Raw genomic sequence first — 57671 nt, 5'->3', positions numbered from 1 at the left:
ATTTTATAAAGGGTTTCTATTTCTTTGCGAAATTGTTTTAATTTTTCTAAATCAGAGCTAACATCCAATTGATAATAGGAAATTAACAGATTGCTCAAGTAATACAAATAAAGTACGGTAAAATTCTTTTCGTTCCAATGGGATTTATTCGAAGCAAGCACCTGATATAATGATGAAAATTCATAATTTAATCGATCTAAACTAAAATCATCTTCTCTAAAAGAAAAATCAGTTTTTTTATATGAATTATTAAAAAAAGTATGTTTTATGAGACTTATTTTTGTTTTTCCCATAAAAAACTCATTCAGATGTATTGAGAGAATTGCTCAATTGTACTATGAGTTACCAAAATCAGATTAAAACAATAGTGTTAAGTTTCTGCAAAAAAATAGTTAAAAATGAAGAAAATGATCCGAATCCAACATCAGAAGAATAGTTTAACCCTTTTTTTTCTAAAAACTAATTGATAAACTCATTGCTCAAATATCCATAAGTCCGAGATATAAAGTTGATTCTTGATGCAAATAATTCCTCTGATTCCAATGAAAAAAATTCATCCCCAAAAGAGAAAGTAGTTATTATCATTCCTACATACAATGAAGCGTCAGTTATTCAAACGACGATAGAACAAGTTTTTGCATCAGTAGAAACAACAGATCAGTATGAGGTGCATATTTTAATTTTTGATAGTGCCTCTACAGATAACACACAACAAATCGTTGTTTCATTACAAAATAACTATCCGAATTTACATTTACGTAACGAACCCGCAAAATCTGGCCTTGGCTCTGCTTATTTGCAAGCCATGAATTATGCGTTAACGTCTCTGAATGCAGATATTATTTTTGAATTTGATGCCGATCTTTCCCATCAACCCAAGTATATTCGTCCTATCTTGGACATGTTGCAAACCTGCGATTGCGTGGTGGGGAGCCGTTATGTAAATGGCGGTAGTATTCCTAGGGATTGGGAATTACATCGTAAGTTATTCTCTATCTTAGGCAATTATATTGCTAGAGCAGTACTGACCCCTAAATATAAGGATTTTACCAGCGGTTTTCGCGCTACTCGCCGACAACAACTTTTAAAAATTCTACCCCATCAATTTCTCACGAATCATTATGCCTATAAAATGCAATTGTTGTGGCTTTTGCATAAAAACAAAGCAAAGATTCGTGAGTATCCTATTGATTTTATTGATAGAAATGAAGGATACAGCAAGTTACCTAAAAACAGTATTGTCGATTCATTACGCGTTGTTTTTACTTTGCGCTATCATGAAATCAAACGCTATTTAAAAATGTGCCTCGTTGGCTCTTTGGGTATTGCTGTACAACTTATTACCTATAATATTCTGCGTGAATATTTTCAATTTTCTCCATTTGATGCCTCACAAATTGCAGTATGTACGGCAATCATTAATAATTTCATTCTGAATAATAAAATTACGTTTGGCGACAAAAATCAAACTTCCTGGCCATTAAAAATAAAACGTCTGAGCATTTTCACTCTTTATTCAATATTTATTATTAACGTGCAAAGTTATTGGTTGCGATTTGGTGTTCTTTGCTTTGGTGGAGGGCCATTGCGAGAAAATATAATTATGACTACTGGTATCGGTTTGATATCTCTTTTAAATTACTATACTTATTCTCGTCATATATGGACAGAAAAACTTGCTCCCAGTAATTAAAGGTACACTGCTCATGATAAGGAATCGGTTGAAAATTAGCTCACCCAATATTCAAAGTGAAAGCAAGGTAATTTCATGGGACTTCTTTAATTTACGAAGCATTTATCCGTATCTCATCCTATATTTTGTCATTTTATTGTTGTTAGCACCTATAAACATATTATCACTTGATACTTATTATTATTGGGATTGGAGTCGCCACCTGGCCTTATCCTATTATGACGGCTCTCCTATGATTGCTTATTTTATTAGGCTTTCCACTTCATTATTTGGTAATAACCTCTTCGCATTGGGTTTTGTAGGCATTGTTGTTGCTGTATTCACCAGCGGAATTATTTATCAATGCGCCCGATTTTTTTTATCCCGCGAAGCAAGCTGTATCGCGATGCTGTCGTGGTTATTTTCACCGCTTGTCACCCTAGATATACTGAAACAAACGACCTACGACACTCCGCTCACCTTATTTTGGGCATTAACCCTTTATTACACCATAAAATATATCCAGACGAATAAAACAAGAGATCTCTATTTTATAGGGATCAGTGCTGGACTTATGATGCTATCCAAATACACGGGCATCGTTTTGATTCTTTCACTACTTATTTTTTTAATTTCCAGTACTTACCGCTCAATCTTTAAAACCAAGCATTTTTATTTTGCTATTTTTTTGGCCGTTATCATCTTTAGCCCGGTAATTCTCTGGAACTATCAAAATCATTGGCAATCATTTATTTACCAGCTCACCACACACCAACTTAATCTCGCAGTCTCCCCCATTTCCCATGCATTGAAAACCTTTTTTAACTCATTTGTTCCATCCTTGAATATCATGCTGCTTCCTCCTTTTGTTGTACGAAACAGAGAATTGGATGAGAAAAAAGCATTGATGGTGAAGTTATGTCGTATTGTTTGTTTTACTTTCCTTGGCTTTTACTTATATACAGCAGGCAAGGCGGAGATTAGGGAACTTTGGCTTACCCCTTATTTAATTAGCAGCGCGCTTTTATTGGGATATTGGATCACAACATTTCATTATCGAAAATTTGCAATGAGCTTGATTGCTTTCTATGCTGTGGTGAGTCTCTTAGTTTTAATTGATAACACGTCTAAGTTTAATTTTATCAAATCAAAAAAACTTGTTTTCTATCATTTAATCCAGAAATTTAATTCTGCATACCCTCAATTGCCTGATACGATTCTTACTTCAGGCTGGTTTGAAGCACGTACACTTTTTTTCCTTCACAATAAACCCACCATTTATACTTTAGGTTGTGGCACTGCACAGAACCAATATGCTTTATGGGGCGTTGATATCAATAAAAGAATTACCAATAAGACATTAAAAGAAGCGTTATACATTGATCGATATGACCGATCGAGTTGTTTGGAACAATATTTTGATCAATGTCAAAGGATACCTACCCCCACTTATCCTTTTAGGCATAAGGAATACGCGCTTCATGTGTATCAATGTAAAAATGTCTAGGAAATATTATCATGTCCGCAAATCAATTGTTGCTCATAAGCGTAGATACTGTCTTTAAATGCAATCTTTTAACAAAAATTTAGGTTGCTTGTGATCGTTGTAGCCTGGGTGCAGCGCAGCGAAACCCGGGATATAGGCGCGTGATTTTTTATCCGAAACCCGGGTTACGGCTTTGCCTTCACCCAGGCTACCTCTCTGCAAATGTTTTCGGGCACGTATACGTTTATGTAAAGAGAACGCTAGACAATCTTCTTTGTATTCATCAAATTATGTTACCATCCATGTTATTAGAACTTGATAAGGAATATCGATGCTTAAATTAGTTTTTCTGTTTATTGCCTTGTTTTCTTCAGTATGTTTTGCTGATGAAAAAGAAATCGCAATTACCATGGATGATTTACCTCTTGTTGCTTCAAGAATGAATACCCCAGGAAATCGTCAGCGAACCACAGAGCGCTTTACTCAAATTGTGCAAACATTTCAAAAATATAAAGTTCCAGTCATAGGTTTTGTTATTGCGGGAGCTATAGAAAAAGGTCAGTGGGCATTTCTTGAGCAATTCCGAAAAGCAGGCTTTATGTTGGGTAATCACACTTATTCGCATTATGACCTAGATCAAATCAGTGCTGAAAAATACATTGCTGATATTGATCGTGCCGATAAAATTCTTACCCCGATAATGACCAACCCTAAATATTTTCGTTATCCCTACCTGGCAGAAGGCAATAAAGGCAAAAAACAAAAAGTATATGATTATCTTAAAGAGCATAATTACACGATTGCTCCAGTAACTATTGATAGTAAAGATTTTGACTTTAATGAAATGCTTTATAAAGTCCCATATCGTTCGCGTGTGAATTATATTCAAAAAATAAAACCTCGATATTTAGCCTATATCTGGAAACAGACATTAAGAGCTGAAAAAGAGAGTAAAGGCAAAAAACAAATATTATTAATTCATGCAAACCTTCTAAATAGTTATGTATTAGGTGATATTTTGGAAATGTATCAAAAAAATGGATATAAATTTATCAGTTTAACAGAAGCACTGAAAAATCCTGGCCCTACCATCAATTTTTCTCCTACACAGAAAAAGGATACTTTGGGAGCTGAGTTAGAAAATGAACTCTTAGATATTCCTAAATCAAAACAAAATTATGTAACACCAGAATAAGTTTTTTTGTAGCCTGGGTGCAGCGAAGCGAAACCCGGGAGAAGTAATTCAGAAACCCCGGGGTTTCGCTTCGCTGCACCCAGGCTACAATATGATTATAAGCATGATGATTTTTTTAAACAGGAGGTTGTATGTTAATACTTGCTATTGTTTTATTTCTTGCTGCAGTACTCTGTGGCCTCTTTCTTTTAACAGCAATACTGCAAAACAGACCTGTTAATCAAGTTGTGAAGGCACTCCATGGAATTTTTGCAGCATTAGGACTCATCATAATAATCGTTTACATGCTTGCTTTTATGACAGGACAAGCTGCCATTCTTAGGGCAAGCTTAATCATCTTAATCGTTGCTGCATTAGGTGGGTTAACCTTGGTTTCACTTGCTAAGAAAGGGAAACAGGTTCCCAAAGTGGCAGTCCTTATTCATCCAATCATTGCCATTGCCGGATTAATTGCTTTGATAATCTATGTATTACCCTAATTACTCCGGTACAAATCTGGTTTTCTGCCCAATGATCCTGAATCAACAGTGGTTCAGGATTTAATCCTGATCCTGAACTCTTGAAAATCGAAAAGGACACTAATTTTTTTCAAGTGCAAGAGGAACATAATTATAGCCAGTTGCTAAATCTTGATACAGATTAACAATGGTAATTAATTGCTCTAATTTATGCTGATTTACTTCAATAGCCAGTTTATCTAATCTGATTTTATCTTCAATCAAACTAAGATGACTGACAATTCCTCTTTGATATAAAGTCTGATTTAATCGATAAGCATTCCCTAGTTCTCGCTCTGCTCTCATTACATCATCAAGTCTCTTTGTGTACAATTCATGCGCGGATAAATCATTCGTTACATCCCTAAGTACTCTGCGTAACGTATCACTATAACGATAATAGGATGCTTTATTTAATCCTTTAGCTTTTTTCAATCGGCCAAATGCAGATGCCCTTAAAAAAGGAACTTCGAGAATAGCCTGGTTGAAATGAATTGCTTGGCCTAATTGCCATCCATTTGGAACTTTAGCAATTTCACCGCGGGCCATAGCTAAATTGATTGTAGGTAGGAAATGAGAAAAAGCAATACCAATTCCCGCATTGGCCGCATAAAACTCTTGTTTTGCTTGTATCATATCTGGCCGATTTTCAATAACAGTTAGAGGAAGAGCGCCAATAATCATTTGTTGACTACTTAAGTCCCTAAAGCGGCGTTTTACTGAAAATCCTCCTGGATTTTCATCCAGTAAGTAATGCAAAACATTTTCACTCACCACAATATTTTGTTGTACTATTCTTTCTTTAGCCTGAATTAATGAAAGCTCTGTTTTGGCAAGTTCTAATTCCGTTCGTGCAGATAAGCCTCCTTGGTACATACTCTGGGTAATATTAATTAACTTAGAAAGGTCCTTCTCCAAAGAATGTAACAAATTTAATTGCTCGATTTGGCTTAAATAATTAAAGTAATTACTGGCAATCTGATTTATCACAGTAAGTCGAATACCATAATACATTGCCTGTGTCGCTTTTAATTCATATTTGGCTTTCTGTTGTTCTTTAATCTGTTTAAAGATATTGATGGTATAAGTTGGAACAACTGTGAGTAGAACACCCGGAAAACCTAAATATGGAAACGAAGAATAACCTGCATTTCCAGTGACTTCGGGAATCCAATTCAGTTGCACGCGCTTTAATTCACCTTGTGCTGCTTCAATATTAGCTACTGCAACTTTAACATCGTTGTTATTAATTAACCCTTTGTCAATCAGAGAATTTAAATTAGGATCTTTGAATTGTTTCCACCATGGAAAACAAGGCAAGTTTTTATCAGAGTTTATAAATTGAGTATCTTTAACAGACCATTGATTAGGAATAAGCAGAGGCTTAAGAGAATGCTGAGTACACGAGCTCATCATGAAAGCCAAAATCAGTAAACGAATCATCCTAATCAATTTATTCCCCAATATATTTAATTCTTTGGCTTTGGTTTATCCGAGTAAGTTTTTCCAGTATGCTCTGGGTTTCTATTTTAAGTACTTCATTGCTGTAGGGTGATAAAACAAATAGTCTTCGGATGTTATGATACGCTTGTTGTACTACAGAGCCAAAAGAATCCAATTCATTTGCAAAATTCACATCTAAATTACTTTCATGTTTCTCTGCAGCAACAAATGCATATAAATCCAACATGCTGGTATTTAGTACGGTGCTTTCTCGTAAGTAAATGCTATCGAGCAACGGTTTTTGAGTTACTATATCAAAAAGTTTATTCAACCGAGTAATAATTCTTGTTTGTAAATCGATATAGAATTTTCTCGATAACTGGCTATTGCGAAATACTAAAGTTTCAAACATAAGACAAAGTAAAAATGCAACGACAGTCGATAATAAATAATCAAAAAAGAAGTTAGGAACAGCATAATTATTTCTTCCATAATAATCTGTTCCTAAAGCAGTCAAAGTCACTGTAAAAATAGTAGGAAATGCGTAGAGTTTCCCCAAAGAAAAGTATGCCATAAATACAATAAAAGGAATTATTACCAGGATAAAGCGAAAATCAATTTGGCCTATAAACCATAATATGTAGGATAGAAGTAATCCAAAAATCGCCCCCCAAAAACGATGTATAGTGCGTTGTAAGCTTGCACCTTTATCAAATCCTGCATAAATCATCATCACTGCAAAACCTATCCATCCGGCATGAGAATACCCTAATAGCATTTGAACTGCCAAAGCAGTGGAAAAAACGAGACAAATTTGCAACGCTCGTGTTTTACGATAATCTACAATTTTGAACATAAGTAATTCCACGAATAGACGAGTTTATTAAAAATGACCCACGGTGTTGCCGTTAATTCACAAGGTTGCTCCTGTTCAACTGCGCGTTTAAAAACATGAAGTTTTTTAATAAATAAATTGATTTTCTCACTTTCCAGTATGATTGTTTCTGTTTCAGCAACACAAACCACTAAATGCAATTGATTCATGAGCAAATTAATTCTCCAGATGGAGCGAACCGGAAACGTTTTGGGTAGCATCGCAGCAAAACGTACTAAGTGGGTTGTGTGACCTCGGACTGGATTAAACATGATATTTTGCCGTGCAGCCATTAAGGATAAATGCTCGATAATCTGGGTAATCAGTAACAGTAAGGCCCTTAACCACAAACGATAATAATAACTCCTAGGAAAAAAAGCTAAGGCGGCAAAAACAACTGCCATCGCTATAAACGTAGTAAAACAATTATTTAAAATTGCATAAAAACTGGTATTTACATCTTTATATAGCAAAGAATAGGCTCCCAAACTTAAAGCAACAGGAGCGATTACAACAGTATGCATTCTGCTTTTAATGGCAATCAAATACAAAAGAAAAGAATATATAAAGGCAAAAATAGGAAAAAAGGGTGTTATGGAAAAAATATCAAAAAGAAAAGCACTTATAACTGACCACAAAATGCAATAAAAAAGCAGTATATTTTTTTTCTTCATTGTTTCGCCAATTACTTCAGCAGCCATTGCTGTAATTGGAACGTAAAAATAATAAAAATAAGGATTTGGAATCGAAAAAACAAAATTCACTGCAAAAAGAATCAATAGAACATAAGTGACCTTCACTCCATTAACGCGATGATTCCCATAGGGGTCATAGGTTTCAATGATGTGAATTAATTTTGATATAAACATAAGCACTAGCACCAGGATTGAATGGATATTTAGGATCTGGGTCAAGAATTTCTATTTGAATAGGAAAGCGTTGCGGCTCCAATAACCATTGATTGTTGCTGTTAACTTCTTGTTGTTGCGTGCGTGTATCAGTTGTTTGTCGACCAGCTGCCCACATTGTATTCACGATTTTTCCATGAAAGATTCTGTTGAAATAATACATACGAAGCATAATGAGAACTTTATCGCCCGGCCTAACATATCGTAGATCAGTCTCATATAAATTAGCTTGCACCCACCATTTTGAGGTATCGATGAATGAAAATAAAGGCTTATGAATTTTTACGGGCGTTCCCAGACCAATATAAAGATTATCAACTACTCCATCAGCTGGAGCTCTAACGGTAGTTAAATTGAGATTTACACGTGCATTATGTTTTTCTGCTTTAAGAGCTTTAATTAATTTTCTTTGCTGAATTATTTGCTGATCTTCAACAGCAATTTGCTTTTTAAGCGAATTCATTTTGTTTTCAATCGAGTGCAAATCATAATTGAGCGTTTGTATTTCGAGTTTTGATAAAGCCTCGCGTACACTAGGCGCTTTTTTTAATTGATATTCAAACTGAGCTTTTTTGTAGGCATACTTAGCAGCATCCAATAAGGATTTCGTTTTTTGCGTTTGACGATCAATCACTTTAAGACGTTCTATTGCCTCCTCATATCTAGCTTTTGCAGAATTATAAGCTAAACGATAAGGTTTCTGATACACCTCAAATAAGGGCTGATCCTTTTTAACAGGGCTTCCATTATGAACATATATTTTTGTAATAAAACCAGAAACATCTGCTGCGACAGGTGTAACATTCGTGACTAAAAATGCATGGCTTGTAAAAGGAATTAAGTAGGAAAAAACATGATAAATACCAATTAAAATACTCAAGACAATTACAATAATAGGTAAATTAATCTCTTTTTTTGAGACTTTAAATATCCTTTTCATGAGTACCTTTATTAATCAGCAAATGTTCTAGTGAATAATTTTATAAATTAGCCCTACTTAAATTGAAATTTTCTAAAATCATAGAATAAATCAGTAGCTACAGTGTATCGGATTCTTTCTTCCTCTTTCAACAGATTTAGGCGTTCTGATTTTAAAAGTGATAATTTAATGGTATTAAGGTGAAATAAATTTGGGATATTAATATTTTCTATGATCTCATATGATAATAAAATTCGATTTGAAAAGTAAACGGAGTATCAAGGATGAATGAAACAATTGAGATGGCTACGGTCGAAGTTACAGTAGTACGAATTTATACTTTGGAAAGAGCCGATAATGTTCCTATGATCTTAAATTATTTACAAAACGAGGCTAAAATTCGTGGAATTAGTATTTTTCGTGCGGTAAGTGGTTTTAGCGGTGAAACGGGTATACATAAAGACTCTTTTTTGGATATATCTTTTTCCCTTCCTTTAATTATTGAGTTTTTTGATCATCCTGAAAAAGTTGCCATAGCTTTAGAGCATTTAGTAACGATAATAAAAAAAGAGCATTTAATTTTTTATTCTGCCCGTGCAAATGCTTAAAATTATTCATAAGATCCATCCCTATTCACTGAACGGCCGCATTTGGCACATCTTGCGCTCAAATCCAACCGTTCTCCAAGATTCAAGTATATCCCTTGAACTATCAATGGCGTCAACAGACTACGTCTACTGGCACACGTGCAATGAGGTGTTGTGGAAGCATATTCTTTAATTTAAGTATCAGAACTTCAATAACCTCAACATCATCAATAAATTGCACTATAAGTGGTAATTTTTTGATATGAAAAAGAGACGTTTTAGTAATGGTATCAAGCGGAAATCCGGCCACTCCTCGTAATACCGTGGCTCCCGCTACTTTTTGCTCTCTAAGCATTTCAAGAAGCTCCAGATACAAAGGTTTATCCTGCCATTGTTCCGCTTCATTGATATAGACCGAAACTTTTTCGTAACTCATATTAGATTACCGAACTAATAAGGATGTATTAAGATTATTGCAAACAAAATTTGATTACAATATGCAATCTATGTCCTTAGGGTCAGTATACAATTCGCTAGCTTGAGTCAAAATACTGCGATTTTAGAGCACCGAAATGCAGCATACACAAAGTATGTGAGTATCGGAGCACATAAAATCGCAGTATTTTGACCAAGATAGTAGAATTGTAAGACCCTAATACTCCGGTTCAAATTTTGTTTTCAAACGTTCACGCAGTGATTGAACCAGTACCTCCGGTGCTTTGTCAGGTGATCCTGAATCAAAGGGCGGTTCAGGATCATACTCCAGACCAAGTTGTAAACTTTGTGCTATGTCTTCATTGGTAAGTTTCGCAGCAAGATAGAAAGCCATATCAATGCCTGCCGATACTCCAGCGGAAGTAATGATTTTTCCATCCTCTACAAATCGTTTTGGGGTAGGTATGGCTCCCCAATGTTGCAGCCGATTCATCACTGCCCAATGCGTTGTTGCCTTAACTCCTGATAAAACCCCTGCTGCGCCGAGAATCAGACTTCCAGTACAAACTGAGGTCGTCCATAAAGTATGCTCATGAATTTTTTTAATCCAGGTGAGAATTTCAGGGCATTCGCGCAATGCAGTTGCATTACCTGCGCCCGGAATCAATAAAACATCAGTATGCGAAATATCGGTTAATGCATGCTCAGCAATCAGCGTAAGCCCAGAACAAGTACGTACAGGTCCCTGATTTAAGCCCACTCTCTGCACTACAACTTCTGGCAAGCGACTGAGTACCTCATAAGGACCAATTGCATCCAGAGCAGTCATTCCTTCATAAAATAAAAAAGTAATGTGGAGTGGTTTATGCATCACATCTATCCTTTCTTAACGAATTGAGATTTTAATTTCATAGCACCAATACCTTCAATTTTACAATCTATATCATGGTCGCCTTCGACCAAACGAATGTTCTTTACTTTGGTGCCGACTTTTACGACTTGTGATGATCCTTTTATTTTTAAATCTTTAATTACAGTTACCGTATCTCCATCTTGGAGAATTTGTCCATGGGCATCTTTGATAATGCGTTGATCATTCTGTAGCGGTTCTCCCGCTTCATCTTTTGCCCATTCATAGGAACATTCTGGGCAAATCAATTGATTCCCATCTTCATAAGTATACTCTGAATTACATTTAGGACATTGGGGTAGTGAGTTCATATTTTTTTCCCATTGAAAAAAGACCTGTAGTATACCTAAAACTGTATTAGTCTCCTACACCAGTAATAACCAGATGACGTTCTTGTGGTTTGTATCGATGCTCGTAAAGATAAATCCCTTGCCAGGTACCTAAAGCCAATTCCCCATTTTGTATGGGAATAGTCAAGCTGCTTTGTGTTAATACTGTACGAATATGCGCGGGCATATCATCCTTACCCTCAACTACATGTTTGAAAAGCGGATCGCCATCAGGAATTAATCGAACCAAGAAACTTTCAAGATCCCTATGTACTTGAGGATCATAATTTTCACAAAGAATCAAAGATGCACTGGTATGTTTGAGAAATAAATGGCATAAACCCTGTTTTATTGTTGCTTTTGCGAGAAATGACTTTACTTCAGCAGTAATATCCTGGGTTCCTCGACCTTGAGTATGAAACGTGATGGGAAATTGCTCGATTTTCATAAGAGTAACGATTTAATTAGTGCGTCATTTACTATCGCAAAATTTTCGCCATGATTCAAAGCAAATCATTAGGATCTACCACGGTACCAATAACCGTAAGGGTTTTGTGTCTGGATTTTTCTCCACGTTTTAATAGTACGTGTCGTGCTGGTACCTTAAAAATCTGCGCAACAAATTGCAACAATGCTTTATTAGCACGTCCTTCAATTGGCGGCGTATTTAAGCGGATTTTAAGCTCCCCCTCATGAACGCCTACAACTTCTGTTTTCCTAGCACCTGGCTGAACATATAAATGAAGGATTAAACCTTCAGCATCACATTGATACCACACGGTACAATTATCCCTTAACTTTTGATTTATTGATTGAATACTCATACCACAAGCCTGGTTGCTTGCAACTGAATCTTCTACACATCTCTGAAAACCCAGTCCAGATCTGCTCTCTGACGTCCCGCGGGTCCACGAGATCCAGGAAAACTGCGCTAAAAACTAGACCCCGCGGACAAGCCGCGGTACGTCGAGGGTCTATGGGGTCGAAGCCCATACAGCTTGTGTAGAAGATGCCATTGCAAACCACCAACTTACACCTGTAATGAGGACAAACCCAAGCAACCAATTAATTAACTGGTAAGACTAAGGGTACTCACAACCTGTTTCATGGTATTAAGGGTGCTATCATAAACTTTGCCAAATAAAGTCATGTCCTTTTGCAACTTACGTTGATCAAGCGCATCCATTTTCTCTTGTGTTTGTTCCATATCCTGGACATGAGAAAAAAACGATTCAGCATGAGTTCCAACCTTCGTCGCATTTTTCCCAAGTTGAGATTGAAACCATGATTTTACTTTAGGAGCAGGACTCTCTTTAGTGATAAGTCGCACAGGTAGTTTTCCATCACTTAACTCTTGCGATAGATCATCTCCTGCTTTTTCTAAGCGCTCCAATAAATTGGGGTCATCAGTCGAAACTGCATGACGTATTGTAGCCTCACGAATGAGCGTCAGCATTTTTTTGTAATTTTCAACCTTGCTTTGTGATGCACTTTCCAAATTTTTCTTGGCAGTAACGTACGCTAATTGATCACCATCAAAAATAATGCGTGGATCTTTTGCAAAAATTTCCAAAATATCGGGGCGCCCTGTAGATAAAACTGCACCCATAGTTGTTTGAGATGCCTCAGCACTTTGATTTTCAAAACTAAGATTGGGTTGTTTTGCAATAAACCGAATCAAATCCAATGGAGGTACAAGAGCAAGGACAACGCGCATAAGAAGTGTCTTCCCGTTGGCATTGACTGCATTTACCAATTCAGGATAATCCGTGATCAGTTTTTCTACTTTGTCATATTCTTTTTTAGTCACAGCTTGCCATAATGCTTCTTCTTGAGGTGACATATCTTTCTCCCTATTCTAAAAAAATAGGGCATATTATACCAAAAAAGAGGCATCCTGAGAAATAGCGACTCAATTATTGTACGAAACGTATTATGTTCCAACACGTCTTTGGGGATTATTTTTGAGTTGAACCATTGAAGAAAGGCTGTTTTTTGCATGATTCAGGGGCTCATAATCAATCCCCAAATCACAAGCGTCACATATCCTTTGAATTTGATCTGGAGTCGCTTTATCAAAACTTATCGATTTCGCATCTTTGATTAGACATTCAATTTCTTTTATTTTTATTGAAACTTCGGGTTCAACCTCTTCCTTCAAGTCTTTTAAAATACTGGATAATTCTTTTAGAGCGGATTCATACTTACGCTGTTTTTCAGGATCAAACTCAAACTCAGTCCCATCTCTTATAGAGTTCACAAAAAAACGATATCGATGTTCATTTTGTGGATTTTCTTCAACAGTAATTGGCTCAATTTTTTTCTCTTCAGATAAAGAGATGGTCTGCGGTTTTTCATCATTAGGCGTTGTGGATCGAACTATCTCCGAACGTGCATGCTCAATACCAGGTGCGCGTGGCTTCACTTCCATTTTTCCATTCTTAGGCAAAGGAGCAACGTGAGGCTCGTCACCATGAGTAACTATAGGTTGAGACATCTCCACACTTTTATGCTCAGCAACCGGTGTATGCAACTCCAACTCCTCCCCCTCCTCCGGCAAAAGAGTAAGGTGCGGTTCTTCACTATTAGCAATTATAGATTGAGACGTCCCCATGCTTTCAAGCTCAACGTCCTGCGTACGAGGCTCCAATTCCTTTTCTTCAGTGATAGGATGAGTATTATGAATTGAAGTTACAGAACCCTCGTCAAGATGTTCTTGCCTTAAAGAGGTACGGTCTAAAGTTGGCATCGCAAAATCTACACCGTCTTTTGGTGCAGCAATCATTTGTTTCATTAGATTCACATAAAGTTCAAAACGTTTTTTTACATCGTCTGGTAATACAGGTTGAACAATACCCGCTATTGTTTCTAATTCTTTATTGCACTTACTTAATAAAAGTTGCATGGCTTCATAACTTTCTGCTTTTTTAAGTTCATCTTGGTATAACTTTAATTGGATTATGCCACCATCTAAAGCATCAATTTGTTCTGTATCTAATTCGTCTACCGGGCATTTTTTCAACTCATCTGTGATTAAATGCAGACTACTCTCTATATCCTCTAAAGCATGTATACGTGCATTTTCATAATGAACAGATAGAGTCCGCATTTCCTGTTCCCACTCGAGCTGAATTGCTTGACTTTCTTCTTTAAAATTTCTGATATTCTCTTGATGTTCTTCGTAAATTGCTTGCAATTGAGGCGACTCATCACGCATTCCAGCAAAAAAGCCCTCAAGAATTTCTTGAGCTTCTTTAAGATGTTCCTCTTTAATTCGACGTTGCTGTTCAATGATCTCTATATTGAGTGCCCCTATGTCAGATTGCTCTTCCACTAAAGGTTGAAGCCCAATTAATTTAGCCTGCATTTCTTCTTTTTTTGCAATTAAGCTTTGATAAATTGCAATTGCCTTTTGTTTTTTTTCTTCATTAATATGTTCATCTTGAACAATTAAGACCAATGCCTTTCGCATCATCGTAATATGTTCTTCATAAGAGGCATCCACTAATTTAATTTGCTTCATATGATGTACATAGGTGATGCGTTTCATCTCGTCTTCATAATATTGATACAAATCCATATGAGTTAAACCATAAAGCGATTTTTCCCATTCCGATATAGGAAGACGGTGAGGTTTTGGCTCTTCAAGTTGTTGCAGGATTGATGATTCTTTTCTCGGTACAAACACAAAATCTTGCCGCTTTGCTGCTGCAGCCTTAGCTTGCTCTTTTTCTATTTCATTTAGCAATGCAATTTCTTTCGTCAATAAATCCCTATCAGCAAAAAGTTTGCGAATTACATCAAAACGACCTGTAACAGTAAGAAAAAAAAGTAGATTATGTTCGCACAAATAAATAAACTCACTAAAAATTTGTTCATTTTGACGAATCACATCGTTTTTATTTTGGACCCCATTAAGTCTTCTGAGCCATCCTAGATAAGATATCAACAGAGGATAAGTTTCTTCAGATAACTCAAGCTGTTTTAAAACTGCATCACTTGGATTGTCCATTATTCGTTTTAAATGTTCATCCAGTGGTATATGAATGCTTCCCATTACTCACCACACTGTTCATATTTTATCTAAGTATAGTATTTTTTATACTTATTGAATCAATTAAGCATTGAGTGATTTTTTTAGAAAATAATTCAGAAGATGTGAGTTATAAGAAAACTGAGTGGATCAGTGTCGAACATTTTTAGGAAGATAATTGATAACGCAGTAGCTCAAACATTTTGCATTGGTAACCTCAAGATCACGGAAATAGGTGATTTCTTTTAAATAAAAATCAAAAGTTTCCTGTATTGCTTCAAAATATCCTTTAATAACAACAGAGTAACGCATTTTTTCAGAATGATGTATTTCGAGTAGCTTGGAATATAAAAAAGTAATCTCATGAGTACATTGGGTGTGTGCAATTAGAGCCGTATCAAAACAATTAGCTTCAAGCAATTTGATTTTCAATTTATTTATAAAGACAAGCATATTGGAAATGCAGAAGTTAATTTTTTCTATCTTTTCTTTATAAACCTCGCCTAATACTTCGGGTATTGTATGAATCATTTCTCGTAAAAAATTTAAATCAGCAATGTAATTCCCCAACACACTATTTTTCTTCATTTCAATAAATCGTGCTTGCCACTCAACTAAGTGCATTACGATACGTTTATATGCGATCAGCTCTTTTTCTTTAGAGTCATCTGCGGTAGGAAATTTGTCGCTGGCTTTCAAATGCTCTATTTGGCCCATTACCATAAAACATGCATTTTTAATATCTTCGAAAGTTAATGTTTCAAAATTATTTGTTTCAATTTTTTCACTGATATTATCAATGAGTGTGACTACATCTATGGATAACATTGCGGTTCCAAATTCAACATCACCTAGATCTGATTATAGTTCAATATTTGAACATTAAGTGAGTTGATGTTGGAGAATTTGTGATAATAACCACATACTTGACTCTTTTTGGGAAACACAAGTAGTATTTGTAGCCTGGGTGAAGGCGAAGCCGTAACCCGGGAAATCATAAGAAAAAAACCCGGGTTACGGCTTCGCCTTCACCCAGGCTACATAGAGCACTACTATTTCTTTAAATAACCAATCCCACAACTTCTTGAGTTACTGGAGATCTCATTTCATGAGGTACAACATGTCCCAGGTTCTCTTGAGGAAGCAAATCCACTTCTGGTTGGTTTGCTTTAAACGTCATGAGTTGCTGTTCAAACTCAAAAAGTTCCTCAACATGTGTCATTCGCTTCACATAAACACCACTTTTTCTCTCTTCCTCAGCAACTTTCTCATTGAGGAATATAATTTGCTGTTTTAAGGACTCGATTTGATCAGCAGTTTTTTGATGTAATTGATTCAGTTGGCTAGCCAATTCACTCTGAGCTTTTTCAATATCAGGACGAAATGCTTTCTCTAAATTTGCTGTAGGTCTATTTACTAATTCATCAAAGTCCAAACGCCAATCATCCATATTTTCCGGAGTAAATACATAGCTTGATACATACGAATAAACAGTACCAAAGGCTGATTTTTTCTTCATTCCCTCAACGATTCGCTCATGCAAATCCTTAAATCCGATTCTTAACATAACGTCATGAATTTGTTCAATTTCTTCTGCTTTTAATTCAGGAAATTTAAACGTTTTAACTAGTTCTCTATCGAGAAAACTATCACGAACCTTTTCTGGAAAAGAACTTAAATCATCAGGTCTTTGATCTGCCACCCATTCTTTTAAAACAAGAATGTCATTGACCTGCTTCTGAAATTGTGCGGGAAATTGCGCTACTACTGCTTTAGTTTTTCCATTAAATTTAAGTAGCGGTAACTGATCTTTTATCAATAGATTTAAAGATATAAGCTGCAACTTGGTTTGGCTTAGTCTTAACTCTAAAGCCTCTCGTTCTTCAGTTAACTCGAGTGCACGTGAATTATATTGGCTAAAATCATGAAATAAAGGATGAGATCCAGAACCTTCAATCACTAAATCAAAGTAATCACTAAAACCATTATGCCCCTCTTTGAGCTTCACATGTTTGACATTAAATCCGTTTAATCCATTCAGTTCGTTCTGAAGATTTTCAGCCTTACGTGTCAGATACTTATTTGAGTTCAGTAATTCTCGATGATCCTGGCTAAATGTTTCAAACAGCATACGAACTTTTCCACGCAAATGAGCTACATGCTCTTGTAATGGAGAATGCTTGCGGGCGAATTCTTCCACTTTATTCGAAAGGAAATAATACATTTCATGAAAAGCATAGATCGTATTGTTTTCAGTTTGCATTGCAATCAATGTTTTTCTAATTTCCTTCCATTCATTATTTTTCTCTAAGCTTGGATCTTCATCTTCCAAGATTTCAACCGAAGAATTCAATCGTTCTTTCATTACTTCATAAAGAGACTCTTCTTTGCAATCGTGTATAAAATCAGCATCTAATTCATTTACGCCTGAGCCAATAGCCGTTAACCCATTAAGAGTAGCTAAAGTATTTTTAATTAAGGTACTTGTATTCTTATGCCCCCAAAAAGGAAATATCCATACTCCTTCAAGTTGCAATTCATGTTCCGCTAATACTTTATACAAATTCCTAATCGCAATTTTTTTCTCTTTAAAATCTTTTGCATTTTTTAATTGCTGGACTGCAACTAATATGGCTTCCGCTGCGGCGTTAACAGCAGAGCGCTCAAGCCAATACCCCAAGCCACGATTTTTTTCCATCGCCCAAGATAAAGAGCTTTCCAATTCATCGACAAGTTCTACTACAACTCGATCAAAATAAATTGTTTGCAAATTCTTCAGCTCTTTTGTTTCTTTAAGTCCAGCTTGTTGATATACCCGCAACAACTCGTGAATTACGGGTTGCATGGCATATTTTTCAGCAAATGAATCTTCAGGCAAATGTTTAACGGCATAATCCCGCAAAAACGTAACAAGATTACCTAAATTTTCTGCATGGGCAACTTGATCGAGCAATGTGGATCGCACCGATTTATTTAAATAAGGATTATTTCCTATAATACGGCGAATATCCTCGGCAAATAATTTCACCTGATTTTTAGCAAACTCTACTTTATAGGCTGCAACATCGCCGTCAGCAAATCGCAACATCGCTCCGTTAACATCCAATGCAGATAGAATATAACGATGCGCTTTTTTCTTCTCCACACGCATTTCTTTTTTGTTTTCGCGTTCTGCTAATCGACTTAATTTCAATTGCTCACTTAATGACACTCCGTCCAAATATTCACAACGCAAATCATTAATTGAGCCTTCACTAAGGACTTGCTTTGCTTTTTCTTTAAGAAATGCCCGTTTCTGATCCCAGATAGGATTTACAGCATCTTCATAAGCCTGCACCATTTCATCCAATTCCTCCGTCTGCACTTGTTGCTTTGCATCCCAACGTACATAAGGATTAGGGTATTTATTTTGCGGATCGGAGTATCTTAGACATTCAGCCCATTTTTCATCCAAATCAAGAATTAAATCTTCTCTCTGTTTTAATAACTCAGCATCCAGTGTTCTCCATTCAGATTTAGGATAAACAAGATGTAGAAACTCCTTCCATTCTTGGAACTGTTGTAAAACAACGTGTTGTACTTCAGAAACCTTCCGAGTGTAATGACGTTCAACAGCTGCGGCTTTATTCTGTTTTCTTTGCAGTTGTGTCAACTCATCGAGTAGTGCCTGGCAATCGTGTAAGGACTGATAATACCAAGATTGTAAAAAGAATTTCCCACACTCTTCATAAAGCGCAATGTGTTTACCCAGGTCATTGTTTCTAGCAACACTATGAATCATCAGCCGTGTATTACTTGGAGTATCCAGGCTGGTTTGAATACTCAAAAATCCTTTAGGATGATTTGTATCAAAAATGTCATCCTGGCTAGGTAATGTAATAATAGTAATCGTATTCTTTTGACCCGACTTATTTTTTATCCAGTGCTCTCTCTCTTTTAATGGTTCTGCACCCGTCAATGCAGTAATAATATTTTTACTAAAATGTGCTTTTAATTCTCGCTCAAGAAGTTTTACTTCACTCGCGTCTTTAGCAATTAGCACAATAGGTTGCCCATCTTCTGCTTGCTGGATAGCCTCTTTAATAGCACCTACATGAGATTGCTTCTCTGCACTAGATTTTATCGCGAATTCATTACGTTTACTGTCTTGATGTGACGGTATTTTAAACTTATCATTCATGCCGAACTTACTGCATTGCTCAGCTAACCCATCCTTTTTACTTAAGGTTTTAGAAATACCAATAATGCGTCCCTGTTGTTTATAATCATCAATCAAATCCTTAGTTGAACTGGAATCAATAAAACGTTTCTCAGGCTCAATAACAAACTCCCACTCAGGATTTTCCCTTTGCAGGCGAGCATGTAGAAATTGATGTACTAAAAAGGTAAAACCTTGAGATGCTTTTTGCTTCGAGGGAATGGCAACATGAAGCGCAGTTTCAGAAGGTAAGATATCAAAATCCTCTCCTTCAACAAGCCGTTGAGCTTCTATAGCTGCGTTGATCCATAAACTAAATTTCTCTGTTAAGGAATTTAACTGCGCCTTCTGACGACCTGTAGGGGCATGCCGGTCCAAGAATTCTTTTAATCGATCTACATCCTGACTCTCACTCCAAACCTTACCCGGATGCAGCGTTTTAAATTTTCGCTGAGCTACAAATTCATTGATGAGAGGGTAAACCCATGCATAGGAATGATTTTCATCATCTTGCACAAGATGATATAAAGTTCTTTGGTCTAATTTTGAAAAATCAGACCCACAAAGAATTAAATTACTTGATAAAGGATGACCATCCTTATAAGCGACCAAGTTTTCATTCTCAACCTTAGCCCGAGAGCGATATAAAGCCAAATCGCCTACAGTAGAATAGTTTATCCCACCAATTTGATAAGTTCCTTTAGGGGAATCTGCTCTAATACTACTTGAATCAATACCAAGAGAGGTCAAGAAGTCTTTAGTACCTTTGTTTTTATCAGCTTGAATCACTGCCTCGCGGTTATCGATACACACGTCAACTGTTCCACCCGCAGCCTCAACCCACTGCATTACAGCAAGTAATGATGCGGTAACATCAGCTTCCTCTGTATCTACTTCCATCAGCATATTGTTGTGCTGGCTTTTGAGTGATGTTAAAACAGAAATAAGTTGTGTCGTATCAGCAAATGTCCCCGTAGTTCGGAAATACTGTTCGCGTAATACTGCTAATAATCTTAACTGATCTTTTAGTTTTTCATGGGCATCAAGACCTGGTTTTCTTATTGCCTTAACCAGTATATCGAATAACTCATACAACTCAGCACGACTGATTTGAGTTAAATCTGCGTATTTTATAATTCGTTTTGTTTCTGGATTATTACCTACAACGAGAGTAAATGGTTTACTTCTTCCTATTGCATTGATGAACGTAATTTGTTGTGCTAAATCATATTGCTCTTGGCTGCTTAAAGGCGTTCCTTCAACACTATCTTGAATAGTGCCAATAACTCGCGCAATTTGTGACATGTCAAATTGCTCATCAAGAACTTGGTCAGTATCCTTTACGATAATACCAAATTCATTTTTTTGTGGTGCACGCCCTGATTTCGGATCCTTATCAAATGCATCAATATAAGCCATTAGATCATTCTCATAGCCATTTAACACATGGATAAACGTTTCCATCTCTGGATAGGGTGGTGAATTAAATAATTTTTCCAGTTTCTTTAGATTATGTTGATTTAACTCAAGTCCTGCATGCACATCAAATAAACGGTGAAGGCTTTCATCTGGAGTATGCTCACCCGATATAAGCAATATTTTTGACCAGATATTTAAATCAAAATCGTTTATACCCTCGAACCTGTCGATTAGATTAAGAAGCATCGCTTCTTTACCATTGCTGCAGGCCTTCATTAATAAAATGAGTAGAGGTATCAGCGATTGTACTTCTGCTTTAACCTGAATAATTGAAGTAATTTTATTAACAATTGTTTTTAGCAATTGTTCATCAACTCCAGGACCGACATTTTTTATTACATGCATAAAGGCATGAAACAAAGCTTCAGACTGCTTTTCATCCACCCCAGCTAAAGATTTAAGTCCAATGATTTCCTTCAAAGGAAATAAAGAGTTTTGAGTTAAATTATAAGTGCATGACCAACGTAGCAGAGTTTCATATTCTTCTTGCTCAAGAGTTGCTCGATATTTGCTTAAATAAGCAACCTCGTTCAAAACATTATGTAATTGCTTTGCTGAATACCCTGGTGCATCCTTTAATATTTTGCATAAAATTGCTAAGGGAGATGCAACTGAAAGCGGCTCATCTTGACTTAAGGTATTCAGCAGTTCTCGCATTTGCACTATAGAAAGAACATTCTTGCCGGGTAATGTGGGTTTGATTTCCTCAGCTAATAATGAAATACAGCGGCGAAACTCAATACTGTTTTTATTTTTAATACGAATGAGTGAATTAATCAAACCATTCACGTCATCCAATTGTTCCTTCCACTCTAGAAACGCCTCATCAATAGCAAGGTCTGTATCTAATCCTTCAATTTGGTTTAAAAGAAAATCGTCAAAATCCTTATTTGACGTCTGTAATGATTTTAAAACTGTGCTTAGGGTAGATTGTAAACTTACTTTCACCCTGGTTTGCAGTGCAGGCATAAAGGTTTGTTTTGGAAAAAATTCATTGCCCAAGACCTCAGCAATTTTTATTTTTGCCTGAGGGAATCCAGATAAAGCCCAAGAAAACATCCTACTACCCAACAAATTCTTAACCTCTTGCTCTTCATCAGCCAAAGAATCGAAGATCGTTTGTGGATTGATTGGTTGTTTTTTTAAATAATAGAGCACAATATTATGGGCATCCATCCAGGGTTCCAGATAACTTTTTATTTTTGCTGGTAAATCCCCAAGTTTATTTTCGAGTTGCCATTCCTCATAGCTTTGTCTCATCAGGCTAAAAAGATCGATTGTTGCTTCATGAACCGCTTCTTTTCCTATTTTTAGTTCAGGCAATTCAGCATGTACCATTTCAAGAATACTTACTTTTTGATCTTCAACCTCAGTGAACGCTGCCTTCCTAACAACATCAACAACTTTTATGAGTTGCTCTAGAGTAGGCAGGCGATAAGAAGCTTCTATATTAATATCAGTAAGAATTGCTAATAACGGTCCTCTGCGCTCGTCTTGCATATCATGCACAGCATGCGCAAGCATTTTTATTTTAGCCTCAAATTCGCTATCTTCGGCATCGTGTTGCGTCACTTTTGGTATTTCATCACTTAATAAAGAACAGAGTACAACAAACTGGGATAATACCTTGGGTTGATCATGAAAAAGCTCAGGTAGAAATTTATCCAGTTTCGATGGTGAAACCAAATGGTTCAGCAACTCAGAATAAGAAAAGTTCCGGATAGGTACAGTATTTGTCTGCTCCATTGCCAAACGTCTTTTATAATGATCAATGACCAACGAGGCAGCATTGCTGTATTCACCCATGAAATGTAAAGCGAGGGCAGCCACCTCCTGAAAATCATGGCTTGCTAGCTCAGGAGCTAGAGCTTTTGCTTTTTGCATGTGTAAGATGATATCAATAAGCGTGTGCAATTCATCGGCTGTAGGCATTGACTCCCAGTCGAGATGCGCCAGTGATTCCGCAAGCACTGGAATTACAGTGGATAATTCATTTTGCAAGTCCTCACCAAACTGTTCTGCTAGTGCAATAAATTTGTTGAGCAGTTTTTTAATGGAAGTATCAGGATATTCCATATGAGTACAAGCACGTTGCCCGGTAGCCAACAAAGCGACGATATTGAGTAATAATACTTTATTCTGATCGTTTAGCTTATTATTTTTTCTAATTTCATGTTCAATATTTTGATATACATCCAGACTGAATGCCCATTCTTGCGTCCCGATAAAACGATAAAAACGGGTTGCAATCTCAGCATAGGAACAATCAAAACGATTTAGCCATGCACTCACGTCCCGAGTAGCTGTAGGGGTCGAAAAATCTGGAGCCACTTCATCGACCTTGAGCTTTAAATTCATTTGTCGTGATACCAATTTATAATTGTTATTACGACTGGCGTGGTAGGCCGCATAAACATCTATCCCATCTAAATAGGTAAGTTGTTCTTGCGGATCACTGCTGTTATTTATGATGAACAGTAAACAATTTAATGTAGGCTCCAGTTTTTGGATATTTTTTAAAGTGCAAGAGAAAGGCAACTTCAGTTTTTTCTTCTCCAGCTCATCCAGGAAATAATTATAAGCTACAAATAAATCATTAAATTCCGTATTAGCTCCAGTTGCTTTATGTTGAGCAACTAAAGTAACCCACCATGTTTTCTGTTCACTTGTTAATTCACTCAATTTTTTAAGGTTTACCAAACCTTGGGGGGACATTAATGCAAGATAGTTTTCAGGTTTATCCAGAAATAGCGTTTCAAACTCTTTAAAAAACTCTTTATCATGTAATGTTTTAATTTGTTGCAACAAAAGTAAAACACCATCTGCTCCAGTATGAATCAACGCATGAGCAAGCCCTTGATAGTTAAGATCAGATAAAGGCACTGCCTGTAACAAATTTTTAATTAACTTTAATTTTGATGCATTATTTTCTGTCAACTTAGATATGAAAAAAATAAAAGCTGCCTGACGTTGCTCTGACGAACTCTTTGTGCCCAGTAAATGATCAAACTCGGTCTTATAATGCTCAATCAGCTCTGAATCTTTTTTCAAAAGACTAAATTGATGATAAGAACCCACAATATGCCGTGCATTTTCTTGAGAAACCTCAGGGATGAGTACCAAAGGGCTTATTTCGGGATGTTGATATTGAGGTTCCTCATTATTTTTTCGTTTTCTCTGAGTTGCTTTTCGTTGTTGGTGCTGATGTTCATGTGGAATGTGGTATTGAAACTGTAAACCAATACTGGAATTTCCTATATCCTCACCCCAATTCTTTTTCGCTTTTCGTATTTTAGGTGTGTGGGGCTGAAAAGAAATAGGGAAGCTCACTAACTCAGATATTTGCTCGTGGAACTCAAGAGAAAACCTTTGGCGTTTACTGAGTAAATAGGCATCATCAAAAGCTAATTGATATTGTGCTTGTTCAGGAGGAAATTTGAATTTATAAAGTCGAGTACGTTCTGGACTTAAAAGAAATGCCACCAATTCATCAAAGTGTTCTTGAGAAAATGCGTCACATTCCACAGAAAGAGTCACCTCTTCGGAAATCAGCTTATTTTGCTCGTATGTGCCTTCCAAATGAGTAGTAAAATCCTTGACATCATTAAAATTATTTTCGCCCAGAGTGATTCTCATGCAACCATGTCCCCCAAATAATAAATACTAAGACTTTATTATCCAAATAGTGCTCAAATATATCACATTTTTAATGAATAAAATATTAAGCCGAAAAAGTAATGGTTTGAAAAACTGATTAAAAAACATTGAGAACAGCATTTAAAAGCTGCTGGGTATAAACTTCTTTAGGCTCCTTGAAAATCATTTCACAACTTCCAAACTCAACTCCTACCCCATCTTTCATCACGAATACCTCATCGGCAATATAGGAGACAACCCCCATGTTATGGGTAATAAATAAATAAGAAATGCCTGTTTCCTGCTGTAATTCTTTTAATAAATTAAGAATTTGTGCCTGCACTGAAACATCCAGCGCACTGGTTGGTTCGTCACAAATCAAGATATCAGGTCCTGTAGCCAAAGCCCGTGCAATACAAATTCGTTGTCTTTGTCCACCAGAAAATTGATGGGGGTAACGCTGTAAACTGCCGCTGGGCAAATTAACCTGGTTCAATAGTTCTTTTTGCCTTGCACTAATGACGGAGCGTTTCATTCCTTGAGCGTGCATGCCTTCAGCGATTATTTCACCTACAGTCATCCGTGGATTCATAGAGGAAAAAGGGTCTTGGAAAATAATTTGTACTTTTTTTCTGTATTCTCTTAATGCGTGTCCTTTTAATGCCAACACATCCTGTTCTTTATAAAATATTTCCCCGCCAGAAATAGGTAATAAACGCAATAACGCACGGCTGGTCGTTGTTTTACCACATCCTGACTCACCTACCAATGCTAAGGTTTTTCCTTGTTGTAAACGAAATGAAAGACCATCAACTGCTTTAAATACAGTTTTATGGCGACTGAATATCCCTTTTTTCTGGGTAAAATCAACCGATAAATCCGTCACAGTAAGTATGGTTTTTACTTCGGTAGTGCCACCACTCCAAGTTATTTTGTTTTTTTGCAAAGGGGGTAATTCATCATGCTCGGGGTATAAATGACAACGTACCAACTGACCATCTTGCTCTTGTAATTGCGGTTCTTCCCCTGAACATCGAGAAAATGCATAAATGCAACGCGGGTGAAACCGGCAACCTGAAGGCATTTCATCCAATGCAGGTACAAATCCACGAATTACAGATAAGCGTTCCTCTCGTTTTGCCATAGAAGGCACTGAAGCCAATAACTGCTGTACATAAGGATGTTGCTTGGTACGCGAGAAGAAATCATCTACCGAGGATTGCGCTACGACTTGTCCCGCATACATCACGCACACACGAGAAGCCATTGCTCTCAGCACCCCCAAATCATGTGTGATTAGCAGTAAACTCATCTGATGCGTTTTTTGTACTTTTTTTAATAAAGAAAGGATTTGTGCTTGTATGGTAACGTCTAAGGCAGTTGTTGGCTCATCCGCAATCAAAATATCCGGTTTACATGCCAAAGCCATAGCAATCACTACCCGTTGTTTCTGTCCTCCGGACAATTGATGCGGGTATTGATGGATTTTAACTTCTGGCTGAGGCATTTCTACCTCATGAAGTGAGGATAATAATGCTTCATGTAATTCGTGTCCGGTAAATGAGTTACATCTTAGCAAAGCCTCTGTCAGCTGTTCCCCTATGGTCATCACCGGATTGAGTGCTGTCATTGGCTCTTGAAAAATCATCGAGATCTTACGGCCTCTCAACCGCCGCATCATTTGTTCTGGCAAATCCAGAATATCTTGTCCATTCATATGGATTAGACTGTTTACTCCATAAACACCTGATTTAGGTAATAGGCGCATCAAAGCAAGAGAAGTTAAGGATTTACCACAACCTGACTCCCCCAACAAAACCAAGGTTTCACCAGGGTGTAAATTAAAACTGAGCTCATCCAAAGCAGAGACCGTTTTATGATGATCTTGAAAAGCTACAGATAATTGATGAATTTCAGCACTAGTTTCTTGCATATATGTTCTGTTTAACCCGGATAAGATAATGCATAATCCAGGAAAGCGTCCCTACTCATTCCCGGATTAAAACCTAAATCCAGGCATCAATGACAATATTCTGATTTTCTCTCAACCTACACTCAAATCTGACTTTCCCCAAGATTCTCTTTGCTCATGACTAAGAGACAGTTGCAGAAACGGGGCTCTTTATAATAGATTTACAAAAGGAATACTCGTCTTCCGCTTACTCTATCATAATATATGGTAAAATAAACATAACTAATATTTGAGAAATATCCATGTCAGAAAACTATACTGCCCAAGCAATTGAAGTCTTAAGTGGACTCGAACCGGTTCAACGACGTCCCGGCATGTATACCGATACGACGCGCCCAAACCATTTGGCTCAAGAAGTGATTGATAACAGTGTCGATGAGGTATTGGCTGGCTTTGCAAGCCATATTCGCGTCACACTTCATGAGGATGGTTCAATTGAAGTAGAGGATGATGGTCGTGGTATGCCCGTGGATTTACACCCTCAATTAGGCTTAAGTGGTGTAGAGGTCATTATGACTCGATTACATGCCGGCGGTAAATTCTCTGATAAAAATTACAGCTTCTCGGGTGGATTACATGGAGTAGGTGTTTCTGTAGTCAATGCTCTTTCTGATCGTCTTGATGTCACCATCAAACGCAATGGAATTATTTACCAAATGTCCTTTGCCAATGGTGATAAAATATGCGAATTAAATGAAACCGGCATTACTAAAAAAAGAGATACAGGCACAATTATTCGTTTTTGGCCCAATGCTAAATATTTTGACACTACCCGTATTTCAGTAAAACATTTAACACATGTACTCAGAGCAAAAGCAGTGCTATGCACCGGCTTGTCCATGACTTTTGTCAATAAAGCAAGCAATGAAGAAATGTATTGGTGCTATGAACAGGGACTTATTGATTATTTAAATCAATCGTTACCTGATGGAGATTACTTACCTGAAGAACCATTTACTGGTGAATTCAAAAGCGATGAAGCAACTGTTGACTGGGCGTTGGTATGGTCTAATGGGGGAAGCAGCAGTTTTAGTGAAAGTTATGTGAATTTAATTCCTACGATTCAAGGTGGTACCCATGTTAATGGCTTACGCTCTGGCTTATTTGATGCTATGGCAGAGTTTTGTGAACTAAGAAATCTACTGCCTCGAGGAATAAAACTTACCGCAGATGATCTGTGGGAACCCTGCCAATATGTATTATCGGTTAAAATGAAAGAACCACAATTCGCAGGTCAAACTAAAGAACGCTTAAGTTCGCGGCAAATTTCTGCATTTGTCAGCAATGTAGTTAAAGATGCTTTTGCACTTTGGCTCAACCAGCATCGGAACCAAGGTGAGGCCATTGCCGCTTTAGCAATCGATCGTGCGCAAAAACGTTTGAGGCAAGCCAAACAAGTAGCACGCAAGCGGGTAAGTCAAGGCCCTGCCCTCCCAGGCAAATTAGCTGATTGTTTGCTTACTGATCTTAGCCAGGCTGAATTATTTTTAGTAGAAGGGGATTCAGCAGGTGGTTCTGCAAAACAAGCGCGTAATAAAGACTTCCAAGCGATTTTACCGTTGCGTGGAAAAATTCTTAATTCTTGGGAAGTGGATTCATCACAGGTTTTAGCATCTCAGGAAATTCACGATATCTCAGTAGCTATTGGTGTAGACCCTGGCTCATCCGATCTGAGTGGACTTCGTTACGGTAAATTATGCATTCTCGCTGATGCAGACTCAGATGGCGCACACATTGCAACATTAATTTGTGCTTTATTTTTACGACATTTTAAACCACTGGTCCAAGCAGGGCATGTATTTGTTGCCATGCCACCTCTTTATCGAATTGATGCGGGTAAAGAAGTCTATTATGCCCTGGATGATGAAGAGAAAAATCGTATCCTCCATCATTTGGCACAAACATCTCGAGCAAAAACCAATGTTCAACGGTTTAAAGGTTTAGGTGAAATGAATCCCATTCAGCTACGTGAAACGACAATGGATCCTAATACCAGACGCTTGGTTCAATTAACCTTGGACGATGAACAAGGGGCTGAAGCAATTATGGATATGATGTTGAATAAAAAAAGAGCCAGTGATAGAAAAGTCTGGTTAGAGAGCAAAGGAAACTTAGCTGAAGTTTAGAATCTGGAGATTTGATAGCCATATATCGTAGCCTGAGTGCAGCGCAGCGGAACCCGGGGTTGGTGCCACTACATTCCCGGGTTTCGCTGCGCTGCACCCAGGCTACAATGCAATGAAGCTACGATAGAAACTACCACTTCAACAATGGAATCACATTAGAATAATCATCAGTCCATAAGAACTGTTCATCACTTGCATCAAACCGCCAATTGCTACCTTTCATGAGTTGAAAAGCAAGAGCTTCATTAGAAGTCAAAAAAGCCCACTGCGAATCAAACTGAGCTAATGCCGGAATACCTTTATAATTTATATAAAACACCATCTGATCCAAAGATCGTCCTGCAGCATTGATCACTGGCAATAATTGCAGGTGTCGGTTACTTAAATTAATCAATATCCCACCATCTTCAGTAATTTTTTGTTTGTATAAAGTAAATGATTCAAAAGTCAATAAATGTACAGGTATTGCATCGGAATTAAAGGCATCCACTACCAGTAAGTTTTGGGAATGATCTGGCAGTTGTTCTACGGCTAATCTCCCATCATTTTTTATAATGGTCACTTGTGCGGGACAGTCTCGTAAGTAGGTGAATAAATGGTTTCTTTTTGCCAACTCAATGACTTGATTATCGATTTCCATTACTTTAATTTGATCTTCTTTTCTAAATTGACAAATCATCGTTCCAATACCCAAGCCAATGATTGTGACTGACAAAGAGCTCTTTTTTTCTTGCATGGCATCAACTACAGGACTAATTGCTCCATAATAAGAATTATTCCCGCTCGGTTTTTTCTCTTCCATAACTTGCAATCCATGCACTGTGGACTGATTAATTAGGGCATGCAGTCCTCGTCTATCAACTACTTTTTTTACCCCATAAAAATCGCGTTCTTGCACTAAAATAGTATCATCTTGTAAAAATGGTGAAAAAATAAATCCAAATAAAATTAATAAAGATAAGATCAAACTGGTCCTATTTTGTTGCCAAATAACGATAATAACTAACGCCAGAAGAGCACACAGTTGAAAAGATGAAAAACCTGCTGGCCAATGAATATCGAGGATAGTGTAATGAAGCAACAGCAGAACCAGAACTACCACAGGCAGCCACCAGCCGCTCTTTCTAGTCCGTTGAGGCAAAGCAAATAAACTGAGTAAGATTGCTAAAGGGTATTCATAAATTTGATTAAACCAATGTGGCGCTAAAATTCCATTAAATACCCCAGCTAATACACCACCGAGAGCCAGACAAACATAAAATAAAGTCAGTTGTTGCGGTTTGGGCCTACTTAAAAACAACTGGCCATGACAAAGTAGCGCTAAAATAAAAAAATTTAATAAATGAAATAAAATGCTTTGCCAAACCTTTATTTGACTCGCATTTAAAATAAATCCAATGATGGGAAAAATAAGGAAAAAAATACTATTTCGTACTATCCATGGGAATGAAATTAAAGGCTTGTTCGTGAATATAAGCACAAAAGTAAGCAGGTACAATGCCAATGGCAATACCCAAAATAAAGGTGTTGCTGCTATATCGGTAGTAATATACAGGGTCACCCCAAGCATTAAACTGCATGGAACAAAACTTAAAAAAATCCAATACAGTATTTTTTGCCAAGGCCAATCTTTAACTGTTTTATTTTGTTTTTCTAAAGGTTGATAACGATGAACATAGAAAATAAGAGCTAATAGAACCACGTAGAGTACATAACCTATACTCCATAAATAAAATTGGTTTTTTAATCCAATAAAACGCTCTATCACCCAAGGATAAAGCAATAAAGACAAGAGGCTTCCCAGATTTGAAGCAGAATATAAAAAATAGGGGTCCGCAGCTCCTTTTTCTTTAGTCTGACTGTATGCGAATTGTAATAAAGGTGCCGAAGCACCAATTACAACTAAAGGTAATCCTAATTGGGTTAACAAATTAAATAAAATGCTCGATTCAGGAGAATCGTTAATAAGCACAGGCTTAAATAAAAGAGGAAAAACTACGAAGCTCAAAATAACAAGTATACTGTGTGTCAATCGCCAAGCAAGGGGCCTATTCAAAAAACTAAGCAACGCGGCATATCCATAAGCAAACAACAATACCATTTGAAAAAAAAGCATGCATACAATCCAAACTGCCGGTGTTCCTCCATAAACGGGCAACAAGGATTTTGCTACCATAGGTTGGATACTAAATAAAAGTACTGCACTTAGAAATAAACTGATAGGGAATAAAAAACGCACAAAACATCCTTGACTAAAAAACTACGCTTGAAAAAATATTGTAAGATTACCGAAACTGTTATTCAACTTGCGCATAAACTGTAAGTGATTTTTTAAACTTTTAAAAGCTGCAGGCACAGGTTATATTGATCATTATTCTCTAATACCCCAGGAGCAGTAGCTATGGATGGTTTCCCTAAAGAAGATTTTCCTAATGTAAACACAAGTAGTTATGAACAAATAAGAGATACAATAAAAACAGGGGATCTTTTATTTGCTTCAGGAAGCTCTTTAATGTCTTCAATGATTAAAGGGGCAACAAATAGTGTGTGGAGTCATATCGCATTTATTGTGCGTCTGGAATCAATTGATCGAATCATGGTCATGGAAAGTGTTGAGACCATTGGAGTACGTACCGTTCCTTTAAGCAATTATGTGCATAATTATAATGGAAGCGGCCAAGGATACCCAGGAAAGTTAATGGTGGCACGTTATCAGGGTTTTCCGGGTGACTCTCTTGCAAATCTATCAAAACAAGCAGTTGATTTGCTTGGCTATCCTTATAACACTGAGGAAATTCTTAAAATCGCTGCAAGAATAGGAATGGATGCTTTTGGTTTTGACAATACAAGTCCCGAAGTTACTTCGCCGCATGCATTTATTTGTTCTGAATACGTTGCTATTTGCTATAAATCCATTGGTATTACTATCGATTACAACCAAGAAGGATTTATAGCACCAGCAGATTTTGCTCGTTCGCCGAAAGTGAATCCTATGTTTTATATTGCTACAGAGTAAGGATTTTCCCTTCTCCCCATGGGGAGAAGGTGCTCATCGGGCGGATGAGGGGGTTTTGAACTCACTCCTGAGATGATTCACCAATTCTTTTAAAATCTTGCTCACCAAAAATGGCGGAATCAAACTGGTAGTATTTAAACTCAAGCAAATTATTGCTGGGATCTTTCAAGAAAAAAGATTGATGTTCAATACGAGTACCTTTAAATCGAGTTTTTAGCGGAATTTCAAAGGGAATTTGCTGTTTTTTAATTTTTGCCAAAAAAGCATCGAACTCTTCATGTTCAAGAAAAATCAAACCAAAATGTCTTGGATAGATGCTCTCTTGAGGTGGAGGAAGGATATCAATTTTATGTGCAACGATTTGATGGCTGCCAAATTTTAAAATTAAAGCATGCTCTGATTCACGCCCTAATGAAAAACCTAATTTATGATGATAAAAATCCTTTGCCAATGCAAGATCGTGGATGGGGAAAGCGAGATGAAATAAAGTATTCATGGATGGTTTCTTATTATTTTTTAATTTTTCTTGAAATAAATCTTCTCAACCACAAACTCTCTGTAAATGGTCTATTTTATAAGAGAGAAAACAGACTCACTCTAAATAATATAAAATTTATATTAATTAAGAAATAAGTATGTAAGAATATTTACCCTATTTAACTCAATTTCATAGTATAAAATGCATTTAAACAATTTTTTTGATTATATAATTCACGTTGATGTTTATTTAAATGCCATTGTTTCAACTTATGGATTTTGGACCTATTTTCTATTATTTGCGGTGATTTTCTGTGAAACTGGTCTTATCGTGACACCTTTTTTACCTGGAGATTCCTTACTTTTTGCTGCCGGCAGTATTGCAGCCCAATCTGGAAATCCATTAAGTATTTCAATCTTATTTCTACTGCTTTTTCTTGCTTCAGTTTTAGGAAATCAAATCAATTTCTTAGTTGGTCGCATGCTTGGGCCACGTATTTTTTCTACAGATAAATCCTGGTTGCTTAATAAAAAACATTTACAGGAAACTCATGCATTTTATGAGAAGCATGGTGGGAAAACGATAATTTTTGCTCGTTTCCTTCCAATCATACGCACCTTCGCTCCTTTTGTTGCTGGCATAGGAACCATGCGAGTCGTTCATTTCTCACTATACAATTTGATCAGTGCCTTAATTTGGATTGCGAGTCTGTTAAGTTTAGGTTATTTCCTAGGTTCAATTCCTATAGTAAAAGAAAATTTCTCCGTAGTCATTTATGGCATAATTTTTATTTCTATTTTACCGCCCATTCTTACTTTATTGAGCCACAAACGAGCTGGTTCTGACTGAGAGGACCTGAGCTATCACTAAATTGTAGCCTGGGTGAAGCGAAGCGGAACCCGGGATCGGGCCTGATTTATCTGAAACTCTGGTTACGGCTTTGCCTTCACCCAGGCTACTTTTTGATTACCTGCAAGTGCAGCGATCGCATCATCATTAATCTGCAATCAATAATTGCGACAACATACCGTTTTGTATCCACCCCTTAAGATAAGAAGCAGCACTCATTCCTACCTCTTCAGGTTTTACCCACTGACAAAGTCCCTCGCAAAGAGCTCCAAAAGATAACCCTTGCAATAAACCATCCAAAAGCCAAGCTTCTTCTTGAGACAGGCTGTAAAATCGAAGCATATATTCTGGCGCACGCCATAAAACCCAAGGTATAGGTGCCGCATTTTGTTGCAATTCAGGTAACTCATGATCATGAGTTAAGGCTTGCCAAAGAGGAACTGCATTCCAAAAATAATTGATTCGTTGCAGGGACGGATGAAGAACAAACTGTAAATTTGCCCATGCTTCGGGGGGGACAACAGCCATGTCTTCAACACGGACTACCTCTGTATCAGCAGAGTCAAAAGCCAGACACATTTTCCATTCAAAATCAGCAAGCTCAGCCAAATAGGGATATTGTGGGTAATTGAGCTTAATAAACTCAGACAATAAGTCACCATACCAACGAATAGAACGATAACAAGAAGGATGGGCATCAATATAATAAGTCGATAACTTATTAAACTCTTCAGTACCTAAGTAAGCATATAAAGCAGAAAAATTGGTACTCAAACTTTCAATCAGCCTGAGTTTATACGCATCACGATAAATACCTAAGCGAGTATCTACTGAAACCAATTCCGTTTGAACAATAGAATCATGAATCCCAATGTGATCTGATAATAAAAATTTTTGAAATTGATCTTGTAACTGCGAAAGCTCGGTCATACAAGCACCTCTTCAACCAAAATGGATTCTGCAATTCGCCTTGCATGATTTATTTCCGCAAGCAACTCAGCAAAAGGAGGCATATGATCATCACGTTCAATCATCGTTGATATGGGTCCTAGACGTTGCAATGTTGCTGCATAAAGATCCCAAACGGGTTGAATAACGGGTGCATCATGGGTATCGATAATGTAATCACCCTGATTCGAGTGGCCCGCTAAATGGATCTGAGCTATGCACTCTGAAGGCATAGAAATAATATAATCCATAGGATTAAACTGATGATTTACAGAACTAACATAAATATTATTTACATCTAATAAAATATAACAACCCGCTTGTCTTACAATTTCGAGTATAAATTCCCATTCAGACATTTCAGATTGTTTGTAAGTAAGGTAGCTGGATACGTTTTCAATTAAAATAGGACGTCCTAAAAAATCCTGTACCTGCTGAATACGTGAAACAACGTGGTTTACTGCCTCATACGTATAAGGAATAGGTAATAAATCATGGGCATTAATCCCGTTAACCCCGGTCCAGCATAAATGATCTGAAATCCATACTGGTTCGACCCGAACCGCTAATTCCTTCAGTTGCTTTAAATATTCTCTATCCAGGGGATCTGTACTGCCTAATGAAAGAGAAACACCATGCATCACTATAGGATAGTGGGCTCGTATTTGGTCAAGATAATACAGAGGTTTTCCGCCCGGAACCATATAATTTTCGGTGAGTATCTCAAACCAATCCAAATTAGGTTTTTTCGTTAAGATTTCATCATAATAATCAGGTCGTAATCCCAATCCAAAGCCTAGAAAAGGCATTTTTTGAGTCACTTTATATTGTGGGCTATCCATATATCAAATCCGAGAAAAAATGTGAAACCAGGCATGCAATACATGCCTGGAGTAACGCAATGCTCAGTGGAAATTATTCAACAACAGTACCACCAGCTTTTTGGCAATCTTCTTTAGACATTTCGCTCATGCCTTTGCCTTTGCAAGAATTTTGGCCTTTACAAGCGTTGTTAGCAGATTTGCAAGCGCCTTGACCTTTACATGCATTACCACCTTGGCATTTTACCATACCAGAAGCAGCATCAGCAGCAAAAGCTGGAGCAACAGCAAACATTGAAGCAGCACCAATTGCAAGAGCAACGCCTGTTAATTGTAATTTATTCATTTACATAATTCCTTTTAGAGTTAGTTATATAACAATAGGCAAAATATAATTTAGCCACTTGCATTTTAGAAAGTAATATTTAATTTTGTCAAGTTACCTTTGAAAAATAATGGTTTTCCCAAAAATTCCCCACATCAATGCATCACACGCTCATCTATGTTACCAATTGAAATCCACTTAGGTAGATTGAGATTACTGCTTGAACATCAAGAAACAGGGTGTAACACAGCCCCTCTTTGTTCCTGGTATAAACAATATCAAAACTCAATTGCCTATTTAAGGACTTTAGCGTGGCAAGGCAGTTTCTCCTTAACCAAAAACAATGTCTATAATCAAAATAATTAATTTAAATCATTAACAATAAAATATGAATGAGCCCTTATTCACAACAAAAGAGATTTACGAGTTCATTAAGCAATATGAACCGTTCAGCTCTATGAGTAAGGCTTGTCTTTTAAAACTTTCTCGTGTCTTGGAAATAGAATCTCAAGCTGGCGACTCCCTTTTGATTAAAAAGGGGGAAAATATGAATGATCTTTACATTCTAATTAAGGGACGCCTCTATTATCAAATAACAGATACAGAAGGGAATGTAACCTATCAAGGCGAGTTACATGAGGGAGCAATCATCGGAGAAATGGCACTTTTGTCTGATTTGCCCCGCTCCGCAAATGTTTACACCTTGCGAGACAGCATCATCTTAAAATTATCAAAAAACAATTTTTTAAAATTATCCAAATCCTACCCAGAACTTTTAAATAAAATAACCCAGTTCACGATTAAACGATTAACTAGCTCACTGCAAGGTATTCATTCAGCAGCCTCACGCAATAAATCAATCGCTCTGATTCCTGTAAGACCGATATATGACCTAGAATTTAAATTACAGGAAATGATGTTCCAATTCTCTTATGGGGAAAAAATTCTTTTATTAACCAGTGGTCACTTGAAAAATAGAAAAAACCTCGTGGATGCGAATGGAAACATGAGTAATGAAGGAATTTTATGGATTAACCAACTCGAAGAGGAATACTCCTTTATTTTTTACCTGGCTGACGAAACGATAACAAGTTGGACTAAATTTTGTGTACATCAAGCAGATTCAATTGCTTTCCTAGTACTCGCAGAAGAACATGATTCCGAACTGTCTGAAATAGAAAATTATGTATTAAATATGCAACATAATTTTGTTAAGCGAAATGTATTAGTGCTCCTACATCACACAGCAAACCCACCTCAAAATACACAAAATTGGCTAGAAAAGCGCACTGTAAATTCCCACTTTCACGTGCGAAGCAACACTGAAGCAGGCATTTCACGAATGATGCGCATCTTTACTGACAATACCATTTCTCTAGTACTCAGCGGTGGAGGCGCCCGGGGTCTTGCCCATATAGGCGTTTATCGCTTGTTAGAAGAAAGAAAGATACCCGTAGACTATATTGCCGGAACAAGTATGGGAGCTATGCTCGCTGCCGCTTTTGCTATGGGATATACTTCAAATGATCTATTGAGATTGGTCGAAGATTATTTGATCAAGGGAGCTAAGATTGATTTTACCTTCCCATACATTGCAATTGCTACAGGAAGAAGGGCAACAGACAGTTTGATCGAACTTTATGGTGAAAACAGTAAAATTGAAGATTTATGGCTTAACTATTTTTGTGTATCAACAGATTTGGTAAGCCAAAATTTATATGTTCATGATCGAGGGTTGTTATGGGAGTCAATTCGCTCCAGTATTTCTCTACCTTTTATCTATCCCCCAGTATCTTTTCATGACAAATTACTTATTGATGGTGGAGTACTTAATAATATACCCACTGATGTTATGAGACAGTACTCCCATTGCAGCAAAATTATTGCCTCTAATATTTGCAATACTAACTCCTTCAAATTGGCTCCATTACCCTATTCGCTTTCTGGTTGGAAATTGCTTTACAATAAATTCATGGGAAAAGAATCCATACTCCCGATTAACTTAGGTGAACTAGTACTGCGGCTCTTAACCATCAGTTCCCACCAAAATACTGCAAAAATGATGGCCATGTCGGATTACGGTATTACTTTAAAAGTAGACAAATACGGAATTTTGGATTTTAAAAAATTTAAAGACATTATCGAAACAGGCTATCAACAAGCAAAAATACAGCTACCTGCCCAAAATTTAACGGAACTATTAAAGGGTAACGCGAATTATCATGGCGGAAAAATAATCTAAAAAATCAATCTTTTTTGGGATTCCGACCACTTGCCCGCCTATTTTTTTGCTTTTTTCGCAAGGACCTGATCAAAAATAATTCTTTTTTCTGGAGGTAACGATGCACGTCGCAAAGCCATCATTTCTTCCACAGACCCCTGAATACAATCAGGAGTAAGCCTGTCAAGAATTAAAAAACCATTTAAGTGATCAATTTCATGCTGTAAAACCCGCGCATAAAATCCTTCTTCAATTTGTTGATGAAACTGACCCAACTCATCATAGTAGCTCACTGCGATCTGCTCATAACGAGGTACCTTTCCAGACTTACTGGAAACCGAGTAACACCCTTCAAAATCGTAATACACTCCAGAACCTGCAACAGGCTCGTAACTTGGATTAATCATAATGTGCATGGGATAGAATTTTTTAACATTATCCCGCAGTAAAGTCGCCTCTTCAGGAATATAAATCGCAATGATTCTTCGCGGAACATTAACTTGAGGCGCGGCCAAACCAACGCCGCCCAATCCATGCAATTTACTTTTCATTGCCGCAATTAAATCTTTATCTGCCTGGCATAAAGGAAACTGAACTTCTTGAGCTTTATTTTTTAAAACCCGATGATATTCAGGCTGCTCTATAGTGACTATATCCATCGCCATACTCGTTGAACTCCCTATGAGGAAAAAAAATAACACGATACTTAAACGTAGACTGCTCATATATTGTTTAATTCGTTTTCTTCAAACTGGTAGTTTGTGCTGCAAAATAATCTTCTGCTTGATACATATGATCTGCATCAATGCCTACTCTCAGCGCCTCAACTAAATCAGCTTGGTGTTGGCTAATCACACGAAATTCAGAAACAGGGACATCTTTAAGTTGTTTGGTGACCAAATAATTCAGTAAAGACATTGTTGAACCAGGATTCATCGTTTGGGTTTCGTCTAGTGTTTTAAACAGTTGGTAGCGATAAGACAAACAAAGAAATATGCCTGGCGCAATTTCAACTGGGGTTTGATCTTCTTTAATACTTACATCGACATCCCGATAAAAACTGATGGATGGATATTCTTTTCGCAACATATTGAGAATCTGTAACACATGCAATTCATTGGTGTTGGCTATGAAATAAATAGGATCCATTTTAGGTTTAGGCCGAGACTCTGATGCCTGCGACTTTTCATCTGTTAAATCACTTCGTTGTGCTTCATGAATTAATGCATAAAGATAATTCGCTTTTTTCTTATCCCAACCAATTTGTGAATTCCAAGCCTCTTCCAAAAGCATCTTTTCAAAAGTCTTAGAATACAACTGCTTGCTCTTCAACCGTTCCATTTCACCAGACTTAGGAGTTGCATCCTCAAGAAAAGAGAAAATATGCAATAAACGTTCGAGAAATTGTTCTGTAGTCAGTTTACCTAGGCGATAAGGCTGAATTAATTTAGAATCATTTCTACTCAATTGATACATAAGCCAAGCATAGTTTGTCCATGATTGAAAAAAACTGGAACACGAACTGAAACAACCGGTAGAATATTGATCGCAAATATCTTCAAATGATTGGACAGATGTACTTATTGGATATAAAGCATGAATGGATGATAAATTAACAATTAGCGGCATGGCTACAGTACCTGTTATTTTTCGCGCGATCTTATCCCAAATAACAAGGCGTTTCAAATTAAGACCTTCCCTTATTCTAGCCAATGTTGTTACCCTATTCTCTTAAGCGATAAACTCTTTAGAAGAATTATGATAAAATGAGTTCTTTTCTAACCCTCCATGTTTATGCACGCAACAAATACAATACATCTGCGTCAATTAAATCAGATCGATGAGGTTGATTTTCTCCTAACCATGCAGAAAAGTCGTGATTTTCATTACCCTTTTGTTACTGCACCCCAAACCCATGAGGAATTCCAGGCTTATTTACAAAAATCCTTACAAGCAGACCGTCGATGTTTTTTAGCACTAAACCAAAACGAAGACATTATTGGGGTCTTTAATATTAGTGAAATCGTGCAAGGTGTGTTTCAAAGTGCCTATTTGGGCTATTTTGCGTCGGTAACCTATGCAGGACAAGGCTTAATGAGCCAGGCGTTAAAATTGGTTTTAAAAGAAATTTTTTTAGACTTAAAACTGCACCGAATCGAAGCAAACATCCAACCCGCGAATACTTCATCCATAAATTTAGCAATCCAAAATGGATTTTTCAAAGAAGGATTCTCACCCAGATATTTAAAAATAAATGGTGTATGGTGTGATCATTTTCGTTTTGCCTTAACCTATGAAGACTGGTTGGCAAATCAATAGAGCAAATCTATTATCTTGAACGCTTTGTAGCTTAGTAGCCTGGGTGCAGCGCAGCGGAACCCGGGAATGCAGTTTATCGATCCCGGGTTTCGCTGCGCTGCACCCAGGCTACACAGCTAAGCAATCTTGCAAATAACGAATCCTGATGGAAAGTCAGATTTGAGTGTAGGTTGAGAGTTCCTTTTCACTCAAAATACGCCAAATATGGCTTTTCCCTTACCAAACTCTCGCCAATAATTGTCTATATCCGGTAATAACTTTATCTGCAGTTAAAAAGTGATGTCGATCATAAGTAGTCATCAAACCGATCACCTGCATCCCCGCTGCTTTAGCTGCCTTTACGCCATAAGGTGTGTCTTCGATAACCAAACAACGTTCAGGAGCAACATCTAAACGTTTAGCAGTTAATAAATATCCTTCGGGCGATGGTTTTCCAACCTGTACATCCTCAGCAGTAACAATCGTATCAAAATAAGCATGTAATTTTCCCTGCCTTACTTTTGAAAGTACTGTGGTTATCTCGCCACGACTAGAGCCACTACAAATAGCAATTTTTTTTACCTTAGGAGCAATTTTAAAAAGAAACTGATCAAAGTCTACAATCAAAGGCAAGGAGTCAGATGTACTAATAATGTTCGTATAGATCGCCGTTTTTTGCTGCATTAGACGTTGAACTTCTGCCTCGGAATAACTCAATCCTTTATGGTGAAGTAGCTTTGGGAACGCGTCTTTGTCGGATAAACCCAGATATTTTTCCATATACTCTGCATAACTTATTGCTATCCCTAATGGCTTAAGTACAAGACAATATGCTTCATAATGAATGGGTTCACTGTCTAAAATAACTCCATCAAAATCAAAGATAATTGCGTCAAGCATCATATCCAAATTCACTTTTATCAAGCCAGAGCCTCTTAACCACTTTATCATTTATCGCATTAACACGTAAATGGTTACAAAACCGGTTATAAGTAAAAATCAACAGCCCTTAGTTATCAGAGGGCTACTCTCATGATGATTTTTTTCTGTGTGTTGCTCTTCAACATCTACTGAATCTTCCAGGGTTCTTCTCTCAAGAGTTCCTTTTTCTTGTGCTTGTACTACAGAGTTCCCAAGTTGAGTCATCACCTTTGGTACATTGGGGATGGTAGCTCCTTCAGATGGGGCCGCGGCTTCAAAGGGTGCTGGTTTTTCTTGAAGGGACATGTCAGACACACTGGTACATTTCCCTTCTATTTTTCCTGTTTTTTGATTAATGATCAAAGCATAAGGAGGACTATATAATGAAGGAGTACCATTAACTTTTGTCTTATAAACTCTGCGAGTTTCTCCATAATCAAAATCGGATTCAATACCAAAAACATCTTGAAAAAAAGCCGCGAAATTCTTTCCATGGCCAAACAACCAACAATCTCGTTGATCGACACGATCAATCAAAGCATTAATATCTTGTATTTTATCACCATGATAATTTAGGTCTTGGCAAACATCCGGTTTATCGCTATCAGAAAGAATTTTATTGCCGTGCTTCTGTATTTCCTCTGCAGCACTTTTTCTCTTTTCATAAAGTAAGTCGAAGTCCCGATCACTGTAAATCCAGATGGAAAGTTTTAAAAGAATTTTTTCAAGAGGTGAAGTCCAAAAAGAAAGCTGGCTATAGCACTTCTGCATATCTGCAACTGAACGAAAATCATGACCAGAAGGTGAAATGCTATTTTCTGTTAAAAAAGGCAAAACCTCTATGTTTGCATTCTTAATTTCTTGGGGAATCACTAAGCTAGCAGTTTGCATCGCTCGATTCATTGGCGAGACAGCAATCAATGGAGGATGTTCTTGAGGGGAGTAACATAATAAAGCATCACTGGAACGATTAGTTATTGCCATATTCTGTACAGCATCTTTTGAAATGCATGCATTAGGGCTTAAACCCAGTTTTTTTTGCCCTAAAAGGCTGCTTTCTCCATGGCGACTGAATAAGATATGGCCAGTAATTTCCATTTCTCGTGCATTAAGATACAGTCTGTCTGTTTCGTGGATCTGAGCTAATATTTTACTGGACTGTTCCTGCGAGGAGTTTAATCGTTTTATAAGCTCATTAATTTCTCTTAAATAAGCTATCTCTAAAGATTGAAAAAGTATGTATTCGTTAGATCTCGACTTAGCACTAGCCAACTCTGATTGAATAATTTTTACTGTTTCAGCAAACGACGACATGCGCAATTCCATAAAATAAACAATATTCTTATTTATTGTACAGCAAAACACTGGAGTTGATAAGCATTTATCATATCGTGAGGGTGCATTGATCTGCATTCAAAAGAACCTCTTTACCAAGAGGTAAGACACATCGCCTAGAAAAATGTCCATATGGAAAATTCTTAATACAGGGGACTTTGAGTCGTAATGCCCACTCCTCTATAACATCATCAACCGTTCCATCACGTTTTGGAAAATACTTCGGGGTACAACGTGCAAATTGGCCAAAAATAACACCTGCGACTTGTGTAAAAACCCCAGCCAGGTCCAATTGAGAAAGGCGACTATCTACTTGATAAGGTTCAGCACCAACGTCTTCTAGCAATAAAATGCAGTTTTTTACTTCCGGTTGAAAGGGTGTCCCCATCAATGAAATCCAGGACTCCAAATTCCCACCCACTAACCTCCCTTTAATCATTCCAGGCTGCATGGTTTGTCCTTTCTTGATTTGAAATGACTCGCCTTTTAAACATGCCCAAAGAGTCTGCTCAATTAAAGAATCAAGTTTACCTTCTGCCAAATCACCAAATACAAAACCAGAACAGGAAATCAGTCCTACTTTCTTGAATAAAGCGGCTTGAAGCGCAGTAGTGTCACTAAATCCACTTAAATATTTGGGTCGAGATTGGATAAGATCATAATCAAGAAATGGGACTATTCGCTGTGAGCCATAACCTCCGCCCATAGCCATAATTACTTTGACTTCATCATCCATAAAAAAATCCATAATGTCTTTAGCTCGATACTCATCATCCCCAGCTAAAAAACGATCGACAGCGTTCACGTGCTGTCCTAACTTCACTTGAAAACCTTTTTGTTCTAAATAGGAAACACCAACTTCCAATACACCAGGAATCATAGGACTTGATGGAGTAACTAAACCAATGGTATCTCCAGCTTTTAATGGTTCGGGGTATAAATAGCGCATCCTTTCTCTCCATATTCAATCTACAAAAATATAGCATTGCAACTTTGGGATGTTAAATGGAACAACGCATAAACCCTCATATTCGTGAACGTATGTGTGCCCGTAAAACATTTCCTTGAACATTTCATTTTTTAAATTGATCAATTATTGTCCTTTAAGTAATAACCTGTAGTATAATTTGTTTTCTCCAAACTTATTACTTTTGATAATTGCTGCACATTGTGAGGATTTGTTATTTATGCAAAGCAAATTATTATCTGAATCACGAAAGCAATCTCTTGAAAAAGAAAGTTTTTATGTTGCTTCATCTTCTCAATGGCTAAAAAATATTGGGCGCATCTTTTTATTCGTACCAACACAACTCTTTATGGCAAGTGGTATTTTCCCGGCCCAAGCAATTAGTACACTAAAAAAAGTACCAGGAATAAAATCAATCATAGGTTTTATTGCACGCAAAACAGGTAAAGATTCTCGATCAGCATTGGAAATTTTCAATCAAGATTTTCAAGAAAACTTATCAGCTAAACCGGTTGAGCAAAATTCAAGTTGGTTTGATTGGTTTACTAAAAACCCCAAAATAAAGAGATTTGAACAAGCCGATCAATTAGTGACACAATATACTAAAACTCCGTATCAAACTGATTTTGGTCGGGATGTGACGCTTGAAACATTCAGTTTTACAAGCGCACAATTTGATACAATACCCGAAGAAGATCGGTATTACCGTATTCATTGTTCAGGTAACGCTGGAAATTGCGGTCGTTTTTTTGGTGAATTGGCGCAATTAAGCATTAACCATCCTGAATTAAAAACAATAACCTATAATCATCCTGGTGTAGAAGGCAGTAACAGCATTACGATGAGTCAAGATGACTTAGTTAATGCCCTTTTTGCACAGGTGATTGCTTTACTCAAAGAAGGGGTAGCCCCTTCTCATATTGAACTCACTGGATTTTCAATAGGTGCTGCAACCGCAGCTCAAACAGCCAAAAAATTACAAGATTATCGTTCAAAACTTTATCCAGAGGGCATTCACGTTAATCTGTTTTGTGACAGAACATTGAGTACTATGGCTAATGTGGTCACTGACAAGTTACCAGTTTTAAGCGCTCTCTTTAATTTCATTAAATTAATTCCTGGAATTAAAGAAATAGTCCATTATCTGATTCAGCCGATAATTAAATTTTTAGTGATTACCCCACTGCTTTATCTTATCAATTGGAATATGAATCCTGCTGCAGCATATAATGAAATACCCGCAGAGCGTAAAGCGTTGACCGTTGTAAAACCCAAAACGGTAGGCAGTGGCGATGGGATAGGTAGACTATTCTTAAAATACTTAGGCATGTTTACAGGTTGGTTTAAAGAAGGGAATGGTGATAAGACGATTGCAAAGCATGTGTCATTACTTTCAGGAACAGAGGATGATGAAAACAGAAAAACATGGAAGAAAGAATTATCCACTTATGCTGAGAAACCAAACGAGAATCTGCTGTACCATTTAAAAGAATCAGCGCCAAATGCTATTGCTGCGAACGCTCTATCCAGGTTAGAACACGTAGAAGAGACTGCTGAAAATCCACAAGAATTAATACATTTAGCTCAGTTTGCTAATAAAGGAAGACGCTTACAAGGCACTACCGAGTCTGATGCGCATAATGTGACCGCGGATCTTATTGAAATGCGCAGCATCAGCAAAGATCCGGAAAAACACATTCGTACTGATGCCTTCAAAGCCGCACACTTATCAAAAGATTCACCCAATACCTTACTGACTTACTATTCTATGTTTCACCAAGCGGTTAAAAGCAACAATCAATTAAAGCAGCAGTCGGAACATCATGAAACGTTCTCTTATTAACATTTAGACACAAACCCGGGTTCCGCTACGCTGCACCCAGGCTACGATTGCTATTAATGTAGCCTGGGTGCAGCGTAGCGGAACCCGAGATTAATTTTATGAACTTGACAAAGCAAGAAGATGAACCAGACTTTAAGAACCATAATTGGAATTATTTGATGCTATGGATAACATCCCTACTCTTTAACAGAGGTTTATCATTTTTTTAGAGCTGTGATTCAATGGATTACGGAGTTTTAAGTGGAGGAAATTATGGCTACTGCAAAAAAAACTAAAGAAGAAAAACCGCTAATGAGCGAACTTGAAGCGATTTATAAGCGTCGCGCTGTACGTAATTACACCCCACAGAAACTGGATCAAACAGTCATTAATTCATTGCTTGATGCGGCAGTTCAAGCCCCTACTGCCATGCATGAAGAACCATGGTCCTTTGTTGTAATTCAAGACCAGGATACACTAAATCATTTATCCAACAGTGTGAAAGCTTTGATTTACGCGGAGGCTCATAATTATCCAAAAATGCAAATGAAGCACCTGCAAGAACTCGTGAATGATCCTGATTTTCATGCATTTTATAATGCAAGCACACTCATTGTTATTTGCAGTAAATACCATGGCCCTTTTGTCGCTGCAGATTGTTGGTTGGCTGCTGAAAACTTGATGTTGACTGCTTGCGCACAAGGACTTGGTACTTGTGTTATCGGTCTTGCTGTTTCCGCACTGAATTCTCCTGAGTGGAAAACAAAACTAAATCTTTCCTCTGAGGTCACCGCAATTGCACCAATTATTGTCGGTATTCCGGCAAGCGAACCTCCAGTAGTACCCCGTAAATCACCAGAAATTCTGGTGTGGAAATAAAAAAACAATAAGGACATTGCTCATGAAAAAAAATTTATTTTTATTTTTATTATTGGCGCTCAGTTTCCCAATAGCAGCTAAAACTTCTGACTTTACCCTTTGTAAAAGCAAATTCGCCCTATGCACTACGGCACCATGCGATCCAATACCTGGTGGAAAAAAAGGTTGGGTTACTTGCCACTGCAGCGTGCAAGATGGATACTCTGTAGGTACAAAACCATGTTCTGGCGTCAAGAAAACCAATAAGGGACAACTTGTGAAATCACGCTATTATCCCATTAAATCCTTTGCAGTCTGCAAAAATGATCGCCCCTGGGCTTGGTGTTTGGATAGTCCTTGCGTCATTGATAAAAAAGATCCTGCAAAAGCAAAATGCCTATGCTCCGTAGTTCGCAATAAAGGACCTTATATGATTGTTACAGATGAATATACTAAAAACACCTGCACTACTGGACTGTATTCATCAGCAACAGTTAAGGATGGAGAGCAGATAACCAACTTTTTAAAGGCTCATAAAGAATTGCCTCCTTTCCCCATTAAAGTGGTCAATGAGTAGGTTTCTTCAGCCTGGATGCTGCGAACTAGTCCTGAGTGATTTCCAGCAATTTACTCTACGTACCGCATAAAGCGCGGTACGTAGACAGGTTTGAAAAATTTATAAGATCGATTGATCTGCAAGCAAATCATGGGTAGCTTTTTGATAAGTGTTGAAAAAATTATCTTGAACAACTACAGCCATGTTATCAATCGCCTGTACTGTTTCTGTTTTCTTAATAATCCCCATTTTGAATTTCCAGTTCTTGGGTAATGTAAGCCTTGAACCGAGCTGAGCAAGAGATTGTTGCGTTTGAGGTATTAGTTGAACACTATAGGACTGCATAACAAATACATTACCTTGAGGATCGATGAGCTCATATACAGGCTTGCCCGCGTCATAGATCCAAGTTGTTTTACGAGCAACTTTTCGTTGTTTATAAGGATGATTTACTAACAAATCCTTTAAGCTAATATGGATTACTCCAGCTTCTCGCATGGCCAGTCCATTAAAATTTTTAATCTTGCTATTCACTAAATCGGAATTTTTCATTCCATCAATCATCCAGTAACGAGGGCCATTTAAATGGACATGTTGCGTTCCTACTTCTTTTTTCACGTCGTCAAGGTTTATTTTTTCCCAAATTTTTTGAGGGCAATCATTGAGACCGATTGTATTGTAGACTGCATAATCCATTAGATTTTTACTATAAATAATCTCGCAATAACGCTGCCCTCGAAGATTGGATTTTTGTGCTGCAGAGGAAAAAGATGGAATAAGCAATAAAGTCAATAAAGCAGCAATAAAAGTGTTTGCATAACCTCTACGACACATAGTTACCTCCTGTATGTTCTATTTATTAGGGAATCGCTCAAAAAAATAATACATAAGAAACTGGATAAAATACAGTTAAAGCATATTGACTCTCTCATTGACGTGAACGTATGCGTGAGCGTGCACAACCACGTTTGTGTGGTGCATAGAGAGATTTGCAACCTTATTTTTACAACATATGTTAAGGCGTACTACTCCTCATGACACTATATTCTGCGATTGCATCATATGCATCTTTAGTTTGTTCATCTCTTATTAACTGTTTAAAGACATTAGCTGAATTTGCTTTTGTAGCAATATTATTTATTTCTTCCATAGCTTTGGCTGCTTTTTCGGGATCTTTCATGCCCTCTATTGCTTGGTTATAAATTCTAAAAATATGAGGGGGAACTATTTTAGATTCCTTTTTAGATTCCTCACCCACTTTGATTTCTTTTCCAGTCAAACTTCCTAGTCTTACCTTCCAGTTCGTATTTTCAATTAGAGCCTTTATTTCACCAAGTGAAGTAACAGCGTTTGCATTTTGAACAGCATCCTTTTGTTCTTTTTCGGTACTATGTTCTTGTTTAAATGCTTCAACAGATTGCCACTTTCCTCCCGCTTTGTGCGGTTCAAAAAGCTCACTCCAAATAGATTGATCTTCTGGATTTGATAGTCTCAGAACATCCGCGTCGACTTTTTCTTTATATGTATTATAAATCTGTTTAATTCTCTCTCTAACTGTGAATTCTATGGTGTCAGAGGGTGTGCTAGGGTGTAACTTCCTCCTTTTAGCACTTGGTTCACCTTCGGGTTGTTCCTTCGTTACACGAGGTGGTGGTCGTTTTTCTTTTTGCCACTGAGTCTCTGGTGGTATCCCTGGTTGCTGAACTTCTCGTTGTGCTTCTTGAGCTTTTATTACTTTATCAAGTCTCTCATATTCACTAATGAGACTTTCATGTAAACTTTTTGCCCTTCCCGCAAGGCGTTCTAATTCTTCTCTATTTTTAACGGGGTTATCTCGTTGATACTCGGTATTGTCAAAAGAGGATTTCATGTCTTCCAGTGATTGTCGCAAGCTCTCAAATAACAGTAACTCCTCCTTGCTCGCGTTTCCTTGTAGCAAGTCAAATTTATCCGTAACTTCTTGAATTTGTTGTTTAAGTATTTTTGTTGCATCTGCCAATTGCTTTTGAAATGCTACATAATCCTGTACAAAAGACTGATTCTCAGTATAGGATTTACTACGACCTGTGACTTTATCCAATTTCCTCTGATCCAGCGCGCTTTTTCTAACCTCACCTAATGCAGACCGAAGTTGATCTAACTGTTCAACAATATCTTCTTCTTTTATTTGAGATAAGTTGTCTTCTGCTGTTGCAATGGCATCAACTAATATTTCATGTTTCTTGTCAAGAGAGTTAATCTCTGATTCTGCATGAATTGCCTGTATCCTGTCTAAAGCTAAGACCTCACTTAAAGGCTCTCTCTTGTCTATAGGAAGCAGGAAAAAAACAGATTTTGCTAAATTTGGATCAATATGCTCAAGTACATATTTTTGAACTTCTAGCGGCTGATCTTGAATTTGCTTTGCAATGAAATCGCGTGTCGTATTAAGAGACTCACTCGCTGCATCAATCTGCTTTTTCTGCTCTTGGGCTAATGCTTTTTTTGTATCTAATTCATCTTTAAGCACTAAATATCGCTGAAAATTTTTGACTTTATGATCTAGATTGGTCATGTCGGTATGTGCCTGTCCAAGGGCAGATCGCTGCTCTACTATAGCGTCTCCACTTGGAATTTTTCCCCATGCACGAGTTAATTTTTCAGGATCTGACGCAGATTGGATAATATGCTCTAGCGTAGATTCAAAATTCACATTCAAGCTAATATTTTTCAGTCGTCCCCAGCTCTTCTCCATGATAAAAGGCATTTTTTGTTCTTTATCCTTATAAATCGTGTCACCATAGTGCTTCTTATATTCATTGGCACAATGTTCATTCGCTTTTTGTAACTGCGCTTGAATACAATTTAATTTACGAGCTGAAAAAATACCTGTATTACATTTTTCTAATACTCCATTAGTAAATGCTACGACTTTCTTGAGCGGTTCCTTTTCTAAGTCTTTATAAGTGGGATTGACGTTGCCATACTCATCAACTTTTGCAATTCCCGCAAAACTTTCATTAAGTTCCTCTATCTTTGCTTGGCGTTGCTCGGGATTTCCTTCTGTCTCTTTAAGGATTTGTTGGTAGTAATCTACAGCCGCATTATAAAATGCAGTAAGCATCGTTTGTTTGGTGAACTCAAGTGTATTTTCATATTTTGTATATTGAGCATACTTATCGCTAACATGTTCCTTAAAAAATGGTTTTGCACCTATTTTTTCACGTTCTTCATTTTCTTTTTCACTATCTAACTGTTCACGTAAAGCGGATATCTCTTTTTCAAGCGACGTTCTTGTTTTTTGTAATTCTTCTCTTGATGCGTGTAGATTTTTTTGTGCAAATGATACGACACGTGGGTCTTGGCTAATGGTATCATTTAGTGAAGCCTCTCTCGCTCGTAATTTTCTTAATTGTTGCTCTAATGAATCAATTGCTTTTTCAATAATTACTATTTGACTATAAGTTGGTTCTAATAAGCTCTTGTTTCCATAAAGCGCATTCAATTTTTTGACTGCATCTTCCTGATAAACGTCTCCTTTTTCTATTGTTTTTATAAGTGCTGGAAATGCAATGGCTTCAGGAGGTTTTCTCGGTTCTTTACCGTTAAGAAATTCTTCTTTTTGTTGGGCAAGATCTCTTCCTACTTTAGCCTTGGCTGCACTTTCTTTGTCCTTTTGAAGTAGATTGAGGATACCTTCACGAATTGTTGGCAGCTTCCATATTTGATCCGCTTTAATTTCGGGAGAAGAACATTCCACTGTAAACTTTGCAGCTTCAAATTTATTTTTAAGTGCTGATTCTATTGATATACTCGGTGAGATGTCTGGTTTGAGAGGTGGTATGTTCATGTGATCTATTCCATCGGACAGAGTATAGCTTACTTGGAAAGCCCCCTCTTTTTTCCCTGAAATTAAAACATGCGTTCGTACTTCATCTTTCTTCGCTAATAAATCTAATTCTCCACTAGTTATCTTTTTCGCAACAATGGATTGAGCAATCGACTCAAGTTCTTTAGTTGGATCTTTTGGTTTATCAGCGTCATCAAGAAATTCAAAAGGATCCTCATCAAAAGTAACTGACACATTAACAGTATATTCTTTAAATTCACCTGGGCGCTTAAGCTCGATTACAACAGTTTTCATTTTCTCTCGTCCTGGTTAGATCCTCTTAATTATTTATATTTTATACATTTAATCTGTTTATATTTTATATACTAAGTATAGTACTAAAACTGTCAACTACGACGAAAATCAATCTAAAAACAAGATGCCACATGTGGCTTTTCGATAGGAGATTTACATGATTAAAAATTAACGTTTACTCATTGATTTCTATGAGAAAGTTTCTTTTTTTTATATTGTTCTTCTTGAATAAATCAGACATAATTTCATTAATTGTAATGATCGGGCTCAACTCTAGAAAAAAGAGCAAACCCTGAAGAATCGATTAAATTTTGACCCACTCCTGCACAGTAGGCCATGTACACCGCAACTAGGGACTGATTCAGAAAGGATATTTTATGCAATGGAAAGGAATACTGCATTCTTGTTTTAGTTTAGCAATCCTATTAGTCGCTTCATCAGCCCTGGCTTATGATGAGCCGGTTGTAAATCTAGGTTACACCAGTTTTTATGATGGAAGCCCACCTTCAGGACCTGGGTTTTATTTCCAAGATTATTTTCAATATTATACAACCAATCGCTTTAACGACAAAAATGGCCACAAACTACCATTGCCTCGCACCGATCTGGACGTTGTTGCGAATGTGACTCAGTTTATTTATGTGACGAAAAAAAGAATTTTCGGGGTGGCTAATTTAGGCTTTTCCGCACTATTACCCTGGGTGGTCAATGACAGTGTCAATGATGGATTGGAAAATACTCTATTAAAAGCAGAAAGTGGTCCTGGTGATTTGTGGGTCGGCCCTGCGCTGCAATTTGATCCTATTATGCGCAAAGATGGGAAAGGTCCTTTATTTGTATCACGTATTGAACTGGACGTAATTGCGCCAATAGGGCGCTACAGCAGTATCAATGCGATCAATCCCAGCAGTCATTTTTGGTCTTTAAATCCTTACTGGGCATTTACTTTGTGGATGACCCCTAAATTTTCCGCTTCAGCACGGCTGCATTATCTGTGGAATGGTGTCAATCATAGTCCTAATGTATCCTTTGGCCCCAATGTCCATACCACGCAAGCAGGACAAGCTGTTTTTGCAGATATTGCTGTAGGTTATGCAATAATCGAAAAGCTTACTGTAGGCGTGAATGGCTACTTTTTCAATCAAATTACCGACACTCTGGCAAATGGAGTTGGGGTTCCTGGTCGCAAGGAAAGTGTGTGGGCGATTGGCCCGGGAATGGTATACAGTCTTACCAAAAATCACTTTGTGTTTTTAAATGTCTATTCTGAACAAGATGCCAAAAATCGAGCTCAAGGAACTAATGGGATATTGCGCTTTGTTGTTCATTTTTAACCCAAGACCCTGGTAGCCTGGGTGCAGCGCAGCGGAACCCGGGATCAAGAAGTTCAGGAAACCCGGGTTACGGCTACGCCTTCACCCAGGCTACAATTTTCCATATCCCCCGCCTCCCGGTGTCTCAATAATAAAAACATCACCGGGCTGCATTTTTACTTGGGCACAGCTTCCAAAATCTTCTATCCTTCCATCTGCGCGTTGAACCCAGTTGCGCCCGGGTTTACCAGAAGCTCCTCCATGCATTCCATAGGGAGGAATAACACGATGACTGGAAATAATATTGGCAATCATTTTCTCTAAAAAACGAATTCGTCGAACAACGCCATCCCCTCCACGATGCAAACCTGAGCCACCACTTCCTTTGCGAATAGAAAATTCTTCGAGCAAGACTGGAAAACGCCATTCCAAAACTTCGGGATCAGTCAAATAAGTATTGGTCATATGAGTATGAACTGCTGAAGCTCCATCAAAATCTGCTCCTGCACCAGCTCCGCCACAAATTGTTTCATAATATTGAAATTCTTTATTACCAAAAGTGAAATTATTACACGTTCCTTGTGAGGCAGCGACTACCCCCAATGCCCCAAATAACGTATCTACAATGCATTGTGATGTTTCCACATTACCTGCTACAACTGCTGCAGGATAACTAGGATTCAAAATACTTTGTTCAGGGATAAGCAGTTCAAGAGGTACAAAACAACCATTATTCAAAGGAATTTTTTCAGCAATGAGGCAACGTAAAACATATAAAACGGCAGCCTTACAAATTGCGGTGGGAGCGTTAAAATTTCCCGGATGCTGTCCACTACTCCCCGTAAAATCAATGCGAATTTTTTTTGTTTTTCTATGAATATTCAGTGCCACTTTAATTTGGCTGCCATCATCTAATGCATAAGTAAAATGACCATTATGCAAATTTCCCAATAAACGCTCTACAGATAAAGTCGCATTATCACGTACATGTCCCATATACGCATGGACTACATCCAATCCAAACTGTGCAGTTAAATCCAGTAAACCTTGTACGCCACAAGCATTTGCTGCAATTTGTGCTTTGAAATCTTCCAAATTTTGATGAGGATTTCGTGCTGGATAGTTCGCTTTAGTGAGTAAATTTAATGTTGCCCTTTCTAAAAAACGACCTTGATCCATGATCTTGAAATTATTGATCAGAACACCTTCTTCTTCGACAGTTTTGCTTTCAGCAGGTATGGAGCCAGGTGTAATACCACCAATATCTGCATGATGTCCACGTGAACCAACCAGGAACAACAACGTATTCCCTTGTTTATCAAAAACTGGGGTAATCAACGTGATATCCGGCAAATGTGTTCCACCATTATAAGGAGCATTTAAAACATAAACATCGTTAGAGTGCATCTGAGGATTATTTTTTAATATGGATTTAACACTGTCACTCATTGAACCCAGATGCACCGGAATATGTGGCGCATTAGCGACGAGTTCACCCTGTTCATCAAAAATAGCACAGGAGAAATCAAGTCGCTCTTTAATGTTTACCGAACTTGCTGTTTTACGTAAAACCTCCCCCATTTGTTCTGCAATATTCATAAAACGATTGTTAAACACTTCCAGCATCGCCGGATCAACCTGGGTATTTATTTTTCTGGCCGCCAATGTTTGATAACGCGTTAGCAATAAATCCTTTTGAGCAGTCATCTCAGCGTGCCAACCTGGCTCAACAATAGTGGTCGCATTCGCTTCAGTAATTACCGCACACCCTTGAATACAGTCTCCAGGGATTAATTCTTCACGAACATATACTGGTGCTTCATGGTAAGATCCTTGAGTAAATATTTTGACTGCTTCATGTTGTGGAATCTCCTGTTTACTACGGTTTTGAGTGCCCTCTTCCGTCAACGTAACAGAAGTAGTACTGGAAATAGTACATTCTATTGAAATTGCTTCAACAATCAGTTTTTTTCTGGGTGAGGCGAATCCAAATGTTTTACGGTGTTGTTCTATAAACGCTTGCCGCATAGATTTAATCGTTCCAAACAGAACATGTAACATCGTATCTGAACCTTCATAACGTAAATGCACTTGTCGATTGCAGATCATGGTTTTTTTAGCTAATCCTTGGGCTTTTAGTTCCTTTTGTGCTCTTTGCTCTATTTTTTTAAATTTTGCACGCAAAAAAGAAAGAATGCCGCGCTGTAGTGGTCTTTCAATGGCTTGCTCATGCAATACACCGATTTCTGCCAATCCCATACCGTAAGCAGAAAGCACACCGGCCAAAGGATGAATCAAAATCTTTTTAATACCAAGAGTGTCAGCAACCCGACACGCATGCTGTCCGGCAGCTCCACCAAAACAATTTAAGACATGTCGCCTTACATCATAACCACGTTGTACCGAAATTTTCTTAATTGCGTTGGCCATGTTTTCTACAGCGATATTGAGATAACTTTCTGCAATATGCTCCACTGTTTTTTCACTGCCTGTTGCTTGCTGAATTTGTTTTGCCAGATCCTGAAAATGCTTCTTCACCACGAGCACATCAATTTCTTGGTTGGCAGAAGTACCAAAGACTTTAGGGAAAAACTGAGGTTGTATTTTACCAAGCAACACATTGCAATCCGTGATTGTGAGTGGACCACCACGACGATAACAAGCAGGACCTGGGTTTGCGCCAGCTGACTGAGGCCCTACAGTATAGCGTTGGCCATCAAAATTAAGAATCGACCCCCCACCTGCTGCAATAGTATGAATAAGCATCATTGGCGTCCGTATATGTACCCCACTAAATTCATAGCTATAACTTCGTTCGTATTCGCCAGCAAAATGCGACACATCCGTGGATGTCCCGCCCATATCAAAACCAATCACCTCATTAAAACCAGCAAGTTGGCTGGTTTTAATCATGCCAATTACCCCTCCTGCGGGACCCGAAAAGAGACTGTCTTTACCTTGAAAGCGTTGTGCATGAATTAATCCACCATTAGATTGCATAAAAAATAAGGGGATTTTACCTAATTTATCGTGCAAACTTTGAATATAGCGTTGTAATACTGGGGAAAGATACGCATCAACAACCGTTGTATCTCCACGGCTTACCAATTTCATTACCGAAGCGACTTCATGACTTACGGAAATTTGGGTAAACCCTATTTCGCGGGCAATTTCCTTTAATTTTTTTTCATGTTGTGTGTATTGATAAGCATGCATCAATACGATAGCAATCGTGCAATATCCCTGAGCAAAAGCATATTCCATCTTTTTTCGCGCTTTTTTTTCATCTAAAGGCTGTAAGACACTGCCTTGTGCATTAACTCGCTCATCAATCTCAATCACTTCTTCATAGAGTAAGGAGGGTAATTTAATATTTAGCGCAAAAAGATCAGGACGATTTTGATAACCGATTCGCAGTGCATCAGCAAAGCCCTTAGTAATCGCTAAAAGTACTTTAGCGCCTTTTCGTTCAAGCAAGGTATTCGTTGCTACAGTTGTTCCCATTTTAATGAAGGCAATTTGATTCGCAGGAATAGAAGAACATTGAAGAATATCTTGGATGCCCTGAATGGTCGCATCAGGATAAAATTCAGGATTTTCGGAAAGTAATTTATGGCTACTTACGCGTCCTTCAGGGCTGCACGCCACAATATCAGTAAACGTACCTCCTCTATCAATCCAAAACTCCCATTTATTTTTTTTCATTCTCACTTATTCCATGGGCACCAGTAGTTTATTAATTATACTACACAACATTTGGTGTAGCCTGGGTGAAGCGTAGCGTAACCCGAGATTAAGAAGTTTATTCATGCCCAGAAATCTCGGCTTACGACTTTGTCTTCACCCAAAAAAATACTCACCCTATTTTCCTTTTCCAAATATTATGGCAAAACATAAGGATGAATTGATTCACTGAGAATTGAATGACGTTTCCTTTTAAGATCATTGACTTGACGCATACACTCTCAACAGAGAGCCCTTCATGGGATATTGGCTGTGGCTTTAATCATAAAACCACACTGGATTATGACGAATGTTCTACGACAGTACACTTCAAAGTACAAGAAATGAGCATGCCGGCTGGAATCGGCACTCATATTGACGCCCCATCTCATTGCATTCGCAATGGGCTTCATGTTGCCGAGCTCGATCTTTTAGGCCACCATTTAATTACTCACTGTGTAGTCATTGATGTAAGCCACCAAGCGCATGAGTGTTATACCATTACCCCCAAAGACGTTTTGGACTTTGAGAAAAAACATGGGAAAATTACTGAGCATACTTTTGTTATTTTTCATACTGGATGGGAAAAACACTGGCATGATTCAAAGCAATATAGAAATAATTTAGTTTTTCCCTGCGTCAGCGGAGAAGCAGCACAATTAATACTGGAACGAAATAGTGCAGGTATTGGAATTGATACTTTGTCTCCCGATAGACCTGAAAATGATTATATCGTTCACCAACTGATGCTGGAAAATAAGAAATATATTGTTGAGAATATTTTTAACGCGACAAAGCTACCCGCATCAGGTGCTTACAGCATGGTTTTACCCATGAAAATTGCTGATTTAACGGAAGCACCTGTCCGTTTAATTGGTCTTTATTGATTTTGTTTAGTTACTTTATATAATCCCTCGTATTCATTCAAATTTCTTGGAAGGAATTACATTGAACGTTGCTATTATTGGAGGTTCTATAGCAGGTTGCGCCTTGGCCTTATTATTGAAGGACCGGTTTCAGGTCACCGTTTTTGAGCGAGCACATGATTTAAAGTCTCGCGGAGCAGGTATCACGCTTCCTATTGAATTGTTACATGGTTTAATTGCCAAAAATCTTATTGACAAAGACACATTAGCCCATAAGTGCACTACGCGCAGTTTTTATTGCAAAACCGATGATGAACCGCTTTATGGACAACTTTTATGGCAACAGGGAATGTCCATGGCAAGCTTGCACTGGGATACTTTATTTACCAACTTCAGAAAAAGAATACCCGATTCGATATATCGCCATGGAGTTAAAGTCATCAATGTACAGCTTAATGAAGGAAATCCGGGCCAAATTACTTTGGAGTCAGGTGAAACACAATTCTTTGATTTAATTGTCTTTGCAGATGGCGTCCAATCTATAGGTAGAACATTAATTTCCAATGTCCAACCAGAATATTCAGGTTATGTTGCATGGCGCGGCACATTGGAGTTTGAGCGGATAAAAGATAAAACCCTGTTCAACGATCAGGGGCTTTACTACTGTTTTGACAAGGGACACTTATTAACTTACCCGGTATATCATCATCAAACAAACAAATTAAACTGGGTTTTTTATGAAAAATTAGCGCGTGCAGACCTAGAAAGTTTGGGATCAACCACTGTAAGCGATTTTTCTATTAAAGCAAAACAACACCTGTATCAATTAGCCCAGGACAAATTACCCGAGGTTGCAGCGCAAGTTATCTTCGATACCCCGGCCCCTTTTATGCAAAACATTGTTGACGTCTGTGCCGATCGTTTTGTAACTCAAGGAGCGCTTTTACTGGGTGATGCCAGCGCTGTATTACGACCTCATGTAGGAAATGGTGCTTCTTTAGCAATTCAGGATGCACTAAGCCTCAGGGAGCATCTCGACAAATACGACGATTTCCAACAGGCGATTTCTGTGTGGGAAAAAGATTCTCTTCCCAAACGACACGCTATGTATGATTTATCAAAACGAATGGCGGATGCCTTAGTATTGCACCCTGTCGAATGGCAAGAAATGAATGAAGTTAAAATGCACGTATGGTGGGAACAAATCATCCTTGGGGAAAAATGGTATACAACTACCTCCCCAAAAACCTAGAAAATTATTTCTTCCCTCACCCCTGCACCCTCTCCCGTTATCGGTAGAGGGGATAATATTACTCCCCCTGATAACAGTAAGAAGATAATATTGATCCCTTCTCCTTCGGGGAGAAGGTGCCCGCAAGGGCGGATGAGGGTGTATATTTCTATTCCTCTCACTTTTGCCCCTCTCCCGAATAGGGAGAGGAGATGTGTTGGGTACAAACCGGGTAGACTGGTAACACTTTAAACCGGGATGATAGGTAACACTTTCTTAGGAGAAAAAGGTGTTACCGATG

Annotated in this window: 44 protein-coding genes (1 of these 44 running past the window's edge); 16 read left to right on the top strand and 28 right to left on the bottom strand. The window is 37.6% G+C overall.

From position 1 onward, the window contains the following. A protein-coding gene (locus Lstg_RS12285) for a hypothetical protein (RefSeq protein WP_058477977.1) crosses the window boundary here: on the bottom strand, positions 1–293 show its 5' end (the start). It extends 1204 nt beyond the left edge of the window; the window shows 293 of its 1497 coding nt (coding positions 1–293); it begins with the start codon at positions 291–293; its stop codon lies off the left edge, out of view. 215 nt (positions 294–508) lie between these two features. Between Lstg_RS12285 and Lstg_RS12280 the strand changes: the two genes are divergently transcribed. The 4 genes from Lstg_RS12280 to Lstg_RS12265 all read left to right on the top strand — a co-directional run bounded on the left by Lstg_RS12280 (position 509) and on the right by Lstg_RS12265 (position 4832). Next, entirely contained in the window at positions 509–1693 is a 1185-nt protein-coding gene (locus Lstg_RS12280; RefSeq protein WP_058477976.1) for a glycosyltransferase family 2 protein, read from the top strand. 13 nt (positions 1694–1706) lie between these two features. Continuing rightward, on the top strand, positions 1707–3179 hold the full coding sequence (locus Lstg_RS12275; RefSeq protein ID WP_058477975.1) for a glycosyltransferase family 39 protein: 1473 nt from the start codon (positions 1707–1709) through the stop codon (positions 3177–3179). Positions 3180–3489: 310 nt separating this feature from the next. Beyond that, positions 3490–4353, top strand: a complete 864-nt coding sequence (locus Lstg_RS12270; RefSeq protein WP_058477974.1) for a polysaccharide deacetylase family protein — start codon at positions 3490–3492, stop codon at positions 4351–4353. A gap of 131 nt (positions 4354–4484) precedes the next feature. Continuing rightward, entirely contained in the window at positions 4485–4832 is a 348-nt protein-coding gene (locus Lstg_RS12265; protein ID WP_058477973.1) for a hypothetical protein, read from the top strand. Positions 4833–4931: 99 nt separating this feature from the next. Here the strand turns inward: Lstg_RS12265 and Lstg_RS12260 are convergent, their stop codons facing one another. Genes Lstg_RS12260 through Lstg_RS12245 form a run of 4 tightly spaced genes read right to left on the bottom strand, consistent with a single transcriptional unit; the run spans position 4932 to position 9015 of the window. Further along, the gene (locus Lstg_RS12260; RefSeq protein ID WP_238585427.1) at positions 4932–6293 is read right to left on the bottom strand and encodes a TolC family protein; all 1362 of its coding nucleotides are present in this window, start codon (positions 6291–6293) and stop codon (positions 4932–4934) included. A gap of 10 nt (positions 6294–6303) precedes the next feature. Further along, on the bottom strand, positions 6304–7149 hold the full coding sequence (locus tag Lstg_RS12255) for an FUSC family protein (RefSeq protein WP_058477971.1): 846 nt from the start codon (positions 7147–7149) through the stop codon (positions 6304–6306). Continuing rightward, positions 7134–8036, bottom strand: coding sequence for a hypothetical protein (locus Lstg_RS12250; RefSeq protein ID WP_058477970.1), 903 nt, complete (start codon positions 8034–8036; stop codon positions 7134–7136). The genes Lstg_RS12255 and Lstg_RS12250 overlap by 16 nt, the downstream gene beginning before the upstream one ends. Continuing rightward, positions 8005–9015, bottom strand: coding sequence for an HlyD family secretion protein (locus Lstg_RS12245; protein WP_058477969.1), 1011 nt, complete (start codon positions 9013–9015; stop codon positions 8005–8007). The genes Lstg_RS12250 and Lstg_RS12245 overlap by 32 nt, the downstream gene beginning before the upstream one ends. Positions 9016–9278: 263 nt before the next feature. Between Lstg_RS12245 and Lstg_RS12240 the strand changes: the two genes are divergently transcribed. Further along, the gene (locus Lstg_RS12240; RefSeq protein ID WP_058477968.1) at positions 9279–9602 is read left to right on the top strand and encodes a DUF190 domain-containing protein; all 324 of its coding nucleotides are present in this window, start codon (positions 9279–9281) and stop codon (positions 9600–9602) included. 112 nt (positions 9603–9714) lie between these two features. Here the strand turns inward: Lstg_RS12240 and Lstg_RS12235 are convergent, their stop codons facing one another. The 10 genes from Lstg_RS12235 to Lstg_RS12190 all read right to left on the bottom strand — a co-directional run bounded on the left by Lstg_RS12235 (position 9715) and on the right by Lstg_RS12190 (position 26534). Further along, on the bottom strand, positions 9715–10017 hold the full coding sequence (locus Lstg_RS12235) for a DUF190 domain-containing protein (RefSeq protein WP_058477967.1): 303 nt from the start codon (positions 10015–10017) through the stop codon (positions 9715–9717). Positions 10018–10233: 216 nt separating this feature from the next. Next, positions 10234–10887 carry a DJ-1/PfpI family protein gene (locus tag Lstg_RS12230; protein ID WP_058477966.1) on the bottom strand — a complete coding sequence of 218 codons (654 nt, stop codon included), beginning with the start codon at positions 10885–10887 and terminating at the stop codon, positions 10234–10236. A 5-nt stretch (positions 10888–10892) separates the two neighbouring features. Further along, entirely contained in the window at positions 10893–11237 is a 345-nt protein-coding gene (locus Lstg_RS12225) for a zinc ribbon domain-containing protein YjdM (RefSeq protein WP_058477965.1), read from the bottom strand. 46 nt (positions 11238–11283) lie between these two features. Next, complete coding sequence (locus Lstg_RS12220) at positions 11284–11703, bottom strand: secondary thiamine-phosphate synthase enzyme YjbQ (protein WP_058477964.1); 420 nt, start codon at positions 11701–11703, stop codon at positions 11284–11286. Positions 11704–11758: 55 nt separating this feature from the next. After that, positions 11759–12034, bottom strand: coding sequence for a DUF167 domain-containing protein (locus Lstg_RS12215; RefSeq protein ID WP_058477987.1), 276 nt, complete (start codon positions 12032–12034; stop codon positions 11759–11761). Positions 12035–12324: 290 nt separating this feature from the next. Continuing rightward, positions 12325–13098 (bottom strand): hypothetical protein, encoded by a 774-nt coding sequence (locus tag Lstg_RS12210; RefSeq protein ID WP_058477963.1) that lies wholly within the window; start codon positions 13096–13098, stop codon positions 12325–12327. A 90-nt stretch (positions 13099–13188) separates the two neighbouring features. Further along, entirely contained in the window at positions 13189–15312 is a 2124-nt protein-coding gene (locus Lstg_RS12205) for a hypothetical protein (protein WP_058477962.1), read from the bottom strand. 126 nt (positions 15313–15438) lie between these two features. Next, entirely contained in the window at positions 15439–16116 is a 678-nt protein-coding gene (locus tag Lstg_RS12200) for a hypothetical protein (RefSeq protein ID WP_058477961.1), read from the bottom strand. Between the two features lie 232 nt (positions 16117–16348). Continuing rightward, positions 16349–24601, bottom strand: a complete 8253-nt coding sequence (locus Lstg_RS12195; RefSeq protein WP_058477960.1) for a hypothetical protein — start codon at positions 24599–24601, stop codon at positions 16349–16351. A gap of 118 nt (positions 24602–24719) precedes the next feature. After that, entirely contained in the window at positions 24720–26534 is a 1815-nt protein-coding gene (locus Lstg_RS12190; protein ID WP_058477959.1) for an ABC transporter ATP-binding protein, read from the bottom strand. A 281-nt stretch (positions 26535–26815) separates the two neighbouring features. On the opposite strand from Lstg_RS12190, the gene parE reads away from it, so the two are divergent. After that, complete coding sequence (gene parE / locus Lstg_RS12185) at positions 26816–28699, top strand: DNA topoisomerase IV subunit B (RefSeq protein WP_058477958.1); 1884 nt, start codon at positions 26816–26818, stop codon at positions 28697–28699. Between the two features lie 130 nt (positions 28700–28829). On the opposite strand, the gene Lstg_RS12180 is transcribed toward parE, so the two are convergent. Continuing rightward, complete coding sequence (locus tag Lstg_RS12180) at positions 28830–30938, bottom strand: spermidine synthase (protein WP_058477957.1); 2109 nt, start codon at positions 30936–30938, stop codon at positions 28830–28832. Positions 30939–31100: 162 nt separating this feature from the next. Between Lstg_RS12180 and Lstg_RS12175 the strand changes: the two genes are divergently transcribed. Further along, a complete protein-coding gene (locus Lstg_RS12175) occupies positions 31101–31715 on the top strand; it encodes a YiiX/YebB-like N1pC/P60 family cysteine hydrolase (protein WP_058477956.1) in 615 nt (204 codons plus the stop codon). A gap of 61 nt (positions 31716–31776) precedes the next feature. Here the strand turns inward: Lstg_RS12175 and Lstg_RS12170 are convergent, their stop codons facing one another. Further along, positions 31777–32211, bottom strand: coding sequence for a VOC family protein (locus Lstg_RS12170; protein ID WP_058477955.1), 435 nt, complete (start codon positions 32209–32211; stop codon positions 31777–31779). Positions 32212–32394: 183 nt separating this feature from the next. Between Lstg_RS12170 and Lstg_RS12165 the strand changes: the two genes are divergently transcribed. Next, positions 32395–33042 carry a DedA family protein gene (locus Lstg_RS12165; RefSeq protein WP_058477954.1) on the top strand — a complete coding sequence of 216 codons (648 nt, stop codon included), beginning with the start codon at positions 32395–32397 and terminating at the stop codon, positions 33040–33042. 147 nt (positions 33043–33189) lie between these two features. Here the strand turns inward: Lstg_RS12165 and Lstg_RS12160 are convergent, their stop codons facing one another. From Lstg_RS12160 to bufA2, 3 genes are all read right to left on the bottom strand, one after another. Continuing rightward, entirely contained in the window at positions 33190–33972 is a 783-nt protein-coding gene (locus Lstg_RS12160) for an HvfC/BufC N-terminal domain-containing protein (RefSeq protein WP_058477953.1), read from the bottom strand. After that, positions 33969–34832: an MNIO family bufferin maturase gene (gene bufB / locus Lstg_RS12155; protein ID WP_058477952.1), complete on the bottom strand. Its 864-nt coding sequence runs from the start codon at positions 34830–34832 to the stop codon at positions 33969–33971. The genes Lstg_RS12160 and bufB overlap by 4 nt, the downstream gene beginning before the upstream one ends. A 73-nt stretch (positions 34833–34905) precedes the next feature. Beyond that, the gene (gene bufA2, locus Lstg_RS12150) at positions 34906–35157 is read right to left on the bottom strand and encodes a BufA2 family periplasmic bufferin-type metallophore (RefSeq protein ID WP_058477951.1); all 252 of its coding nucleotides are present in this window, start codon (positions 35155–35157) and stop codon (positions 34906–34908) included. A 367-nt stretch (positions 35158–35524) separates the two neighbouring features. Between bufA2 and Lstg_RS12145 the strand changes: the two genes are divergently transcribed. Beyond that, entirely contained in the window at positions 35525–37378 is a 1854-nt protein-coding gene (locus Lstg_RS12145; RefSeq protein WP_058477950.1) for a cyclic nucleotide-binding and patatin-like phospholipase domain-containing protein, read from the top strand. Between the two features lie 38 nt (positions 37379–37416). Here Lstg_RS12145 and def read toward each other — a convergent pair whose 3' ends face one another. Further along, on the bottom strand, positions 37417–38022 hold the full coding sequence (gene def / locus Lstg_RS12140; RefSeq protein ID WP_058477949.1) for a peptide deformylase: 606 nt from the start codon (positions 38020–38022) through the stop codon (positions 37417–37419). Between the two features lie 67 nt (positions 38023–38089). Beyond that, positions 38090–39070, bottom strand: coding sequence for a hypothetical protein (locus Lstg_RS12135; protein WP_238585425.1), 981 nt, complete (start codon positions 39068–39070; stop codon positions 38090–38092). Positions 39071–39151: 81 nt separating this feature from the next. Between Lstg_RS12135 and Lstg_RS12130 the strand changes: the two genes are divergently transcribed. Next, a complete protein-coding gene (locus tag Lstg_RS12130) occupies positions 39152–39676 on the top strand; it encodes a GNAT family N-acetyltransferase (protein ID WP_058477985.1) in 525 nt (174 codons plus the stop codon). A gap of 216 nt (positions 39677–39892) precedes the next feature. Here Lstg_RS12130 and Lstg_RS12125 read toward each other — a convergent pair whose 3' ends face one another. The 3 genes from Lstg_RS12125 to Lstg_RS12115 all read right to left on the bottom strand — a co-directional run bounded on the left by Lstg_RS12125 (position 39893) and on the right by Lstg_RS12115 (position 42860). Beyond that, positions 39893–40555 carry an HAD family hydrolase gene (locus tag Lstg_RS12125; protein WP_058477984.1) on the bottom strand — a complete coding sequence of 221 codons (663 nt, stop codon included), beginning with the start codon at positions 40553–40555 and terminating at the stop codon, positions 39893–39895. A 99-nt stretch (positions 40556–40654) separates the two neighbouring features. Then, positions 40655–41890 carry a hypothetical protein gene (locus Lstg_RS12120; RefSeq protein WP_058477948.1) on the bottom strand — a complete coding sequence of 412 codons (1236 nt, stop codon included), beginning with the start codon at positions 41888–41890 and terminating at the stop codon, positions 40655–40657. Positions 41891–41960: 70 nt separating this feature from the next. Then, positions 41961–42860 (bottom strand): S66 peptidase family protein, encoded by a 900-nt coding sequence (locus tag Lstg_RS12115; RefSeq protein ID WP_058477947.1) that lies wholly within the window; start codon positions 42858–42860, stop codon positions 41961–41963. 238 nt (positions 42861–43098) lie between these two features. Between Lstg_RS12115 and Lstg_RS12110 the strand changes: the two genes are divergently transcribed. The 3 genes from Lstg_RS12110 (at position 43099) to Lstg_RS12100 (ending at position 46135) form a co-directional block, all read left to right on the top strand. After that, positions 43099–44721 carry a hypothetical protein gene (locus Lstg_RS12110; protein ID WP_058477946.1) on the top strand — a complete coding sequence of 541 codons (1623 nt, stop codon included), beginning with the start codon at positions 43099–43101 and terminating at the stop codon, positions 44719–44721. A 252-nt stretch (positions 44722–44973) separates the two neighbouring features. After that, on the top strand, positions 44974–45579 hold the full coding sequence (locus Lstg_RS12105) for a nitroreductase family protein (protein ID WP_058477945.1): 606 nt from the start codon (positions 44974–44976) through the stop codon (positions 45577–45579). Positions 45580–45601: 22 nt separating this feature from the next. After that, positions 45602–46135, top strand: a complete 534-nt coding sequence (locus Lstg_RS12100; protein ID WP_058477944.1) for a hypothetical protein — start codon at positions 45602–45604, stop codon at positions 46133–46135. Between the two features lie 99 nt (positions 46136–46234). Here the strand turns inward: Lstg_RS12100 and Lstg_RS12095 are convergent, their stop codons facing one another. Together Lstg_RS12095 and Lstg_RS12090 are read right to left on the bottom strand one after the other, a co-directional pair. Continuing rightward, a complete protein-coding gene (locus Lstg_RS12095) occupies positions 46235–46948 on the bottom strand; it encodes a YggN family protein (RefSeq protein ID WP_058477943.1) in 714 nt (237 codons plus the stop codon). A gap of 181 nt (positions 46949–47129) precedes the next feature. Continuing rightward, positions 47130–50237, bottom strand: a complete 3108-nt coding sequence (locus Lstg_RS12090; RefSeq protein ID WP_058477942.1) for a coiled-coil domain-containing protein — start codon at positions 50235–50237, stop codon at positions 47130–47132. 377 nt (positions 50238–50614) lie between these two features. Between Lstg_RS12090 and Lstg_RS12085 the strand changes: the two genes are divergently transcribed. Further along, the gene (locus Lstg_RS12085) at positions 50615–51571 is read left to right on the top strand and encodes a SphA family protein (RefSeq protein ID WP_058477941.1); all 957 of its coding nucleotides are present in this window, start codon (positions 50615–50617) and stop codon (positions 51569–51571) included. 90 nt (positions 51572–51661) lie between these two features. Here Lstg_RS12085 and Lstg_RS12080 read toward each other — a convergent pair whose 3' ends face one another. After that, positions 51662–55255 (bottom strand): hydantoinase B/oxoprolinase family protein, encoded by a 3594-nt coding sequence (locus Lstg_RS12080; RefSeq protein ID WP_058477940.1) that lies wholly within the window; start codon positions 55253–55255, stop codon positions 51662–51664. A 218-nt stretch (positions 55256–55473) separates the two neighbouring features. On the opposite strand from Lstg_RS12080, the gene Lstg_RS12075 reads away from it, so the two are divergent. Both Lstg_RS12075 and Lstg_RS12070 read left to right on the top strand, forming a co-directional pair. Next, positions 55474–56160, top strand: coding sequence for a cyclase family protein (locus tag Lstg_RS12075; protein ID WP_058477939.1), 687 nt, complete (start codon positions 55474–55476; stop codon positions 56158–56160). A 61-nt stretch (positions 56161–56221) separates the two neighbouring features. After that, positions 56222–57391 (top strand): FAD binding domain-containing protein, encoded by a 1170-nt coding sequence (locus Lstg_RS12070; protein WP_058477938.1) that lies wholly within the window; start codon positions 56222–56224, stop codon positions 57389–57391. The last annotated feature ends 280 nt before the right edge of the window (positions 57392–57671 follow it).

This window comes from Legionella steigerwaltii (genome assembly GCF_001468065.1).
Taxonomy (GTDB): domain Bacteria; phylum Pseudomonadota; class Gammaproteobacteria; order Legionellales; family Legionellaceae; genus Legionella; species Legionella steigerwaltii.
The sequence above is the reverse complement of the archived record's forward strand: the minus strand, read 5'-3'. Positions and strand labels throughout refer to the sequence as shown.

Excerpts from the sequence above, each read along its gene's own strand:
- Lstg_RS12275 (WP_058477975.1), top strand. The coding sequence starts at position 1,707 with ATGATAAGGAATCGGTTGAAAATTAGCTCACCCAATATTCAAAGTGAA.
- Lstg_RS12270 (WP_058477974.1), top strand. The coding sequence starts at position 3,490 with ATGCTTAAATTAGTTTTTCTGTTTATTGCCTTGTTTTCTTCAGTATGT.
- Lstg_RS12265 (WP_058477973.1), top strand. The coding sequence starts at position 4,485 with ATGTTAATACTTGCTATTGTTTTATTTCTTGCTGCAGTACTCTGTGGC.
- Lstg_RS12260 (WP_238585427.1), bottom strand. The coding sequence starts at position 6,293 with ATGATTCGTTTACTGATTTTGGCTTTCATGATGAGCTCGTGTACTCAG.
- Lstg_RS12255 (WP_058477971.1), bottom strand. The coding sequence starts at position 7,149 with ATGTTCAAAATTGTAGATTATCGTAAAACACGAGCGTTGCAAATTTGT.
- Lstg_RS12250 (WP_058477970.1), bottom strand. The coding sequence starts at position 8,036 with ATGTTTATATCAAAATTAATTCACATCATTGAAACCTATGACCCCTAT.
- Lstg_RS12245 (WP_058477969.1), bottom strand. The coding sequence starts at position 9,015 with ATGAAAAGGATATTTAAAGTCTCAAAAAAAGAGATTAATTTACCTATT.
- Lstg_RS12240 (WP_058477968.1), top strand. The coding sequence starts at position 9,279 with ATGAATGAAACAATTGAGATGGCTACGGTCGAAGTTACAGTAGTACGA.
- Lstg_RS12235 (WP_058477967.1), bottom strand. The coding sequence starts at position 10,017 with ATGAGTTACGAAAAAGTTTCGGTCTATATCAATGAAGCGGAACAATGG.
- Lstg_RS12230 (WP_058477966.1), bottom strand. The coding sequence starts at position 10,887 with ATGCATAAACCACTCCACATTACTTTTTTATTTTATGAAGGAATGACT.
- Lstg_RS12225 (WP_058477965.1), bottom strand. The coding sequence starts at position 11,237 with ATGAACTCACTACCCCAATGTCCTAAATGTAATTCAGAGTATACTTAT.
- Lstg_RS12220 (WP_058477964.1), bottom strand. The coding sequence starts at position 11,703 with ATGAAAATCGAGCAATTTCCCATCACGTTTCATACTCAAGGTCGAGGA.
- Lstg_RS12210 (WP_058477963.1), bottom strand. The coding sequence starts at position 13,098 with ATGTCACCTCAAGAAGAAGCATTATGGCAAGCTGTGACTAAAAAAGAA.
- Lstg_RS12205 (WP_058477962.1), bottom strand. The coding sequence starts at position 15,312 with ATGGGAAGCATTCATATACCACTGGATGAACATTTAAAACGAATAATG.
- Lstg_RS12200 (WP_058477961.1), bottom strand. The coding sequence starts at position 16,116 with ATGTTATCCATAGATGTAGTCACACTCATTGATAATATCAGTGAAAAA.
- Lstg_RS12195 (WP_058477960.1), bottom strand. The coding sequence starts at position 24,601 with ATGAGAATCACTCTGGGCGAAAATAATTTTAATGATGTCAAGGATTTT.
- Lstg_RS12190 (WP_058477959.1), bottom strand. The coding sequence starts at position 26,534 with ATGCAAGAAACTAGTGCTGAAATTCATCAATTATCTGTAGCTTTTCAA.
- parE (WP_058477958.1), top strand. The coding sequence starts at position 26,816 with ATGTCAGAAAACTATACTGCCCAAGCAATTGAAGTCTTAAGTGGACTC.
- Lstg_RS12175 (WP_058477956.1), top strand. The coding sequence starts at position 31,101 with ATGGATGGTTTCCCTAAAGAAGATTTTCCTAATGTAAACACAAGTAGT.
- Lstg_RS12170 (WP_058477955.1), bottom strand. The coding sequence starts at position 32,211 with ATGAATACTTTATTTCATCTCGCTTTCCCCATCCACGATCTTGCATTG.
- Lstg_RS12165 (WP_058477954.1), top strand. The coding sequence starts at position 32,395 with ATGCATTTAAACAATTTTTTTGATTATATAATTCACGTTGATGTTTAT.
- Lstg_RS12160 (WP_058477953.1), bottom strand. The coding sequence starts at position 33,972 with ATGACCGAGCTTTCGCAGTTACAAGATCAATTTCAAAAATTTTTATTA.
- bufB (WP_058477952.1), bottom strand. The coding sequence starts at position 34,832 with ATGGATAGCCCACAATATAAAGTGACTCAAAAAATGCCTTTTCTAGGC.
- bufA2 (WP_058477951.1), bottom strand. The coding sequence starts at position 35,157 with ATGAATAAATTACAATTAACAGGCGTTGCTCTTGCAATTGGTGCTGCT.
- Lstg_RS12145 (WP_058477950.1), top strand. The coding sequence starts at position 35,525 with ATGAATGAGCCCTTATTCACAACAAAAGAGATTTACGAGTTCATTAAG.
- def (WP_058477949.1), bottom strand. The coding sequence starts at position 38,022 with ATGGCGATGGATATAGTCACTATAGAGCAGCCTGAATATCATCGGGTT.
- Lstg_RS12130 (WP_058477985.1), top strand. The coding sequence starts at position 39,152 with ATGCACGCAACAAATACAATACATCTGCGTCAATTAAATCAGATCGAT.
- Lstg_RS12125 (WP_058477984.1), bottom strand. The coding sequence starts at position 40,555 with ATGCTTGACGCAATTATCTTTGATTTTGATGGAGTTATTTTAGACAGT.
- Lstg_RS12120 (WP_058477948.1), bottom strand. The coding sequence starts at position 41,890 with ATGTCGTCGTTTGCTGAAACAGTAAAAATTATTCAATCAGAGTTGGCT.
- Lstg_RS12115 (WP_058477947.1), bottom strand. The coding sequence starts at position 42,860 with ATGCGCTATTTATACCCCGAACCATTAAAAGCTGGAGATACCATTGGT.
- Lstg_RS12110 (WP_058477946.1), top strand. The coding sequence starts at position 43,099 with ATGCAAAGCAAATTATTATCTGAATCACGAAAGCAATCTCTTGAAAAA.
- Lstg_RS12105 (WP_058477945.1), top strand. The coding sequence starts at position 44,974 with ATGGCTACTGCAAAAAAAACTAAAGAAGAAAAACCGCTAATGAGCGAA.
- Lstg_RS12100 (WP_058477944.1), top strand. The coding sequence starts at position 45,602 with ATGAAAAAAAATTTATTTTTATTTTTATTATTGGCGCTCAGTTTCCCA.
- Lstg_RS12095 (WP_058477943.1), bottom strand. The coding sequence starts at position 46,948 with ATGTGTCGTAGAGGTTATGCAAACACTTTTATTGCTGCTTTATTGACT.
- Lstg_RS12090 (WP_058477942.1), bottom strand. The coding sequence starts at position 50,237 with ATGAAAACTGTTGTAATCGAGCTTAAGCGCCCAGGTGAATTTAAAGAA.
- Lstg_RS12085 (WP_058477941.1), top strand. The coding sequence starts at position 50,615 with ATGCAATGGAAAGGAATACTGCATTCTTGTTTTAGTTTAGCAATCCTA.
- Lstg_RS12080 (WP_058477940.1), bottom strand. The coding sequence starts at position 55,255 with ATGAAAAAAAATAAATGGGAGTTTTGGATTGATAGAGGAGGTACGTTT.
- Lstg_RS12075 (WP_058477939.1), top strand. The coding sequence starts at position 55,474 with ATGACGTTTCCTTTTAAGATCATTGACTTGACGCATACACTCTCAACA.